Genomic DNA, 57,671 nt, shown 5'->3' with positions numbered 1-57,671 from the left:
CAGCGCAGCGGCCAAATATTGGTAGAACGGCAGGCGGCGATGGTCATAACGCTCGAGTATGCCATGCAGTTTGCCCGAGACGAATAGATAGAAATCGGCTGAAACGTCGCTGGTTTGCTGGTGGCGCAGACGGGCATAGTTGTAGATCATCAAATGCAGTTTCGGCGGAATAGGATTTTCAGCACTCGCGCGCAGCGCCTGCTGATACGAGTCAAATAGCGCTTGAAACTCTGTCTCGTTCATAAAAATTGGTCATAGAATAACCGGCATTCTGCGAAAGTTTGAAGCATTTGCAAGAATTTTTATCAGATTTTACGCCGCGAGGGGCTTGAATGAGTGGTTCTAAAGCATTACGTTTCGCTAAACTTGAAGGTCTTGGCAACGATTACCTTTTTACAGAAGATTCCCCTAAGAATCCTCAGCGGGCAGCGCGTTTGCTCTGCGACCGTCATTATGGTGTAGGCGCAGACGGTCTGGTGCTCATCATGGCGCCCGACAACAAGAACGAAGCTGATTTTCAAATCCGCATTTTTAATCCCGATGGTTCTGAAGCAGAGATGTGCGGTAATGCCATTCGCTGCCTCGGCAAATACCTTTACGATCGTGGCAATACGAAGAAGCAAGAGATCAACGTGCAGACAATGCGTGGCATTATCCCGTGCATATTGATGGTGCGCGATGGCCGCGTTTACCGTGTCAAAGCCGACATGGGCGAGCCGATTCTCGAGCGCGCGAAAATACCCATGGTGTGCGCTGCAGGCGAAGAAGAGAAAAAAGTACTGAAAGAAAAAATCTATCTCGAAGACCACAACACGTTCGAGTTCATGGCGCTTTCGATGGGTAACCCCCACGTCGTGATCTGGGTTGAAGATGTGGATAATTTTCCGGTCGGCAAGTACGGCCCGATGATTGAAAACTATTCGCTTTTTCCCAACCGTACGAACGTGCATTTCATTCAAATGGTCGATGAAGACCATATCAAGCAGCGCGTCTGGGAGCGTGGTGTCGGTGAGACGCTTGCTTCGGGTACCGGTGCGTGCGCCGCTGTCGTTGCGGGTGTACTCTCTGGTAAGATTAAGCGCAAGGCAAAAGTCGAACTGCGCGGTGGCATTCTCGAGATCTACTGGTCAGAGAAAGACAACCATGTTTATATGACTGGCCCTTGCAAAGACGTCTTTGAAGGCCAGACGCTGCTCATTTGATTTTTATCCATGGGCAACCCCATGGGTAAAAATTTCGCACTATGAATAATTTAGTCCCCCTGCGGCGAGCGCTGGTTTCTGTTTCAGACAAAACCAGCCTCAAAGAATTTGCCGCAAAACTCGATGCGCTCGGCGTCGAGATCTATTCGACAGGCGGTACCCTCAAGTTTCTTCGCGACCAGGGTATCAAGGCGGTTGCCGTCGAAGATTACACCGGCTTTCCCGAAATGATGGATGGCCGGGTTAAGACGCTGCACCCGAAAGTCCATGGGGGATTTCTCGCGCGCCGCGATCTGCAATCGCATCTCGAGGCGGCACGCCAACACGACATTAAACTTTTTGACCTGGTGGTCATTAACCTGTATCCTTTTGAGGCGGTGACCGCCAAAGCCGATACCAGCTTCGAAGAGGCCGTCGAGAACATCGACATCGGCGGCCCGGCGATGGTGAGATCGGCTGCAAAAAATGCTGCGTCTGTCGCGATTGTCGTGTCGGCAGACCAGTACGCCGAAGTCACGGCTGAGCTCGATCAGCATCAGGGCGCAACAACCCTCGCGCTGCGCGAGAAGCTGCGCCTCGCAGCGTACCGCCGAACTGCCGCCTATGACTCAGCAATTGCGGCATACCTCGAAGAGAAAAATGGCTCACAGGCAATGCGCCTGAGTCTTGTCGAGAAACAAGGCCTTCGATACGGGGAAAATCCTCACCAAAAGGCGTCGTATCTTGTCGAAGTGGGCAAAGACGTACCGTGGAAACAGCTGGCCGGCAAAGAACTGTCATTCAATAACATTCTCGATCTTGATATTGCAATCAGGCTCGCCGCCGATTTCGCAGAGCCGGTCTGTGCGATATTTAAGCACACGAACCCATGCGGTGTCGCGACAGGTGATGACCAGGCGCAGATTCTGCAGTACGCGATGGATGCAGACCCGGTAAGTTTTTTTGGTGGTATTGTGGTGTTTAACCGACCTCTGGAAAAAGCTGCCGCGGAAAAATTAGCTCCGCATTTCTTTGAGCTGATTATTGCTCCTGAATTTGCCGAAGGCTCTTTCGAAATTCTCGCCGCGAAGAAGAATCTGCGGCTCATCACGGTGGATTTTGCGCGGCTCGAAGCTGCCAAAACCAAAGACCTGCGCTCGGTGCCAGGGGCCGGCGGCTATCTGCTTCAGGACCAGGACCTGCCGCTCTGGAATGAATCGGACATCAAACTCGTCTCGAAAGCACCGGCAGACGCGCAGACGATGAAAGATCTGGCGTTCGCGTCGCGCGTTGCAAAATTTGTTAAATCGAATTCGGTCGTGTTTGCTTCAGGCGGTCGCAGCCTCGCGATTGGCGCCGGGCAGATGAGCCGCATCGACAGCATACGCATTGCAGAAATCAAGGCGGCCGATGCGAAGCTGTCGCTGAAAGGCTCGGTGATGGCGTCTGAGGCGTTCTTTCCATTTCGTGATAGTGTCGATACCTGTGCGAAAATGGGCGTGCGTGCCATTGTACAGCCGGGCGGCTCGATAAAAGACGCAGAAAGTATCGCGGCGGCCGATGAGCATGGCATGGTTCTGCTGTTTTCGGGTATGCGGCATTTCAGGCACTGAGCCTTGGGTAGCTATGGAATTCCATAGCTACCGCTGTAGAATTCAATGAATATTCGTAAATTAAAGCCGGGTGCTTTCGTCGAACTCGAATGCCGGCACTTTGTAGCAGAGGGGCTCGGCTTATCCTATTTCGCTGATGACAGCGAAAAAGAAAAATTCAAGCCCCATGTGTTCTTCATTTGGGGTGTCTTGCCGGGCGAACGGTTTATCGCGCGCATAGCCAAGGTAAAATCAAAGGTAGCGCACGGCATTCTGGCCTGGCGCGATGAGCTGCCTGTTGATATATCGGGCGATTTTGCACATGAGACCTGGGCTCTACGAAATCTTGCCGCCGATCGCGCGAAGCCAGAATGTGACAACTATCTGCGCTGTGGTGGCTGTCGTATGCAGCATATGAGTTATCAACAGACGCTTGTTTACAAGCAAGAATGGCTGAGGGCGCAGCTTGCGCGCAATAAGGTAGAGGTACCAGCTATGGATTTCCGTAGCCTGCCTAAAGAGGCGAGGGTGCACTACCGGAATCATGTGCAGGTACATATCAACAAATTCGGCACCTACGGTTTCTACGAGCCGATGTCGTACAGAACACGGGCGTTTCCCGAGCATGGTTGCCTTATTTTCGATGAAAAACCCCTGAGGCAGAGTTTTCCCGCGTTTCCTGTTGAGGTGCGGGCTGCCCGCATTCGCCAGAATACGGACGGAAATGCCGTTTTTACGGTGCTGAATTCGAAAGAAGAGCAACGTGTCTCTGCCCGATATTCAATTCAATGGCCAGAAACACGAAAGATCGATATCGATTTTCCTGTGACGAATTTTTTTCAGGCCAATCTGCGGGCCATACCATTCTGGCTGTCGACGATCAGCGCGTTTTTCGAGAAGGCAGCGATCAACTCACCTCGTGTACTGGAATTATTCTCTGGTTTCGGATTCATTTCGCGAATGCAGTCGCTGGTGCGGCCGATGCAGGTTCTCGCCCTCGATATTCTGACCAAAGACCAGGTCGAGAAGGTCAGGTTTTCAGAAAAAGGTACAGATATCGAATCTGCATTCATCAACCACTATAGAACAGTTGATTTGTTTCTGCCGCAACGAGTTTCTGAAGCTATTCAGGAAGAAATTCTAATTTTTAATCCGCAGATTCTGCTCATCAATCCGCCTCGTGCGGGACTTCACCCTGAAATGTGGGAGAAATTGCGTGCGAAAGCCTTACAAAATTTTAGTGGCCCGATCATCTATTCATCATGCGACGCGGCAACGATGGCTCGCGATCTTGCAATCTTTGCCTCGGCTGGCTATTCGATTCGCGAAATGCAGGCTTTCGATTTCTTTCCGTGGACGCACCATTATGAAACGGTTACGTACCTGGAGAAGCAGGGCTAGACCTACCACCAGAACCAGGGAGGAAACGAAGCGAAGGCAAAACGCCTGAGTGCCGGATTGTGCTCATGGTTCAGTGCAGCGTAGGGGACAGACATCCAGCGCTTGGTGCCAAGTTGGAAAAGTATCAGTGGGCCGATAAATCGTTTGCTGCGGTTTTCCATAGCTAATCTTGGCAGGTATAACCAAAGGGCCAGCCGAATAAAGGCTGATACCGTCATGTTTAAGCGCATCGCAGCCAAGCGTAATAGGACTACATCCTCACCATAAAGACAGATCATATGCCGGTGGCGACTCTTAGAAACTGCCATATCCCCGCGTATTTGAGGCATTAGCCTGCGAAATAAAGCCGTGTTCCGAAGGCGCTCCGGTTCGGCCAGACGAAAGACACAGAAGCGGCTGATCGTCGAATAGGTGCAGCCGCGGGCCGTAGCCAAGTGAACCAGGCGTCGCCAGATTCTGGGACTGAGGTGAACTTCCCATATGTCGTTTATGGGGGTGGGCTTGTTTTTCAAGAAATCAGGCTGTCTTTGGCATTTCATAGTCTTCTAACTATTAAATACCAGAAAACTTCGGATTTTTCTCACCCCAACTGAAAAAAGTCAGCAATTCGAATAGAAGTTAGCTACGGATTTTCGTAGCCAGCATTCAACTACGTTCTGAAATTCTGAACTGTTTCGACCATCGCCTCAACGCAAGCAAGATTGGCCTGCGGAGTGATTCCGTGGCCCAGATTGAAGACGTGACCTGCAATTCCCGACCGCGCGTGCAAAATTCTGCTCGTTTCCAGGCGCACCGATTCCGCTGACCCCTCGAGTGCCGCCGGGTCTAGATTACCCTGAACGCGGATGTCAGAAAGGCTTGCGATATTGATTCGCCAGTCGACAGATAGCATTGCATTGGTTCGCCGTGCAAATGGTCTGAGCACGTCGATATGCAGAGAGGCCCCTTTGTCGTAGAGAATAACCGGAGCATGAGGAGATATTGCGTTTACGATTCTTTCGACATGCGGAAGAATCTTCATCTCATAGGTCTCAGGCGAGAGAACGTCTCCCCATGATTCAAAGAGTTGCACTGCCGAGGCACCTGAATCCACCTGTAGCTTGAGGTACTCGATCGTACAATCGGCCACTGCACTCATCATGCTATGGAATTCCGCAGCATGGGTGAGCATATAGGCTCTGGTCTTGTTGTGCGTTTTTGACGTTGTACCTTCGAGCAGGTAGCTGAGCAGGGTGAAAGGCGATGCCGCAAACCCAATGACTGATTTCTCCTGAGGTAAAGCTGAGCGCACCTGACGAATTGCCTTGAGAAAGGGCTCAAATTTGTTTCGGTTTGCCAGAAGCCGCTTCGCGTCCAGCTTCGATCTGTCGGGCTCGTCGCTGCTATGGAATTCCAGCGCTGGCCCGCCGGACGCGAAGTTGAACGGAATTTCAAGTCCGTTCAAAATCGTCATGATGTCGGCAAAAATCACTGCCGCATCAAGATCAAACCGCCTGATCGGTTGCAGTGTGATTTCCGTTGCGACATCGGCGTCCGCCAACATCTCGTCGAAGCTCAATTTTTTACGCACTTCCCGGTATTCTGGCAGGTACCTCCCCGCCTGGCGCATGAACCAAATCGGCGTACGATCAGTTTTTTCGCCGCGCAGCGCGGCATCGAATCTGTTGCTGTGTTTTTCCATAGCTATCCGCGCTTCAGCGCGTATCCTTTGCGTGGTATAGTAATAAAGAAGACAGGTTCTTTTGGCTCGGGCTCAAATAGCTTACGAAACTTCAACACGTAGTTATCCAGATTGCGCGACGTCAGATTCTTTGTGGTCGCCGATATCGCGGCCTGCAATTCTTCACGTGAAACAATCCGGTTGGGATTTTCCACGAAATAGAGCAAAGTTGCTGTTTCAGAAGGAGTCAGCTTGTGCTCCTTCTTGTCGCGCACGACCATATTCAGCTGTGGGTCGAAACGCCCGGCGCCGATCTGAAAATCTGATTGAGTATTGCCGCTGTCAGCCTGGCGCAGCTGTTCAAACAGATTTTCAATTTTGAGTAACAGGTGGTTCAGATTAAAGGGTTTGATAATGTAGTCGATAGCTCCCGACGCAAAAGCCTGATCGGTATGGGCTTCTTGCTCCGAAGCGGTCAACAGAATTACCGGCAACATATGGTTCGAGGCACGCAAGTCTTTCAGCAGCGCGAGGCCGTTTTTTCCCGGTAGCATGATATCGAGCAGCAACAGATTATAACCGGCATCAGCCTTACGTTCAAACTGCTCGGCGGTAAAGAACGCCGAAACCTGATAGCCTGCGCGTTTGAGATTTTCTGCGAGTAGTTCGCGAATCGAGTCATCGTCTTCGACGATCGCGATATGTTTTCTCTGCCGGTTCATATAATTTTGAGCTCAAGCCGGGCGGTCACTATACCCTCTGCGGATTGCGAAAGCTGCAGTTTACCCGAGGCCCTGCGCACAATGCGTCCACACAAATACAGACCCAGGCCAAAACCAGGTGTGTTTTGCACGAGAGTCGAACCCGAGCGCTGAAAGATTCGCCCCAGCTTTTCGAACTCTTGTGCGGGTATGGGCGCGCCTTTACTCCGAACATTGATGACCAGCCGTTTCGCGGCGACGGCTGCCGTAATTTCAATGGGGCCGCTGCCATATTTGAGGGCATTTTCGAGCAGATTGCGAACAACAAAATGAAACAGTGGGTCGCTCATGCCAATGGTAAAATTTTGGGCGGTTGCAACGTCGCGGCGAATGCGCGTAATCTGCTCTGGCGCGAAATCGGCGGTACAGACTCTTGTTATGTAGTCATCGAGGTCGTCGACCTGAGTTTTCCTGGCGCCGGCACCGGTCGAGAAGGTTTCGGCGAGAAATCGAATGTGCTGTGCCAGCTTTGATATTTCAGAAAGGCCCGTTTCGATCGCCGCGAGCGTCTTGGCTTTCGCACGCGGCTTTAGAGTTTCGAGAGCCAGCGACAGCGATTGCAGCGGTTGCCGCAATTCATGTGTCGCGAGAAGAATCGTCTCTTCAACTTGTTTTCGCTGCAGGCGCTCGCGGGCAAAAATATATAAAAAGAAAAGCTGGCCTGAAAGCAGCAGAACGATAAAGAACAGCTGTTCGTACAAAACCATACGCTGTCGGTTTTTCAGCCTTTCTGCGGCAAAATCCGCTGCGCCTGGCTTTACGCGAATGGGTTTGCCTGGTATGAAATAGCGGCTTGCGAGTTTTTCATCCTGTGCCAGCACCAACTCGTAGAATTCAGCAGTGGCCGTCTTGTTATTCTTGAGCTGAGATTCAATGTAGCCGTATTGCACTTCAAGGTTGTGCGAGAGCAGGCGCTGCCACCAGACCAGCAATACCACAACCGCCATTAGCGACAGCGCCATCAGCAGAGTCCAGCCTGAGAACAGTGAAATTCGGGTTATGGTATTCTTCGCTGTGCGGGGCATGGGTCAGAACGCCGCGATTTTATCAGGCAATTCGGCAATAACCTTCTTGAGCGCTGCGACAAAAGCTTCGATATGCCTTGGTTTCATCGCCGCGTTCAGAAATCCTACTTCGTAAGCTGACGGCGCCAGGTAAAAACCCCGGTCGAGCATCGCATGAAAGATGCGCGCATAGATAGTGGCGGCAAACGGTACAATCTGCGTCACCTGCCGCACCGGCGCGGTCTCGCCGGCATTGTGAAATGACAGCCAGAAGAGAGAGGCATCGCGCACGAGTCTGATCTGCCAGTCGCGGCCCGCAAAGAGGGGAGATATCCCGTTCTGAAACGCGGTCTCGAGCTGCACGCCGAGTGATTCGAGGTAGCGATAGGTCGCACCGCGGCGGCCGGCGAGTTGTTCAAGCGCTGCAAGACCCGCGGTCATCGCCAGCGGGTTGCCCGAAAGTGTTCCCGCCTGGTAGACAGGCCCTTGGGGTGCCAGATGATCCATGACTTTCTGCGAGCCAGCGATAGCGCCGACGGGCAGGCCACCGCCAATGATTTTGCCGTATGTAATGATGTCGGGAAAAATCTGTTCGCGCCCGGTGTAGCCGCCGAACCCGAGACGAAAACCACTGATGACCTCGTCGAATATAACGAGAATGTTATGGCTGCGGCAGAGCGTCACGAGGTATTCAATGTATGCCTTACGCTGTGGCAAGAGGCCCGCGTTGGCGGGTAAAGGTTCGATGATGGCGCACGCAATCTGCTTGCCAAAGTTTTTGATCGCTGCGTCGAGCGCTGCAGAATCGTCGAGCGGCAGAACGAGCGTATTGCGTACGATGTCATCGGGCACACCGGGAGAACTCGATTCGGCGATGTTGCCCGACAGTGTCAATAACCCAGAACCTGCACGTGCGAGAAGTGCATCGTTATGCCCGTGGTAGCATCCCTCAAACTTGATCACCATCGGGCGCTGCGTGATGCCGCGCGCGAGGCGCAGCGCAGTCATCACGGCCTCTGTACCCGAGCTGACGAACCGCACCTTTTCAACAAAGGGAAGACTTTCCGTGATAAATTCGCCAAGCTTAACCTCTGCTTCGGTAACGGCGCCGAAGGTTGAACCTTTTAGAGCAGCGCGGCGGGTTGCCTTTACAACTTTTCGGGGTGCATGCCCGAGAATCAGCGGACCCCAGCTGCTGAGAAAATCGAGATACTTGTTTCCATCTGCATCGACGATATGCGTGCCTTTGCCGCGGTTGATGAACACGGGGTCGCCACCCACAGATTTAAATGCCCTTACCGGCGAATTGACACCACCGGGAAATACCCGCAGCGCGCGTTTCCAGAGTTTTTCTGATCGTTTTCTTTTCACTTGGTGTTTTCCTCTTCGATGCGCATTAACGCCGTGTCGCCCTCAATTTCCCTGAGGTATTCAGTAAATGAAGCTGCATTGCTCTTGTGGTAGATGCGGTATCCAGCCGTCTCAACGCATTCCGCAGCTGACTTACCGAAGCACGAGATGTTCGCTGTAGGGGCAGATGCCAGCTTCGCGAAGCGGATGAATGCCTCAGCAGAGGCACGGCTCGTGAGGCAGTGCAGCGCGGTATTTTGCGCGACGGCTTGGCCGAGCGCCGTATAATCTGCCGCGAGTGTCTCTGGCTCTGCCGGCAGATTCTCATAAACGCAAAGGAAATCGATTTCGCTGTCTATGGCTGCGATCGCCTGCGCACGCCCAAGACCTGAAGCTGACCCAAGCCATAAGACGCGCTCTTTGTTTTCGCCGCGCATTCGGGAATATGCTGCGCCGAAACCCTTTTCAGCACAGCTTTCGACGCGCGAACCGGCGAATGCCAGAGCCACGTATTTCGCGGTCTCTTCGCCCGCCGCCCAGAGGTTAACCTTGCCGCGAATTGGGCTTGCCTTTAACCAGTCAGCGGCAGTTTTTGAACTCACGAAAATATGGCCATACTGGGCAGTCTCATCAAAATGAGGATGCAGCAGGTTCTGCTTCAGCGCCCGTACGAAAGTCCATTTCTCAGAATGTGCTGCCGGTGGCTCGCTGAGTCCCCACCAAAAAAAACGCTCGAAACCGTGCTTGGCCTCGGCGACAAGTGGCCCGGCATCTTCGCGCGTGTTTCGCCGCAAAAATACGGAATCAAAAAATGCCGGCGGGCTCGTCTGCGATTTTCTGCTGTAACAGACGGTTACCTGCAATCCGTTGCCGGCCCTCAGCGCCGACACACCGAGAGGGGCATGGCAGCCTGTGCCCAAGGCCGTCATCAGCTGGCGTTCGAGGCCGACGCGTTTGGCGATGTGTGCATGGCTTTCGAACAGCGCGCGCAGTTTTTGGCCGAGCGTCTGCTCACACGCCGCACTCATTTGCAGCGCGAGCACACCCTGGCCCGGCGCCGTGGGAAACACCGCCTCATCAAGTTCTTGTATCGTCACGCCGTCGTCGAGGTACTCGGTGAATTCGCCGAGTTCGCGCGCGACTTTTTCAGCGATCGACGATTCGAGCAGGTTCGCATAGGCTTCGGGTGCCAGCTTTGCGAAATTGCGAACGCGAAAAATGCCTGCGCCTGCAATTAAAATCGCGTTCATGCCGGCCTCGCCCTGCCTCAGCTTGCGCAGGCGGGTGACGATATTGCCGCGAAGCGTTACGGTAGTTGCTTCGGGCAGGGCGTGTTGCAGCTGGTGAATTCGGCGCAGCGAAGAGGTTCCGATAATCTGCCGCGCCTGCGCCGCGTGTTTTAATGTCACCAGAATGTCGGCACCAGTCTGTTCTGAAAAAAATATCGGATCACTGACCCCCGCGACCGGCTCCGTCGGCAGATCTTTGAAAGAGTGCACGGCGATATCGGCCTTGCCATTCTGCAGTGCATCGTCGAGTTCGCGCGTGAAAAATGCCCGACCTTCTTTGGGCGCCGCAGCTGCTGCCACGTCGTAGAGAGGCGCATCGAGTTTGATATCACCCGATGTCTTGAGTGTGAGAATTTTGACTTCTGCGCCATGCGACTGCAAGAGCAGCGCCGCTTCGATGCTCTGCGCCAGCGCGAGCAAAGAATCGCGCGATGCCAGGGTGAATGTTTCGCCGGCGAGCAGGGCCACGGTCAGGCAGGGCGCTCGGCGCCGCCGGCTATCAGATCAAGAATCATTTCACGGTGCGATGCGAGAGCGCGGCGTTGCTCTTTTTTTAAGAAGTCGTACATGATACGTTTTTGCTTTTCGTTCAGCGCCGCTTCATTCGCGAGCTTGTGCCATTCAGTCTGCGTCTGTGTCGTTTTACTTTCGAGGTAAGACTGCACGACATCGGCGTTTTCGCGGTAGAGCAGATCGAGCCACAGCTGGTAAACGGCGCGCCTGATAATCGGCTCGGCCGCGCGTGCCGATGCGGCCCGCTCGCCACGTGCAACCTCAGAAATCTCTTGCAGCGTCTTCAGTGAAATTGACCGCGCCGCATAACGCCTGGCTGCCTCGGGGGCGAGGTTTGCCGGCAGTGACAGGTCAACGAGTGGTGCGCCCGCGAGCAGCGTTCTCGCGGCTTCTAGCCGTTCAATATCTTGCTCTAAAATAACGGGTTCTGCTGCGCTCGACGCCAGAACCAGCGTGCCCGCTGCAAACTCTGGCGGCGATTTCTGCAGCTCGGCGAGTGTAATTTCTCTGAATTTTTGCGGTTCTGCCTCGATGAGCGCGCGCATTTCGGCGTTCATCGCGCGGCCGAGTTCGCGGCGCACGAGCAAGAACCGCGACGCACCACGGCGCATGGCAAACCGTGCAACCTTTGCCGACATTTCAGAGGCGCCAACGAGAATGACTGCTTCGCCGATTGGGTTGAGGCCCCGATCTGCAATCTGCGCCTCGACGAGGCTCATCAGAGAATACCAGTTTTCTGAAATACCGGTAGTGGTGCGTATCTTTTTCTGCGTTTCCAGTGCCTTACGTGTCAGCGTCGCCATTGAGCCTGAAATCCACCCGGCCTTTTCTGCGTACGCAATATCGCGCTTCAGCTGCCCGGCGATCTGCGTCTCACCGAGTGCGAGGCTCTTGAGCCCGCTGGCAACCGCAATCATGTGCTCGAGCACGGCCGGCCCACCCAGCAGGCGCGGCTCGCGCCTGAGCATGTTGGCAAATACCGGTGACAAGGCGCTGAGCGCCGCATCGCGTAGGGCGTCAGCGCTCGACTCTTCAAACTCGGCATATACTTCGATACGATTACAGGTCGCCATATAGAGCAGAGAACTGAGGGGGGCTGGCAGGGGCGTGCCAGCCATGGTGGTGTAAAATGCGCGCGAATCGGGAAAGTCAGACAGATCGCTCAGTGCATGCGTCGCGATGCTCAGCGAATAGGCCCGAAAATTACCCAATATGGCGGTCTGCGGCATAGGCGATGGGCTATACCCGAATGCGCAGACGAGAGCTAAACGCAGAGACGTGCTTGTGTCACGAACATGTCAAAAACGCCCGCCTATTTGCGGCGCTGAGCCTTTTTTGACTTCTTGCGCGCCGGCTTCTTGGCGGCCTTGGCCATGCGCGGTGCGGGTTTTGGCTTCCAGAAGGTCACCGAATTTGCCGCAGATTCGACGGTGATGCCCGCCGTGCAGGGGTAATAGGCGCAGCGCTTCAGGCGGCATGCGACACAGGCAACGGGCAGCGAGGTCGAGAGCAGGTGCTGCGACAGGCGCACGTTTTCGTTGAAAGGCAGCGTACGCCAGCGGCGCGGTGAGGCCGTCTTGTTCTGAGGGTAAAATCCGGTATGCGGGGTTTGAACCAGCGCTGCCAGGTGCAATGGCCCCGACGAATTGCCAAAGAAGTGCTGAGCGCCCGCGATCAGAACTGCTGTCTGCACGAGATTCAGGTCTGCACGAATTTCGACCGACGGTATAGTGCCGAAATATGCGTGCAGCGTTTCGTGGTCTTCGCGATCCCCGATGACGACGGTGCGCAGATTCTGCGCCGAAAAATGCCGCGCGAGCGCCTGAAAGTTCTCGAGCGGCCATACGAGAGCGGTGCCAGAGCGTTTATAAGGATGCATAACGATATAACGGCCCTTGCTGAGCGGGGTGGCAAGCTGCGGCAATTCAACGCGCGGAAAGCGAAACATATTTACAAGCCGCAGCGAGCGCAGAATCTTAAGGTTGAGCTGAAATTCAGCCTGCGACGACTTGCGCCGGGGAATATAGTACCACAGATTGAACTTCAAGAAAAACGAACGCCTGAGCGGCCCGAGGCGATACGGTATTCCGGCTGCCTGAATCAGTTCGGCGCTGGCCTTTTCGGCGTACGAAAAAATCGCCAGATCGAAGCGATACGCAGAAATTTCGCGCATCAGGTTCGTGTATTCGGTCTCGAGCTGCAGCTTCGATTTGTTTTTGCGGTGGCGTTTGAGCAGGCATCCCGGGTCGAGAATCCAGCCGTCGATTTCGGGCAAGAACGACGCCATGCTGTGCAGCGACCGTGATGCGAGCACGTACACACGCGCATGCGGTAACTGCGCCTTAATCGCCGAAATTATCGGCAAGGTCAGAATAAAGTCGCCCATGCCGTCGTTGCGCACGATCAGAATTTTGGGCGGTATCACCTTGCGCAAGAAGATGCGGCGCAGCCTCACGAGACGCCGTCTCGCACCTGAAAAATACGCGAGAAGCTTTAGCCACATTCACTTAATATATTCGGTCATCTTGTACATCGGCAGCATCACCGCCGCCATGATCGCGGCAACGATACCACCCAGAAAAACAATCATAATCGGTTCGAGCGATTGCGTCATGCGCCTGACCGCGCTGTCGACTTCAGATTCCATTATTTCGGCCGCTTTAATCATCAGTTCTGCCAGTCGATCGGTACTTTCACCGGCCGCAATCATACCGCGCGCCATTTGGGGCAGAATCACCGAGTTCTTGAGCGACTCGCGTAGCGATGAACCTTCTTTAATCTGCTGCGAGGCAATCGTCAGCTCTTCGACGAATATCGAATTTGTCACGGTCGCCGAAACGATCTTCAGTGCATCGAGTAGCGGTACCTGACTTTCAATGAGAATTCCCATATTGCGGCAGAAAAGGCCCACCTGAATGCGCCTCAGCAGGCTGCCGAAAAAAGGTATCTTCATGATCATGCGGTCGCTTTTCATCTTGCCTTCTTTCGTTTTGCGGTAGCGCACAAAGGCGTAGATGCCGCCGAAAATTGCGAGAATCATCACATACCAAAAAGCAGAAAAAAAGCCTGAAAGCCCGATGACCACGCGGGTAATGAGCGGCAGTTCAGCCTTAAAGCCGCTGAAAAGATCGCTCAGCTGCGGCACAACCGAGGTCATCAGAAAAAAAACGACCGCAACCGAGATGACCAGCATAAAGCCTGGGTAGATCATCGCGGTAATCGCCTTGGCCTTGAGTTCTTCGTTGCGCTCTTCTAAATCGGCGAGGCGTTTCAGCGTCGGCTCGTAGTTGCCGGTCGCCTCGCCGACCCGTATCATGCTTTCATAAACCGGCGGAAACACATTTGCATGTTGCTTGATCGCTTCTGAGAGCGACTTACCCTCGATCACCTGCTGTTTCATTTCCTGAACGATTTTTCTCAGGTGCGGGTTCTCTGTCTGCTCGCTGATGTCAGAAAGTGCCTCGTTCAAGGGAATGCCCGCGCCGAGCAGCGTACCGAGCTGTCGGCTGAAGATACCGGTCTCTTTGCGCTTGATTCGATAGAGAAACGCGCTCAAAAAGGGAAAAAGTTCGCGGTCGCGCTTTGCCGAATCTTCGCGAATTTCACGCACATAAAGATTCTGCGTCTTGAGTTTCTGCGTCGCGGCCTGCGGCGAAAGCGCTTCGATGACACCCGTGACCTTTTGCCCGGTGTTGCTGAATGCCGTGTATTGGTAATGCGCCATTTACGTAATGCGCATCGCCTCATCGAGCGACGTGATACCGAGAATTACCTGGCGCAGGGCGGCATTGCGCAGCGTGACCATACCTTCGCGTATAGCTTCGTCTTTCAGCTCGTCAAGAGACACGCGCGCGAGCACGAGTTCGCGCAATTTGGCCGTCAGCGGCATAAATTCATAAACGCCCATTCGGCCGCGGTACCCTGTGTTCATGCACTCTTTGCAGCCATTGGGTTCAAAAATCTTGACCTTGCCTGTCGGGGCAGTGGCCTTTTTCTTGTTAGAGATATAACTGAGGCCGAGCGACGTCAGGTCTTTGACATTGACGGTCTTGGGCTTTTTGCAGTGCGTGCACAGCCGGCGCACGAGGCGCTGCGCCATAATGCCGCGGCAGGTTGAAGTAACCAGAAATGGCTCGATACCCATGTCGATGAGTCGAGTGACCGCAGACGGAGCGTCATTGGTGTGCAGCGTTGAAAACACAAGGTGACCCGTGAGTGATGACTGAATCGCAATACGCGCGGTCTCTTCGTCACGAATCTCGCCGACCATGATCACGTCAGGGTCTTGGCGCAGAATCGATCTTAATCCTTCTGCGAATGTAAAACCAATCTTCGGGCGCGCCTGAACCTGGCCAATACCGTCGATCTGGTATTCGATCGGGTCTTCGACCGTGATGATGTTGCGTTCGCTGCTGTTGAGACGGGTCAGCGCAGCGTACAGGGTTGTCGTTTTACCCGAACCCGTGGGGCCGGTAATCAGTACAATGCCGTTCGGCTGGTTGATCGTTTCGACGAAGAGGTCATAGGTATCTTTTTCAAAGCCGATCGATGCGAGCTCGTATTTCGAAGCAGTACGGTTCAGAAGGCGCAATACGAGGCGTTCGCCGTGCTGTGTCGGCAGCGACGAAACGCGTATGTCGATGTCGTTGCCGCTGAAGCGCAGGCGAATGCGACCATCTTGCGGCAGACGGTTCTCGGCGATGTTGAGGTTCGCCATGATCTTCACGCGCGAAATCACGCCGTTCTGTACCGACTTCGGCGGTGCCATCATCTTATGCAGAATGCCGTCGATACGAAAACGAATGATGAAGTCTTTTTCCTGCGGTTCGAAGTGAATATCCGATGCCTTTTCGTTGACCGCATTCGACAAAATCATATTCACGAGCTTGATGATCGGCGCCTGGTTGGCGAGTTCTGTAGAATCGTGCAGGTCTTGAATGTCGTCGAGCAGCTCGAGTCCGTCGCTCATGCCGAGGTCGGTGTCTTCGGCGCGGCTCTTCGCTTCGTAGACGTTATGTATAACACGCAAAATTTCGCTTTCGCGCGTCAGCACGGGTTTAACGTCGTAACCCAAAAAGAGCAGCCTGAATTCATCGAGCGGATGCAGAATCGAAGGGTCGGTCATCGCAATACGAATCTCGCGATCTTCGATGAAATAGGGCACCACACGGTATTTCTGAACGAACTTCAGCGGCACCTTGTCGGTCAGTTGCTCGATATTTTTGGGTTCAAGCTTTTCAGCGAACTCCATTTCATACTGTTTCGAGAGCGCTTTGAGCGCGTCTTCTTCAGAGATCAGGCCTTTTTTGATGAGAATCTGCCCGAGTTTGTAGGCAGATTTACGCTGCAGCGTCAGAGCTTTTTTCAGCTCATCTTCTTCGATCAAACCCTCTTCGACCAGAATGTCGCCGAATCGTCGCATAGGCTTAGTCGATGGTGCTGCGCTTGTATTCTTTGATCTGGTTCTGGCGCTGGTCTTCGGTTACCTTGTCAGCAATGGCGCGGTTCGTGACAATGTGAGGAGTGATAAAGACCATGAGGTTCGTGCGCTTATTGGTTGTGCCCTGGCGGCGAAACAAATAACCCAGTAGCGGCAAATCGCCGAGAATCGGCACCTTTTTCATGTCGGTGCGGCGGTCGTTGCTGACGAGGCCGCCGATGACAATCGTCTGGCCGTCTTGCACGCGCACAAAGGTTTTGATGTCTTTTTTGCCGATAATCGGGTTGCCCGAATTCGAGTCAGTCGAGGTGATACTTTTCACTTCTTGAAACAGGTTCAGCATCACCATGCGGTTCTTGTTCACCTGCGGCGTGAATTTCAGTTTCACACCCACCGGACGGTATTCAAAACTGCGCGACTGGCTGATCGCACCGACGGCAGTCGAGATGGCGTTCACCTGCACAGGGCGGTCTTCACCGACGTTGATCTCTGCCTCTTGGTTGTCAAGCGTCAGCACCTGCGGCGCCGACACCACAAGAAAGTTCGAACGCCCGATGTGCGCATTCAAGATGCCGAGAATATTCGTGATCGAATCGTTTACAAAAGTCAGTGTCAGGCCGGGCAATGTTGTCGGTCTTGAGGTATCGATCTGCCCTGTTGTTGTGATATAACCCGAACGCGTTGCGATCTGCGTGCTGTTGAACTGTGCGCCGCCCTGTTTGCCGGCGAGCCAGTCGATACCGAATTCATTCGTATTGTCCAGGCCCACTTCGACAATCAGAACTTCGAGCAGCACCTGCTGGCGCTGCAGGTCAATCCGCTTTATCAGGCTCTTCACGAGTTCAAACTCGTCATTGGTGCCGACAAAAATGATACTGTTGGTTTCTTTGTGGGCGATGACGTCGATTGGCTTCTTCTGTGTGTTTGCCTGAGTAACCGCCGGTGCAGGGGCGCTGCCCGGTGCAGCGGTAGGGGGGGCTACCGGTTCAACTGGCAGCTGCACTTTCTTGAGCGTAGCCTCGACGTTCTCGGCCTGCATGTTTTCGAGCCGGTAGACGTGCACACTGCCTTCGACCCGTACCTTGCCGCAATCAGGGTCTTTGACCTCGTCGCATTCAGGCGGTGGGCCCTGGTAGTCGATGAGGTTCGCAATGCGAATCAGCCGGTTGACCTCAAAAAGGCTACCTGTTATAATCAGCATATTGATGTCGTCATAATCGACAAGGTCTGTGTTAGCGCTCGTCAGGCGCTTCAAGATCGCCGAAAGCCGCGAGGGTTTGCCGCCATAAACCGGCAGTATCTGAGTGACCGGCAGGTCGCTCTTGATCGCCGTGTCTTTGACCTCTTCGCGCCCGAGGTATATGAGCGGGCTGCCAGCAAGAGCATCTTTAATGGCGACCACGCGTATCAGGTTCTCATTTTCTTCGACAATGCCAAAGCCCTTGATGGCGAGCATTGAATAGAGATAAGGGTAGGCGAGCGATCGCGGTATCTTGTACGGTGAAATCACCGTAATCTTGCCTTTGACTTTTTCGTCGGCGATAATATTCTTGCCGATGATCTTCGAGAAGATCTTTAAAATATCCTGTATTTCTTGGTCGCGAAAGTCGGGTCTGAATGAACCACCCTCTTTATCTTTGTCTTTTTTCGCGCTCTTCTTTTCGTCTTTTGCCGCTTTGGCCTCAGCCTTCGCCTTTTCTGCGTCTGCTTTCGCTTTTGCAGCTTTTTCTGCTCTGGTTTCGGCTTTAGGTTCTTCGGCCTCGTCATCGGCCTTCGCTTCTTTTTCGCTTTCGGTCGCGAGCTTTTCCAGCTGCGCGTCGCTCGGGCCGGCTTCGCTGCTTTTGTCTGCTTTAGCAGGTGAGGATTTACCCCCCTTCTTTGCTGGCGCGGCTTCTGCTGGCGGCGCGGCAGGTTTTTCAGCCGGTTTTGGCTCAGGTGCCGCCGGCGAAACCGATGGGTCTGAATCTTGCGCCGACAGCGCCACGGCTGCGATTAAGGCAAACAGCAAGACCTTGAGGCTGTGTGCGAACAGCGGTTTCAAGGGGAAATCCTCATTGGTACGGAATTTTTTGAAATGGCGAAGATGGGCACTGACGAAGCCTTGGCTTTCGCCACTGACCGGGACAGAGATTTACCGACAAGCGTTATCAATTGGCTATTGCGCACTGGTTTCATTCTGCCTGCGGGTCTACAGAGAGGTGACGAAGAAAAGGGCAAAAATCAGACATAACTTTTTCGCACTCTGCCGAAAGACCGCACCGTATCTTTATTCATCGGGAAATCCGAGCTTGAAATTGAAGCTATAGGGTGCATTTATCTTCGCGCCGGGCTCGGGCGATTGCTGTACGACATAGCCGGCACCGTTCACCTGGTGGTCGCCCGGAAACTTCGACAACACCTGAAACAGCAGCTCTTTCTTGCTGAACCCCCTGAAATCGGGCATCGTGTTCTTGTCGCCGGGGGCAGGGCGGGGGGCCGACGCCACAGATTGGTATTGCGGTGTCGGCAGGGGTTTGACTGTGCTGACTTCACCCACGTGAATTGCGGGTATAATTTCGCGCAGAACACGGCGAAATGCCGGGGCTGCGACCGTTGCACCCTGGTGGTATTCGCCACGCGGTTCGTCAAACATGAGCATGATCGTGATTTCAGGCTTTTCGCACGGGAAAAAACCCACGAACGATGCCTGGTATTTTTTGGCGTCGTAACCCTTGCGGGTTGATTTGATCGACGTGCCGGTTTTGCCACAGACGTCGAATTCTTTCAGGCCGAGATCGGCGCCGGCACCGGTTCCGCTTTTGACAACTTCGCGCAGCGTTCGGCGAATCTGTTGCGCGTTATCGACGCTCGCGACACGGTATTTTTCCTGGGGTACAAATCGTTCGATTACGCGACCCTGCGCGTCGCTCACCTTGTCGATGATCATCGGCGGCATGAGTTTTCCGTCATTCGCGATCGCATTGGCGGCAAGGGCGAGCTGCAACGGTGTGACGCTGACACCGTGGCCGATGGGTATCGACATCTTGAGGTAATAGTCCCAGTCTTTCGGGCTCGCGAGGTAGCCGCGCGCCTCGCCGGGAAGTTGAATTTCAGAAAGCGTGCCGATGCCGAAGGCCTTCAGATTCTCGTAGAGTTTCAAGACCGGCAGCTGCCACGAAGCGGTGATCACTCCGAAATTGCATGAGTTCTTCATCACGTCGGTGAAATCCTGTATGCCGTGTTCTCGCGTGCAGCTGACACGACGGCCCTTGTAATCGAAGTACCCCGGACAGTTGTATTTCTGGTTCGCATTCAGCAGGTTCTCGCGCAGCAGCGCAGCCATGGTGAAAATTTTGAATGTTGAACCTGGTTCATACTGAAAACTGATCGGCAGGTTCTTCCAGTTTTCTTCGGGAAACTTATTCGATTGGTTCGGGTCAAAATCGGGCTGCGAAGACATCGCCAGAATTTTTCCGGTTTGCGATTCGATGATTACACCCATCGCGTGCTTCGACATACTGTCTTCGAGCCCGGCCGCGAGCGTCTTTTCGAGCTGGTGCTGCACATAAGAGTTGATCGTCAGGTGCACATTCTGGCCGATGAAATCCTGGCTGTCGGTGCGCAGGTGGCTGAGAGTCTGGTTCTGGCTGAATTCGATACCTGACAAACCTTCGCCGTCGAGTCCCGTGAAGCCAATAATCTGCGAGGCGAGCTTCTGGTTTGGGTAATAGCGGTCGGGTTCGTTTTGCAGCACGAGCCCGGCGAGATCGAGTTTTCTGAGCGGCGCCGCCTCTTCGAGCGGCATCTTGCGTTTCAGGTAAAAGAACTTGTCACTCGTCTTGATTTTTTGCACGAGCTCAGCCTTAGGCGTGCCCGTGACGCGCGCGAGAATATCAAGACCTTCGAGCTGCAGCCGCGCTTCAAGAGGTTTAATACCAACCGAAACCGTGTCGCGCGAGATTGCAAGCTCGTGGCCACGCGCATCAAAGATAACACCGCGCCTGACTTTCTGCGCCTGTTCGAGTACTGACTTCGGCAAAGGTGAGGCGATCGCGAGTTCTATCGCGCGAAACGCGAGCACGCCAAAAAGCAGCAAGAAAGCAAGCAGCGCTACTTTGTAGCGCAGCGCAAACTCTGACTGTGTGCGTTGTTGTTTGCCGTCAATCATTTGGCGTTATGTTTTATAGCGTGGGCCTGCAGCTGCAGCGCCGGCCACAGCACCTCGCCTTCAACCAGTTCAAGCGGCACCGGGCCAAACTGCCGCGAGTCGACCGAAACATCGGTGTTGCTGCCGACAAAGAAACAGGCGTTGTGTGCGTCCATCGGCATGGGCAAAGGCACGTCTGTTTCAACCCGGTTGGGTTTACCGTCTGTAAACCACATTATGTCTCTTCTGAGGCTTGGCATCGCCTCTGCAAATGGCACGGCAAACTTTACCAAACGCAGATTCTTCTTATGAGGATGCCTAAAGACATAGGCGCGGCCAGCTTCGCACGGCCTGCAGGCAAAACCGACTTTGGCGCCGGGCAGGTGCAGGCAGGGTGCAAAGCGACTGAATACCACGCGCTGCCCCGGTTTCAGATAGGGCAGCATCGATTCATTGCTGACGCGCGCGATATCAACGATCGTCTCTTTAATAAAGTGAGCGAACAGCCAGGCGGCGCCGAGCGAGAGCAATACCAAAATCAAGAAGCGCCGGCTCAGCATTATTCAGTTGGCGGTCAGGTGGTAACTGATGCGCTGCCCTGCACGAACTGTATCAACTTTGAGGGCCTTGCGCGAGCCGAGCGTGAGCCATATACCCAGATTACGCAGCGGCTGGTTGACCGTTTCTCCGTCGAAATGCGTTATGCAGTCGCCGCTCTGTACACCCAGTTTTGTGAAGGCAGTGCCGGGCGCGACGATGCGCAGGCAGAGTGCAGGCACATCGCCAAGCACCTTCCAGCCGATGCGGCCCCAGCTCTGGGCCAACTTCGGGTTTGCCTCGACGAGGCGTTTGAACGCCTTAAACGAAACCCGGGCATCGACGCGATTACCCCCCGCCGAGGTTTTTACCTGAGAGATGAGAGCCACGTTTTCGCCCTGGGCTGCCGGGGCCTTCTCTGTTCGCCCGGAATCTGGCGTGGTAAGTGTGTCATTCTTTGCCGCCGCAAAGCTCGCGGCCAGCGAGCGCAATACGAGGTATTCGCGCACGAGCACTGCTGCTGCGATTGCAAGCAGCAATGCCACCGTAATCGCGAGGGGCTTCAAGTAGCGTTTGTGTCGCGTTGCCTGCATTCTTCTTGACGCACCACTTTCTTTTTGCTTAACCCCGTCATGCGAAAAAGTGCTTTAATACTTCTCATGCTCGCCGCATTGCTGCCTGGCTGCGGCAAATCAGAATGCAAAAAATACACCGAACATTTCTGCAAAGATGCCGCTTCGCCGCAGTGCGCGTCGGCAATTGAGAAGGTCAAAGACTTGTCTTCTAACCAGTGCCGTATCGAGCTCAACCAGCTGCAAATCGACGAACAGTCTAAACGGCTTGAAGACGAACTCAAGTAGCAAAACGCGATGCGAGATATCTACGCGCCGCGCATTCACGGCATCGATACGAGTGAAATCCGTAAGGTTTTTGACCTTGCCGCAAAAATTCAGAATCCGCTGAATCTTTCGATTGGCCAGCCCGATTTTCCCGTGCCGGCCGCCGTGAAAGAGGCAATGATTCAGGCGCTCACCGATAACAAGACTGGGTATACGCCTACTGCAGGGCTTGTTCAGCTGCGCGAGGCCATCAGCACATACCTGAAACCCAAAATCGGATTTGAAACCGAACCTGACAATGTCATCGTTTCAACTGGTGTTGCTTCGATACTCTTCTTGTTATTCCAGACATTGGTTGCCAAAGACGACGCGGTGCTGCTGCTTGATCCGTACTTTCTTATTTATCCGGCGCTGGTGAAGTACCACGAAGCGCAGCAGTATACTATTCCTGAGAGTTTTGACGAGGCCGATGTCAATTCGCTCAATGACCGGCTCAAAAAAGACGGCAAAAAACTGAAGCTCATCATCTTTGCTTCGCCTTCAAACCCGACGGGCAAAATTCTGAGCGAAACGCAGCTGCGGCTGCTTTCAAACCTCGCCGACGAGCACGACGCAGTGATCGCTTCTGATGAAATTTACGAGGCATTCGACTATGAGAAGCGCCACGTCAGCATGGCGAAGCTGAGCCCACACCGCACGCTGACGCTCAATGGGTTTTCAAAAAGCCATGCGATGACGGGGCTGAGGGTCGGTTACCTCGCAGCGCCACCTGCGTACGCGGGTATTGTGCAGAAAATGGTCACGCTGCAACAATACACGATGGTCTGTTCGCCGCATGCGATGCAGTGGGGCGCCATCACTGCGCTGAAGACCGGCATCGATGCAGAGCTGTCGGTGATGCGCAAGCGCCGCGATCTGGTTTATGGCATTCTCAGCAAAGTCACGAAGCTGCCTTATCCCGACGGGGCATTTTATGTTTACCCTGACGTGCCAATCGACTCAGCCGATTTTGTTACCCGCGCGATCGAGCGCCGTCTGCTGCTCGTGCCAGGTTACATCTTCAGCGCCAACCGCAATTCAATTCGTATCAGCTACGCCACGCGTGAAGACATTCTTGAAGAGGGAGCCGGTATCTTCTGCGACATGGTACGTGAACTGGGTTAATCCTCATCTTTAAACAGGAGATTTTATGCCAAAGGCCTTTGCGTTCGTAACATTACTGCTCGCTGCAGCTCCACTCATTGCGCAGGATTTTGAAAGTGAAGAAGAGGTGCAGGCACAGGTCAAGCCTGCGCGGCCACGGCGTGAAGCGAGGCGGCCTACCTGCGGCGAATTTGCCTTCGGCCAGGGTTGTCTCGGTTTTGGTCTCGGGCCGGTTATCTCGAGCGACGGCAAAGGGCTCGTTTACGGTGCGGCAGCAGGTCTGAATTATTTTGTCATCGATCGCCTCTCGCTCGGTGTAAATGCGGGCGCGATCTTTGCTCCTTCTTACCGTGATTATTCCGTCGGCCCCGCGCTGACCTATTTTATCGGCCCATTCGGAGGTTATCTGTTCACGCCTTCTTACAGCGCCACGAAACATTTTCTGCGGGGCAGCATCAACGCCGAAGGCTGGGCTTACGGCCCCTCGATCGGCGTAATGACCAATCTCGTCGGCCGCATCTATTGGGGCATATCAGTCGGTTATTACACCTTTCAGGTTGAGGGCTACAAAAGCAGCGACTGGAGCTGGTCGCCCACAGTGTTTATTCCTTTCTGATAATCAGAGCAACTCAGCGATGCGGGGTAGAATCTCTCCGGCTCTGCCGCGCAGGTAAATATCGTTCGCATAATGCCCGTGACCTTCATCGACATTGATTTCGATCACATGGCCTTCGCGCCGCCGCACCTCGACTGCAAAGCCGGCTGCGGGGTAGACGCTGCCCGAGGTGCCGACCACCACTATTGCATCGCAGATCTGCAGGCGTTCATAGATCGGCTGCAGCACATTGGCCGGTAAGGCTTCGCCAAACCAAACAATGTCGGGCCGAAGGGTGGGTTCAGCGCAGGTGGCGCAGGGTGTTGTCGGCAAGATATCACCGCGATTTTCTGTAATGTCGCCGCAGGCAGTGCAGCGGGTGCGGTAAATATTGCCGTGCATCTCGAGAATATTTTCGATGCCCGCTACGGCATGAAAGCCATCGACGTTCTGCGTCGCGGCGAGAAGGGTCGGTATTTTGCGTGAGATATCAGCGGCTGCATAGTGCGCCGCGTTCGGCTGCTTCTCTGCAATGAGGCGTTTACGCCAGTTATACCAACTCCAGACCAGAGCCGGGTCGCGTGCGAACGCCACGGGGGTGGCGAGGTCTTCTGATCTGTAATTATTCCAAAGTCCATCTGCACCCCTAAACGTCGGTATACCACTTTCTGCCGAGATGCCGGCACCACTGAGAAAAAGGGGAGCGCGCGCCGAGCGCAAGGCCAGCGCCGCACGCTCAACCTTTTCTGTGAGCTCGCTTTCACTTTTCATGTCTGCCAGTCGCTGCGGGTTTTCTGCGTCGTAAAGCCACTCGGGTCAATAGTTTTCGTTGACAAAGCGTTGAGTCATGCCTGTGGGTGGTATGGATATAACAATACAGATTCTGGCTGGCATCGGTGCCTTTATGCACATCGTGTTCTTTGTGTTTGAGAGCATTCTCTGGACAACACCGGCAGTGCGAAAAATTTTTCAGCAAACCGAGGCGGATGCAAAAACGACACGCCTCATGGCGCTGAATCAGGGCTATTACAACCTGTTTCTGGCAATCGCGACTATCGCAGGCATTTGGCTGCTCTTCTATACCACAACGAGCCAGGCGGTCGGTTCGGCGGTTCTCACTGTCAGCCTGGGCAGCATGGTAGGTGCAGCGCTCGTTCTCTTGTTCTCAGCAGGCGCAAAAATGATTCGCGGCGTTATTCTGCAGGGGCTGGCCCCGGCAATCGCGCTCGCGCTTCTCTGGCGTCCACTTTAGGCGTGATCGGCTGAGGGCGAAGCCTTCAACCGATCAATTTCTGTTAGACGAGGGGTAGAAAAAAAAATTTATGCCCCGCTACGTAATATTATGCAGGTAAACAAAAGCGAAAGTAAATGGCTTGTGGTCATCGAAGACCAGGATAACAAGCTCGGGCTCATCAACATGATTCGCCATCTCGACAAGGTCGTGAGCGAACTCGAAATGTCAAAAATTCCGAATTTGCTGCTTGAGATCGATCTGGCGAAACTCAATTCAGCGAACTCAGAGCTCATCGCAAAATTCGTCGAGTTACAGAGTATTCTCGTGCGCACCGACGGTCGCCTGAATGTCATCAACGCCAACCCTGAACTCAAAAGTTCGTTCGATGTTGTCATGCTCGATAAAATCATTCCGATTCAATACGTCGGTCAAGAAGACCCGGGTGAAGACGGTTATGCATACGACGACTACGAGTTGCCAGACGATGGCGACGACGAATAGCGCCGGCAATTTTGTTGCAGGGCTCAAATGAAGCTTTCGGCGGCCGAACTCATTATCTTTGATTGGGATGGCACGCTCTTTCAGTCGATTGACCTGATACAAGACTCCATCGTCGCTGCCGGCCGTGAAGTGGGTGAGAACATTCCCGTGGCGGTCGCGCGCAGCATCATTGGGCTTGGGCTCAAGGCGGCGCAGAAACAGCTTTTTCCCCATTTTACGGGCGCTGAAACCGATCTTCTTACGCGGTTCCATCGCGCGTACCGCCAGCATTACGAAGCAGGGGAAGGTGAAATTCGCCTCTATGCTGGGGTCACTGAACTCATCGGCCAGCTGCACGCGCAAGGCAAGGTCGTAGCAGTCGCCACCGCCAAAAGCCGCTCCGGTATTGACCGTAGCTTAGATGCCACCGGTCTCAAAATGTTCGTCTCGCATTCGCGCACACCCGAAGAGTGCCGGCCGAAACCCGACCCGCAGATGCTGCACGAGATTCTGAGCGATGCCCGGGTCTCGGCCGACAGGGCCGTAATGATCGGTGATACAACGCACGACCTGCTGATGGCAAAAAATGCCGGTGTGCCTGCAGTGGCGCTTACCCATGGCGCGCATTCGCACGCCGAGCTCAGCGGCATGAGCCCTGTCGCAGTTTGCGATGATATTCAGGCTTTGCGTGCCGTGCTCTGCGGTTAACCCGGCCAATGGGGTATTGCGGGCAACTCACTTGGTTGCACTGGCGCTAAATCTTTTTGTAGTTCTTGTATTCACCGGGCCGGTAGCCCGTCAGTTTTTCAACAACGGCAGATAGTTTCTCTTTCAGGGTGAACCGCGAGCGGCTGATGTCAAAGTCAAACTGCCAGTTCTTCTGCTGAATGCGGTCTTGCATTACCGCCGGGTGCGTGCCTTCAAACCGATAGAGCGAATCGATGTTCGAATAGTCAAATTCAGCGGCCGCCGGTATGTGCTTTTGCATCCAGCTGTCGTCGTGCCAGTATTTGTTGAAAGTCTGTTGCTTCTGCATTTGCGCGGCGGGCGGCTTTACCCAGCCGTAGTGGTAGACGCTCGCGTCGATGCCTTTCACGCAGAGTTTTTCATTCTCATTCTTGCGAAAACCCTGCGCGTCGCGGTAAGAATAAATCTTCAATTGCGGATTTTTCGCGAAATGGGGTGGCCGCACGATGCGAACCTCGCGCCTGTACCACCGCCTCGACGCGCCAATATAGTCGTACGAACCGTAAAAATGGCGGTAGTTGAACAAGAGTCCGTCTACCCGAGGGTCGCTCGCATATTTTTCCATGGCGCCGCTAATCGCGGGATAATCGGCCTCGTGCAGCACTTCATCGCCCTGAATATATATTGCCCAGTCGCCACCCTGAATTGCACTGTAGGCCTTTTGCGTCTCTTCGGCGAGCACGCGGCCACCTTCGCGCAGCGCGTCGTTCCATTCAGTCTCAACGATGCGTATCTTCTGTGGTGCAAGGTTTGCGACCAGTTCTAATGTTGCGTCTTCAGATTTGCCGACGGCAACGACCATTTCATCGACGAGCGGCAGAACCGACAGCACCGCCTCACGAATGGGGTAGTCGAACTTTATCGCATTTCGAATGAACGAGAAACCGGTAATTTTCAAGTTATTTTAGAATTATGGCATGAGAAAAAGCGGCGCCGAAGCGCCGCCCTGTGATCGATCGTTCAGACGATTAATCTTCGTCTTTATCGCCTTTTTTCTTCTTTTTAGATGATTTTTTCTTGGTCTTTTTCTTTGACTCTTTTTTATCTTCTTTGTCGTCGTCTTTCTTGTCAGCCTTTTTCTTTGATTTCTTTTCAGATTTCTTTTCGTCGTCTGCGTCAGCTTTTTCAGCTTTATCTTTTTTCTTCGATTTTTTCGACTTCTTCTCTTTCTTTTCTGCTTTTTCAGATGAGTCGTCGTCTGTAGTCGCTACTTCTTCTTTATCTTTTTTCTTTTTGGTCTTTTTGCCTTCTTTAGCGTCTTTGCTCTGGCCTGGTTTCGCGCGGCAATAGGCCTTAACTTTGTCGCCGTCTTTTTGTTCGTAGCCGCCTACCCAGGTGCATGAATCGTCAGAAGAGCATTCGCTTTGTGACAGACCCTGGCACTGTGATTTAGCAGCCAGGCCGCCGAAGCTTGCAAATACAAGCGTGAGAATAAGCGCATGGCTTATCATAATCAATTTTTTCATAGTGCTCCGACGGGTGGGGTGCCTCACACTTTGTCAAGGCGAAATGCGTTCGGCGTTATTCTTCTTCGCCGATGACGAGGTCTTTTGCATGCAGATCTTCTCGCAGATGAAAAGCCTGTGCTTTGCTGACCGTTTCAGCCATGGGTAAGACCCGGGTCTTGCCCGTGTAGCGAAACTTCTGCACGTATTCTAAATCCGCATCGTCTGGTGCATCTTTCAGCGGCTTTACCGGCGTGACGGGCATGGGCATCGGGTCTGCCGGCACATAGTCGAACTGGTCGAGTGCTTCATCGTGTACAAATTCTTTCTGCGAGGTTTTCGCGCGCGCGCGCTGCTTGAGCGACGAAACGTACGCGACCTTTTGCTCTTTGCTGAGTTCTTTTTCATCGGTCAGCGGCAGGTCGAGTTCGACGCTCACTTCGATTGCCGGTTTGTGGTCACCTTCAATCAGAATCGGATCTTTATAAACCGCCTTCTTGTGCAGCGGCCGCTTCACTGCCGGTACCTGGGGCACGCCTTTGTTACCCGCGGGTGTTTCTGAACCGATCATCGCGCGCTCGCTTTCGGTTCTGATTGCACGCGTCAGGTGCTGAATGTGACCGCCCAACTCGGCGATAACTGCTGCGTCGCGCTCTTTGATCTGCGAGACGAGACCCGCTGCCTTGTCAGAGAGATCAAGCGCCCGTTCGTTCAGCGTCAGGCTCTCGCTGTAGTGCTGCTCTAACCAGCGCCCGCTGCGGTTCTCAAGCACGTGGCCTGCCACTGTGCGCGCGCTCTTGATTTTGGTGAGCGCGAAGATCAAAGCGAAAAGCATCAGCGCGACGACGGTGCCTCTGACAGCGTAAAAGAGATAGCCGGCAAAAGGGTAACAAACGAACAGCTTGAGCCCACCGCTGCTTGCAGAAAGCACGCGCATGCCAGAATGCACACCGTAAGTGGGCGCAATAAATTTCGCGCCCGAGACAAACTGAAAAACCGAATCGGGCAGCGGAGTGCCTTCGGGTACGGCGATCAGATTATTTTCCGCGTCGGTCTGCACGTACAAGAATTCAGAGCTTGCCTGCGACAGCGGAAAGTCATGAAGACGGGTAATATCCCACTCGGCGTCAAAGCTGTAATTGAAGCCGGCGTTGCTGATCGGCACTGTCACGAAGCGCGCAGTGATTTCGCGTCGGGTCTCAGAGATATCGAGTGCGGCGAGCGCGGCCCCATTTTTCTGCAGCACGACCTTGCCCGCGAGAGTGCGCACCCGCCAGGCTTTAAAGGTTGCATTGTTATATTCACTGAAAAGCCGCGCCGCTTCGACGCTGAAGACCGGCGCGAGCGAACTTTCGGGGTCTTTCAGATACGCGGTGACCGCGGGGCTGTTGACGAGCGCCTCGAGATCTGCAGCGCGCTTCTCGTCTTTGACAAACGTGCTGGTGTACGCTTTCCAGTGGTTTACAAGTTCACGGGCATGGCGGTAACCGGGCTCAAAGAGTGCGGTGTCGACAGCGCGGATTGCCAGCTCTGCTGCGGGCTGGTTCTCAAACCAGGCCTGCACGCTCTCCCTGGTCGGCATGCTGGCCGAGCAATCGAGCCTAAGACCGCCGAGAAGGGTAACCACGAGCAAAAAACGCTGATAAAAATGACGTCGCATTCGCTGGCTTACCCGTTTCAGTATCGACTTTTCGACAAGCCAATCTTGAATTTGCCCCACCGCATGAAAGCGCCGCCTCGCGTCACCGCTGAGCCATCTCGAATGTTATCGACCGCACCATTCGCGATTCAAAATCTGCCCTCGAATGGTTCGTGGCTCGCGGTTTCCCAATGGCGATAAAGTGCTGCTCGCAGACGTAGACGAGGGCGATGCGCTGCAATTATCCTCGTTTCTCGAACTCAACGGATTTACCGTGCGCCGGGGGGCCGACATACATGAAGCGATGGAGCATTTTATCAACTTTCAGCCGGGTGTCGTGATCGTCGATGCCAACCTTCCCGCCAAAAGCTGGTTAGAACTCATTCAGAGTATTCGGCGTTACGAAGAAGACCGCGACAGCGATTATCGCAGCATCATTATGGTCACCTCGTCGCGGTATACGGCCGAACTCAGCCAAAAGGCATTGCGTGCCGGCGCGCACGAGATTGTCGGCAAGCCGGTCGACCAGCAGGGCATGCTGCGCAAAATTACCGAACACGCTGCGGTCTATTGATCTATGTTCAGGCTCGCGGCGCTGCTGGTTTGCCTGGCGCCCGCCGCCGTGTTTGCCGCTCAGCCCAAGGGGGCAGCCCCCGACCCGATCGGTGTCTACCGCCAGGTGCCCGACAACCTGATTTCACTCGACCAGAGGCATAAGTTCATCGAGTGGGATTACGGTCTCGATGCCTATTACTCGAGTGTGGGCATGATCATGAACTTTACCGACAAGCCTATTGAAAACGTCGGTGAAGCGAGCGAAACCAATGTCTACAAGAACCTGCTGCTGTCGCCGCTCGTACCCCGCTATGCAATTCTCGAAGCGAGCGTGAACCCGATGCCGGTTGCCGGCGTCGTCGTGCGCGAACATGCGTTCGACTTTTACCAGCGGGCGCAGGTCGGTGGCGAAAGCTTTAACCTGATACGTTCTGCGACCCGCGGCTTTCAGGAGCCTTACGCCGTGTCTCTTTTTCTCGGCAGAGTTGTACGCTACCAGCCTCTCGCACGCACGCCCGAAGAAAAAGAGAAAAATAAAAAATCAGGCTATCAAAGTTCGCTCGGCTACACGGGTTACCTCGTTAGCTACGGTTCGCACCACATCAAAGACAACGAACTTTATGACGACCATTGGGTTGAGCTCGAATGGAAAGTGAAGGGTGACCAGCTATTCACGCTGCAGAAAATGCAGTGGAACTACCGCATTGGCGTTAAGCTGCATAACAACCCCTTTATTTCTGACGTCGCATTCATCGGCTTCAAACGCAACCGGCTCGACTACACCGCCGACGCGTGGGATTTTCTTGCCAACAGCGGTTTTGAGTACCGTATCGATTTCAAAATCGGCAACCTGAAGCCCGTGCGGCAATACTTCGAAGTTAACAAGAAGTGGCCCGTTAAGCGTCTCGCGGCCTTTGCCGTCGCGCTCGGTTTCACCTGGGAATCTGACAGCCTCTACTCAGGGCCGCTCGACAGCTATCCCGGCGGTGAGAATTTTCAGGTGCTGCTGCGCCCAAACGTCGAATTCTGAAATTCAGGCCTTGCCCAAAAGGGCTCTGCGGCAGGTCGCCATATCTGAAAATTCACGACCTGCCGCTGAGCTCCCTAAACTTTGGGCAATAGGGAAAATTTTACTTATCTTCAGAGCGATGAACTTTGAGAAGTTTAATGCTTTGGTCGAAGGGCGGGTCAACTATGGCGAGCTCGAAACCGCTTCGGTGGTATCAGAGTACAAGAACATTGGCTGCGGTGACGGTTATCGGCTTTATCTCGAAATCGAGGGCGATACGATACGCGATGCGCGCTATACAACCACGGGTTGCAGCTTCTCGCTGGCATCGCTTGCGATCATCTGCGACCTGGCAAAGGGTAAAACTCTGGCAGAGGCGCGGGCCATTAGCCCCGAAGAGCTTGAGCCCGCGATCGAGGGCTACCCTGAGAAGCGCAAGAACTATGCGGTGACAGCCGTGCAGGCGCTGCAAAAAGCCGTGCGCGATTTCGAAGAGCAGACAGGTCTCAAAGGCGAGCAGGTCATCAGCCGCGATAAGACGTTGGAGCACCTGAAAGCCTCTGGCCATTTGCGGGGCCTGAACCTCAACTCCGTTATGCTCGATAAACTCGACCTTAAGGGTGTAGATTTCTCAGGGGCGAATCTGCAGCACGCCTTTCTGCGGGGCAGCGATCTTACCGGCGCGAACTTTTCGGGCGCAAACCTGCGCGGCGCCTTCTTGAACGACTGCGTGCTCGAGGGCACAAACTTCGAAAACGCCGACCTTCGCTTTGCAAAACTTCTCGGCGCAAAGATCGGCACCTGCAACTTTCTGAATGCCCTCTACGACATCGGTACACGGGTCGACACCAAGAACATGCATATCTTCGAGAGTATGCAGCAAAAAGGCAAAGAAATCTATTTGAAGAGTTCGCCCGACGCAGCGCCGAATCTCGTGAACGCGTGAAATCCCCGCTGGCTTGACGGCGGCGTCACAAACACGTTCAAGGCTTTCGCATGAAAAAAATCAAAGTTTCTTTTGCAAGCGCTGACGGCGCGTGCGCCGCAGACCTTTACCTTCCCGAGTCGGACAAGAAATTACCTGTGATTATCATGGCGCATGGTTTCGGCGCCGAACGCACGTGGAAGCTGCCCGACTTTGCCTCGCGCTTTGCCGCCGCCGGGCTCGCGGTGCTGCTCTTTGACTACCGCAACTTTGGCGAAAGCCCGGGCGATCTGCGGCAGTGGGTCTCACCCTCGCGCCACCGTGAAGACTACAAAGCCGCAATCGAGTACGCTCGCCGCCGCGCAGAGATCGACCCCGACCGCGTTTGTCTCTGGGGCGCATCTCTGAGTGGTGGTAACGCGCTCATGGTCGCAGCCGATGACGAAAAGATTGCGGCACTCAGCTGTCTTGTACCGTTTTTTGACGCCTGGGCGGTGATGCAGCGCATGCCGGTCGTGGGCCTTTTGCCCGTGACAGCCATGGCGATCGCCGATTGGGCAGCGTCGCTTTTCGGCCAGAGCGTGACAATGCAGCTCGCGGGCGACCCGGGTGAATTTGCTTTTCTCACCTTTCCCGGGTGGAAATCAGGAATTCTGGACAGCGTGCCCGCGGGTTCGTCATGGCAAAATCGTTTGCCTGCGCGCATCGCTCTCGAGCTGCCGCTGCACCGCCCGACGCTCGTTGCCGATCGCGTAAAATGCCCGACGCTGATTCAATATGGCAAGCGCGACGAGGGCATTCCCGTGCAATCGGTGCTCGACACAGCCAAAAAAATCGCGCATGCCGAAATCGAAGAATATTCGATGGGCCACATTCAGCCGTTTAAAGAACCGTGGTTCAGCAAGATCGCAGCAAAACAGGCGGATTTTTTTGCGAAACACCTATTGGCTACTTAATTAGAGTCTCGATTCACCCACCCGAGAGCTCGCGCAGCGAGTTCGTAATCGGCTGCATCTTTCTAAGTATAAATTGATTGTCAGCCTGTCTCGAGCCCATGATTCTACCGCAATACCGCGCGGTAGAGCAGTTGGTAGCTCGTTGGGCTCATAACCCAAAGGTCGCAGGTTCAAGTCCTGCCCGCGCTAAATTGCACTATCAAACGGGGGGCACATGCCCCCCGTTTGATAGTGCTGAAGCGTAAGTCGGCATTGGCTGAATGGCTCGTAGCACCGGAAGCGGAGCTACGTCGCCTCGTGGCCGATGGCGGCCACGAGGCGACGTAGCTCAGTTGGTTAGAGCGATGGAATCATAATCCACAGGTCCGGGGTTCGAATCCCTGCGTCGCTACATTCATTGCTGTTCATAAGTGCTGTGCGCGCTCAGTCGAAGCTCAACGCTAGCCTACATTCCCATGCAAGATCGCAATTCAAAACTGGAGCGCCTGAAACTCGCGCTCTCGATCAGCTATCGGTATTCCCGCGGCAAAAGCCGGTTTTTTCTGAGCATGAATGCTCTTCTCGCGTTTGTCGGCGTATTCGTCGGCACAAGCCTGCTCGTTGTTGTCATGTCGATTTTCGGCGGTTTTCAGGCGCAATTGAAGAAGAGCATCTTTCAGTTTGACCCGCACATTATTCTGACCGTCGACCGCATCACCGGCGGTGAAAAAATTCCGGCGTGGCAAAAATGGAAAGAGCGTCTCGCTGCAGACCTCGGCACCGACGTCGAATCGGTCGAGGGCAATATTCAGTCACCCGCGATATTTCGGCGCCGCAAGTTTCTCGACCATGTGTTCGTGCGCGGCATTGACTTTGAACTCGATACAAAGGCCGCGATGTACAACCTGCCCGATTACTTTCCCGAAATTGTCGAACCACAGAACCAGCGCCGCATACCCACAGGCGACTATGCAATTATCGGGCGCGAGATGGCATTAAACCTTGGCCTGAGCGTCGGCGACAGCATTGAGCTGATTGTTCCCCGCGGCCAGTTCAGTCTGCAGACGGGCGTCACGCCTTCGATTCGCTCATTCAAGATCGGCGCTCTTTTCAAGACGGGGCACTACAACTACGATACCAAGGTCGTGGTTCTGTCGCTGGGTACGGCGCAAAACCTGTATGCTTTGCCCGACGCCGTGCAGCAGATTGCCGTACGCGTAAAAGATACCGATGGCCTCGCGCGCATGCGCAAGAAAGTTGCGCGCAGCTGGCCATACACGATACGCACCATTGAAGATGAACAGCGAAATTTTTTCGCCGCGCTGCGGCTTGAAAAAACCATCATGATCGTGATTGTTTTTCTTTTTATTATCGCAGCGATGGTGGGTATTGTCATCGCCACGTTCAATATCGTCAGGGCGCACCGGCGCGATATCGGCATCATGAAATCACTCGGCTTTTCGCGGCAGCATATGCTGATCATATTTGCCGTCACCGGCATGGCAATGGGTGTGCTAGGTTCTGTCTCGGGTATATTTGCCGGCGTGGGTCTGGCGGTGAATCTCGAAAACATCCTGCATGGTTTCGAGAACGTTATAAATCCTATTGGCAAATTTTATGCCGAGAATATCAGCCATAACCTCTGGAGCGATGTACGCCTGATACCGCGCGATGTGTATTACTTTGATCACTTGCCGATCGACATCGATTGGGCGCTGCTGCGCGTTTTGGGATACGTGTCAGTCTTGCTTTCGGTACTCGCATCGATTATACCCGCGCGCAAGGCGGCGCAGCTTGAACCGATCGACATCATTCGCAAGGCGGAGCTATGAACGACATGCAAAATGCGACGCACGCAGGCATTCTCGAAGTCACCGACCTCAGCAAAACCTACCGTGACGGCGAAGTGCTCGCCGAAGTTCTGAAAGGTATTTCGTTTAGCGTTGCACCCGGCGAATTCGTCGCGATTCAGGGCCCGTCGGGTGCCGGTAAGAGTACTCTGCTCAATCTGCTCGGTGCTCTCGACAAACCCGATACCGGGCGCATCGTCGTCGACGGCCTTGAGCTGACGGCAGACATCAAGAATGAGCGGGTCGAACGTTTTCGCCGTGACAAAATCGGCTTTATTTTCCAAAACCACTATCTCATGCAAGAGTTCACCGTGCTCGAAAATGTGATGCTACCGCTCAGGGTTCAGGGATTCACCACTGCGGCGGCGAAAGAGAAGGCCGCGCATGCTTTAGAACGAATCGGCCTCGGCCACCGCATGCATCATTTTCCCTCGCAGATTTCGGGCGGCGAAAGCCAGCGGGTTGCGGTCGCGCGCGCGGTCGTGAAGAATCCGGCGCTGATTCTGGCAGATGAGCCGACAGGTAACCTCGACAGCGAAAACAGAGAGCGCTTTATCGGCGTCTTGAACGCACTGCAGGCCGAAGATAAGCTCACGATCATTGTCGTGACGCACGAGTCAGAGCTTGCTATGGCGGCATCGCGCCGCCTGCACATGAAAGACGGCAAAATCGACTGGCCGGTCGGCTAGCTGCCACTAAAAAGTCGCGAACCGCACTGAATCGCGATTTTGCGTAATCCTACGTCGACTATTTCTTGTTTCTGCGAAACCAGATCAAGAGTACCGCGAGTACGAGGTAAACATAGAGCGGCAGATTGCCGGCAATTGCGAAAAGCGTCACCGTCCGCGGCATCGCCGGCACCGAATAGACCTGATTCACGCGTTCAAACATGGGGGTTTCGCCCGAAACTACGCCGGTCGAGGCGATGTACGCGCTGATGCCTGAATTTGTTGCGCGCACTATCGGCAGCCGAAGTTCAATCGCCCGCATCACGCCGAGCGTCATGTGCTGCAGGCTTTCAACCGATTTGCCAAACCACGCATCGTTCGTAATGTTGATGATGAACTGCGCCTCTTTCATCGTCTTGTTGTCGAAACCGCGCGCATATTCGGGCAAAATAACTTCATAACAGATAAGCGGCATTGCCTTGACATTGCCCGCGCCTGAGGATATATTAAAGAGCGAATATCTTTTGCCGTGCGAAAAGTCTGACACTGCGGGAAATAGATTCTTCAATACCGGAAAAGTATCGCCGAGCGGCATGAATTCACCAAAAGGCAACAGAAAATTTTTCTGGTAGTTGTTGAGCGGCGTACCCTCGGCGTTCAGATGCCACATGTTCGAATAATCACGGCGCTGCGCCGCTTCGTGAAGAATGTCGTTGATAATGAGCGGAGTCTGCGTCGACCGCTGCAGATCATTGATTGCAGCCCGCAGGGTTTCTGAGCGTTCAAATTCCATCGCGGGTATTGAGCTCTCAGGCCAGACGACGAGGTCGGGGCGGCGCCCGGCTGCTGCCGCATCTGCCACGAGCTTTTGCGTCTGGCCCAGCATGCGCGTAATGATGTACGGCCGTTCGTGGTAACTCGTAATCAGCGGCACGTTACCCTGTGGAACACCCACCAGAATCTTGGGTGCGGCCTGCTCCCGGTCGGCGAAATCTGCGACGCGTACTGCGCCATAGAGATGAATAAGAATGAGCGCCGCAGCAAAAAACTGTAACGCCCGATTCTGCCGCACAAATGAGAGTATTGCGGGGCGCTTGCCTGCGAAAAAATCCTTCGCCGCGAGGTAGAGCAGATATTGCAGCAGCACCCAAAGCACTGAAAGGCCGCGTGTGCCAATCAGATCGGCGGCCTGCGCAAACCAAAGGTCGCCGCTGACGATGTTGCCGCCATGCCAGGGAAACAGCTGCCAGCCAACGAGCTCGCAAATCGCAAACGCTGCGGGTACAGCCGCGATTTTCTTGCCATTGGTGTTGAACAGGTCGGTGCGGCGCTGCATGAAGCGCAAAAAAAAGAAAAACAGCAGCATCTTGCCGCCGGTACCCAGCGAATAGAGCAGAAAAAGAGGAAACGCAGCAGCGGTGGGCATCATACCATAGACCGCGATGGTGTGCATGATCCAATGGTAGCCAATGAGGTTGAGAATAAGCGTGAAGACTGCCCAGAGAGCAAAGAGTCGTCTGGTTGTCGGCGCAAAGTGTTCAAACAGGTAGAAAAGGGGCAGCAGAGAGATAAATCCTAATGGAAAAAGATTGTATGGTACAAACGAGAGCGACGTGAGAATCGCAGAACCTGCCACCAGCGCATAGACCATGCGTTTGTTATCGCCGCCCGCCGGGCGCGCGGCTGGCTTCTTAGCCATGGTTGCCATGAACCTTTTTCATGCGTTCGAGCACAATCGCCGGCACCTGGTCGGCAATGTTGCCGCCGAAATGCGCAACCTCTTTGACGATGGTGCTCGAGATAAATGAGTTATCGGACGCGGCCATCAGAAATATAGTTTCGAGATCGGGCAATAGCTTTCGGTTCATCAGAAAGATGGCATGTTCATAATCGAAATCAGAGACTGCGCGCAGGCCGCGAATGACGATGCGTGTGTTGTGCGCGCGGCAAAAATCTACCAGCAGCCCTTCGAAAGTCTGCACCTTCACCTGCGGATAATCTTTGAGCACTTCTTGAATAATTTCAACGCGCTCGTCGGGTGAGAAGAGGCTCTTTTTCGATGTATTCTTTAAGACAGCGATTGTCAGCGTATCGACGAAGCGTATCGACCTTTCGACGATGTCGAGGTGACCATTGGTAAACGGGTCGAAGCTACCGGGGTAGACTGCTGATTTCACGCTGTACACATAGCGATGTCTGAGGGGGTGTAAAGTTTTTACCAGTACGACCCGCAGCCCGTAAACCGGTTTACAGCTGATGGCGCAGCATGGGGCTTAGCTGTGCCGCAACTTGTGCGCCCGGGTCTGATTTTGGTGTTGTTTGTGTCGATCTGCTTTGCCTGCCGCGACACCAAAGAACCGAAGATTCAATTTGATGCGAAGACAGGCCGCGTCAAAATACAATACGGCACCGAAAGGCTGATCGATTCTGTCGTGGCTAAACCGCAGCTGCAGTCGATCGACCATGTAAAGTTGGGGCGTGTCTGGCTTGTGAAATTTTCGCGCAGCGACAGTTGCCCGTCTGAATACATTGCGCTGCTGCCAGAAGGCCGCACGAGCGAGATTTTCGGCAATTGCAATGATATAGCCGAGATACGCCACGAGCCAGAATACGTCTCGCTGCTTTTTGCCGAAGATGCAGAGACGCAGCGGGCTGCCGAAAAAGTGAATCTGCAATGAACGACGCCGTTTTGCAGAATTTTCACCCTGCCGTGCAGAAATGGTTCGCCGATTCGCTGGGTCAACCAACGCCGATTCAGGCACAAGCCTGGCAGGCACTCGCGACGCGCCAGCACGCAGTCATCAGTGCGCCCACCGGCGAAGGCAAAACACTCGCGGCATTTCTCGCAGTTATTGATGCACTTGTCAAACAACGAATTCGCCGCCAGCAGAATGGGCATCTTGAAGTACCGGCAGAAAACACGCGGGCAACGCGTGTGCTCTATGTCTCACCTTTAAAGGCGCTTTCGAACGACATAGAAAAGAATCTGCAGCTGCCCCTTGCCGGTATTCAACGCGAGCTCAAAGCAGCGGGCATCGAAACCGACGACATTCACGCGATGGTACGAACAGGCGACACTTCGCCTGCCGAGCGTGCGAAGCTTGTGCGCCTGAGGCCCGAAATCGTCGTCACAACCCCCGAGTCGCTCTACCTGATGCTCACGAGCGTCTCGGGCCGCCAGATGCTCGAGACCGTCGAAACGGTCATTGTCGACGAAATTCATGCCCTTGCCGGTTCGCGCAGAGGATCTCATCTTCTTCTGTCTCTGGCGCGCCTCGAGAGTCTCTGCGCGGCACGCCGTGAACGCGATGGCCTGGCCAATGCCGGTGATTTTCTGCAGCGCATCGCAGTATCTGCGACAGTGAAACCCATTGAGGCAGTCGCCAGATTTCTCGTTGGCGATCAGCCGGTGGCTCTCTGCCGCGACACGCGGCCTCGCCAGTTCGATATTCGTATGCTGTTGCCTTCGCAGCCCTTAACGGCGGTGATGAGCGGCGAAATGTGGCAAGAGATCTATCTTGAGCTGGCGAAAGAAATTCAGAAACACCGCACGACGCTTATCTTCGTCAACAACCGCCGCCTCTGCGAGCGCCTTGCCCGGCACCTGACCGAATTACTCGAAGGCGAAAGTGTCTCCGCACACCATGGTTTGCCCCCAGAGGGCGTCCATGCCGGGGCAAACCTCGGTGCGTCCGTGCACCATGGATTGCCCCCAGAGGGCGTCCATGCCGGGGCAAACCTCGGTGCGTCCGTGCACCATGGATTGCCCCCAGAGGGCGTCCATGCCGGGGCAAACCTCGGTGCGTCCGTGCACCATGGATTGCCCTCAGACGGCGTCTCTGCCGGGGCAAACCCAGGTGTCTCCGCACACCATGGATCACTCTCCCATTCTCAGCGGCTTCGGGGTGAGACCCTGCTGAAAGAGGGCAAGCTCAAGGTCATGGTGGCGACGAGTTCGCTCGAGCTGGGGCTCGACATTGGCACAATTGACCTCGTGGTGCAGATATCTTCGCCGCGCTCGATTCATGCCTTTATTCAGCGCGCGGGTCGTTCAGAGCACCATAAGAACGGCACGTCGCGCGCTCTGCTCGTGCCGCTGACGCGCGACGACCTATCAGAGTGCGTGGCGCTTGTGCGGGCACTGCGGCAAGGGGCTCTTGAGTCGCTCGAACTGGCAACACCGGCTCTCGATATTCTGGCGCAGCAGATTGTCGCAGAGGTGGCGATGCGCGACATTGGCGCAGACGAGCTTTTTGCGCTGGTCGTGCGCGAAGCGCAGTGGCAAAATCTGGCCCGAAGCGATTTTGATGCGGTGCTTGAAATGCTGAATGACGGTTATTCGCTGAGGTTCGGTCGGCGTTCGCGCTATATCTTCTACGATAAAACAGACAGAGTACTGCGCGCAAGACCGGGAGCGCGCATTACGGCGGCGCTGAACGGTGGCGCGATACCCGAAAATTTTGAATACGAAGTCATCGACGAAAGTTCGTCAGGGCCTCTCTCGCATGTTGCGGGCGCGCCTGAGAATAGGGCGCACGGTGGCGCTTTTGTCGGCACGGTACACGAAGACTTTGCGATTGAATCTTCGCAGGGCGACGTATTTCAGCTCGGTAACCGGTTGTGGCAGATTCGCCAGATTTCGGGAAACCGCGTTTCGGTTGTGCACGCTCCCGACAAGCACCCAACGATTCCATTCTGGATAGTTGACGTGCCCGGTAGAACCGATGCGCTCAGCGACGCATTAAGTACCATGCACGAACTTTTCAATGGCCTCGGCGACCCTAATGAGTTCGTCAGGCAAATCTCGGCCGAGACGGGGTTGCCAAGTGCCGTCATTGGCCAGCTGGCCGATTATTACCGCGAAACGCAGGCGAGTCTCGGCTTGTTGCCGACGAAGTCGACAGTTGTACTCGAGCGTTTTTTTGACGAAGTCAAGAACTGCCATATTGTTTTGCATTCTGTCTTTGGCGCGCAGGTCAACCGCGCATGGGGCCTGGCGCTCAGAAAGCGGTTTTGCCGGCAGTTCAATTTTGAATTGCAGGCTGCGGCAAACGACAATGCGATTATACTTTCGCTGAGCCACACGCATAGCTTTCACCTGCCTGAAGTTTTCAGCTACCTGAAGTCTGTCACCGCTGAGCAAGTGCTGATACAGGCGCTGCTCGACGCCCCCATGTTCGAGGTGCGCTGGCGCTGGAACGCCTCACGCGCACTCGCAATCTTGAGGCGCAGCACGCGCGGCAAGGTGCCTGCACAGTGGCAGAAAAGCGGGGCGCAAGATCTGGTGGCGCTGCTCTTTCCCGACCAGATTGCCTGCGCTGAAAACCTGAGCGGACCGCGTGCGATACCCGATCATCCGCTGGTGAAACAGACGGTAAGCGACTGTCTTCACGAAGCCATGGACGCCAAAGGGTTCGTGCAGGTGCTGCAGAGAATTGAATCGGGTGATATTCGCACCATCTATACCGACAGCGCCACGCCTTCGCCGCTCGCACATGAGATTATCAATGCCCGCCCGTATGCGTTTCTCGACGACGCACCGTTAGAAGAGAGAAGAACCCGCGCGGTGTACACGGAGGTACCGGGGGCGCGCCTGCCACGGACGGCCTCTTGCCCCGTACGTATTGACACTGAAGCGAGGCAGGGCGATGAAATCAGCGATGACACAATCGCAGCGGTTAAAGCCGAAACTCTCTACCCGGCGCGCAATGAAAATGAACTCTATGACCTCATCACGCAATTCGCGCTGGTACCTGAAGCCGAAGTCGCAGAACTCGGCGGCGATGCCGACCTGCACGCGCTTGTCTCTCGTGGCAAGGTATTTCGTTTTCCCTCACCCCCAGCCCCTCTCCACAAAGTGGAGAGGGGAGCGAATACAGATTCTTCTGATTCGAAAGAGACTCAGCTTTCTCCCCCCTCTCCATTAAATGGAGAGGGGAGTCGGGGGGGTGAGGCTTACTTCATCTCCGCAGACAAGGCCGAACTCATCAGCGCGGTTTATACACAAATAGATAGCGAAGACGAAGTTGCAGCACAGCGCCGCATGAGTGGCATAGAGACAATTCTGCTCGCACACCTGGAACTTCTCGGGCCGCTGACCGCAGAGAGTCTTGCCGCAAGGCTCGCGTTGCCCATTACCCGCGTCACGCTCGCGCTCTCGGGTCTCGAAGCGCAGGGCAGTGCGTTTGTGTTACACCGCAATGGCCTTACACTCTATGTGGAGCGCACTTTTTACCAGAGGCTGCAGCACTATGGCAGGCGGCGCTCGGTGCAGAAGCGGCTAAGCCCGCTGGAATATCTTGCGTTTCTCGCCGAATGGCAGCACGTCAGCGAACCGCTTACCGGGCCAGAATCGCTTGCGAAGATTTTGCGGCAGCTGCAGGGGGCCGAGCTTTCGCTCGACGAATGGAACAGCGCGCTGCGTCTGCGTATCACCGACTATAACGAGCGCATGCTCGAAGACCACCTGCTTTCAGGCGAGTTCTTCTGGTGGCGCGCGCCAGGTGCTGCGGGCAAAAGCATCACCCGCAAGACTCGCTACATGCTGCTTTCGCGTGACTTATGGCATGAACTCGGGCCGCTCTCGAACACAGGCGCAGAGCTTTCAGTCGACGCGCGCCGTGTGCGAGACTATCTCGAACGTAATGGGGCTTCATTCGTGCACGACATTCACACGGGCAGGCCGGGTGAGGCCCAGCCAAAAATTTTTACCGAACAGACGCTGCGCGGGCTTCGCGAACTGGTCGCGCAGGGGCTCGTGACCTCTGACCAATTCTTTGCTTTGCGCCGCCTCGCGCCGGCTGCAGCGCAGCGCGGGCGCCTGGCAATAAGGCGAATGCAACCCCAGTTTCCGCACGGCAGATTCTCGCTCGTGCGGTTCAATAGCAGCGATGCGCCAGCTGATGAAGATGCGCGCCTTGCTGCGATTGCGCGTTTGCTGCTCAGCCGTCACGGTGTCGTGTACCGATACGCAGCCGAAAATGACTTCTTCAAAGCTCCCTGGCCCCGGCTCGTGCGCACGCTGCGCCTCATGGAGATGGCTGGTCATGTCAGATCGGGCCGGTTCATCGACGGTCTCTGGGGCGAGCAGTTTGCGACACCGACAGCGGCAGCGATGATTTCACAGGGCATTGGCGGTACATATAAAGACGTAACTCAACAAGATCCGATCGCTCAGGTGCGGCAGAGTCTGCAAAAATTAGGAGCTCTGGCGTACTCAGGTACCGTCGCGTTGCCTGCATAATTTTTTTGTTGGATTATCGGCCTCTTTTTCGTCGAGACTATCTATAGTCATGAAAAACTCAGCTCTGCTTCTCGCATTATCATTGGCCTCATTTGGCGCATTGGACGCGGCACCGCCCAAAACCGACGTGGTGATTGAAACCGTCGATTCGGTTTTGCTGCACGTCGAATACGTCACCGAAAATGACAAGGCTTCGGTTGTCGATGTGAAAGCTGCGATATTTCCCGCTGCACTCTGCGAAGCAAAAGAGCTGCCGAAATACTTGCCCAAGGGAAAATTTACCGGGGCCGTAAAGCTTTCGACTGGGGATTGCAGCTATATCGGCAAACCTTTCGTGACGCGTTCGTTGACGCTCGCCCCGACCGATATCAAGAAACGTTATGACACGGCGCTCTTGACTCTGACAAAAAGCGGCGAAAAAAAGCAGTTGCCGTTTTACGAAAAGACGGGCAAAGACGTGCGGGGGTTCGATTTCACTGCGCCCCCGATCGAAGTTGCAGGCGAGGCCCCCATTCTCGGTGTGCGTAAGTTCGCAAAAGACGAAACAATGGACACTATGCAGACTGTCGATATCGGCGGTGACCGCAAGACACTTTTTCCCGATCTGAACCCTTGGCATAAATGGAACACGCTCGATCCGCGTATCAGCCTCTACTACACACCTCTCTTGCCTACGGGCGATATCAGTATTTTGAAATTCGGTGTCGTCGGCTTTACTGTTGAAAATTCAATCGCCGTACCTGAACTCAAATTTTTACCGCTAAAAAAATATAGCTTGCGTCTGCGCGGCGGTATCAATGCCGGTTTTCACAGTTTCACACAAGACCTTTTTCAGAACGGTGAGGCAGTCAGCACAGGTAGCATCACGCTGATTCCCGTGCTCGCGCAACTCACTCTCTTTTATGATCTGAGGCCAAAGGGCTGGGGTATGACGATTTCGCCGTTCTTTCGTCTCGCCGACGGCATCATTTTCAGTTCGGTCAGCACCGCGGTCAAGCCCGCGTACACCTCGCTATTGGCTGCGGGCGCTGAAAGTTCTCGCTCCGGCAGCTACATCGGGCATGGTTTTGCGGCTGCGCTCGGCGTTGAAGTTCGACCCGACAAATGGCCGGTCGCATTTTCTGTCGACGGCGGCTACCTGAATCACTCACAGGATATCAGCGGGCAATACTTCATGTTTAATGTCGGGGCTTCATGGCACTATGCGGTGAAACCACCCGAGCCGAAGATGATTCCGATTCAGTATCTCGGTAACAAGAGCGTGATGCTGAGCCTCAAGGGCACAGTGCGAACCCCCGACGGCAAGACGCTGACGGGCGCTACAATCAAACTGAAGGCGAAAGGCAGCACCGCAGTCGTGAAGCAGGTCGACTCGAACGACAAAGGTCAATACGCGATGGAGATCGAACCCGGCCTCGACTACACGCTCGACGCGCATAAAGATGGCTACGCGAATGCGAACGTCGAATTGCCTCTCATGTCGAACGACAAAAAGACCAAAGACCAGGATTTCATACTTGCTGAGCTAACTTACTCCCTCGAAGGTGTGAACTTCAAGCCAGACTCAGACCAGCTGATCAAGGGCGCCGACAAAGCGATTCTTGAACTCATCAAATTCTTGCAGGCGAACCCAGAAATTCGCATCGAAATCGGTGGCCACACCGCAGCGGCCGGCACCGACGACGACAGCTCGCGCGCCTTGTCTAAGAAGCGTGCCGAGGCTGTGCGTAAGTTTATCATTGCTAAGGGCATTAACGGTGATCGCCTGACCTCAGTGGGATATGGCGGCTCGAAACCCATTGCCGACGGCAAAACTGATGCCGGTGCTAAACTGAACCGGCGCGTTGAGGTGCGTATTCTCGTAGAATAGTGGCACTCTAGGGCAGGGCGGGCGCATTTAAATTGCGCCAGCAGCTGCCGCGATTGACAGCAATGGTCGCGACAAGGTGCCCATGCGCAGATCAGCAAACTTATGAAAATCAACCGAGCAGTCAAACCCCGTTTCGCTAAAGCCACCATTTTGCTTTTTTTCTTCGCAGGCTTCGGCGCCTGCAATATTGAAGTCGGCAACCCTGATACCGGTGAAGCGCCGGTGCCGCTGACACGCCGCCTGAACGTTTCTGTTATTGGCGGTGAACCTTGCCAAAACACCTCGGACGACAGCTGCATTGCTGCCCCCATTAACGTCGGTGGCGCTCATCTTGCACTGCGCTATGAAGTGACTTCTGTGTCGCTCAGCCTTGCCAGCACGCAATTCAAGCCACAGCCCGCCGAGGGCACACGAACAAACCTGAGCCTGTTGAAGGAGGCAACGATTGAAATGCAGTCAACCGACCTGTCACAGGCTGGTGGCACGCTCGCTCTGGCTTTCGAGCCTGCGGTTAAGGGCGATGCCGTTTTGCAGATGAAAGGGTATATAACCGGCGAGCTGGCCGGAGTCAAGCTACGGCTGCCGATGACTATTGAAGAGGGTGATCCATTGTTGGCAGAAAGCGAGACGAGCGGCAGTGCCCCTCTCGCCGGTGTGACTTTCGATGCCAACCAGTGGCTCGATTTCACCGACCAGCCATTGTCTGGCAAACAGCTGCTCGAAGGTCTCACCAGTGGGGCCTGCCAGACGCTTGAATCGAAATCATGCAGCCGCTACACTTCTCAGGTGTCGAGGGTCATTGCCAATAAGGTGATGCGCTCAATGGGCACTGTCAGACAAGCACCGAAAAACTCTCCCAAACAGCGACGCTGATTCAGGTAATCGCCTGATTCTTGTACTCTAAAGAGTACAAGAAATTTGCTCGCCTGTGTTTTTTCATGTCGTGTTTTGCCGTCACTATGAAGACAGTGTTGCGGAGTATATACACTTACACCGATTACCGGGAATATATCAGGGATTCTTACACGCAAAAGAAGACCGAAGAGAAAATGACGCTGCGCGATTTCGCGCGAAAAGCGGGCTTCAATACACACACATTTCTCACAAACGTTATCGAGAAAAAAAGGTCCCTGACGCAAGAGTCCGCGGCGAAGGTCGCCAAGGGTTTGGGCCTAAAGCCGAATGAGCGCACATATCTCGAGCTGATGGTGCGGTTCGGCAATGCGAAGACGATCGACGAAAAAAATGATATCTACGAGCAGATGTGCGCGAGCATGCCGCGCTCAGAAATACGCAAGATCGGGTCTGAGTATTACGAAATCTTTAGAAATCCTTATATTCTGACCGTTCGCGAAATGGTTGCGCTGCCCGAGTTTCAAGAAGACCCGCGGTGGATATCGAAACGTCTGCACCCCCATATCACGACCGGCCAGGCCGAAAAGGCGATTTCAACGCTGCTCGAGGCAAAGCTGCTCGACCGCGACAAGAAGGGCAGGTTGCGCCAGGCGACCGCCGATCTGACCACCGGGGCCGAGGTGAAATCGCTCGCGATCGCGCTGTACCACAAGCAGCTGCTTGAACTCGCAACACAATCGATCGATTCAACGCCGGCGAAAGACCGCGACATCTCTTCGCTGACGCTCAATATCTCAAAATCGGAGTACGATTTTATCAAACGCCGTACAGCAGCATTCAGACTTGAGATTCTCGATTTTCTCAAAAAGAAGCGCGAAGACATGGGCAAAGAGTTTCCCGAAGAGCATAAGCGCGCGATCTATTATCTGAACATGCAACTTTTCAACGCGACGGAGTTACCATGGTAAGCAACGCCTATCGATTACCGCTTATTGTTTTTACCGCTCTGCTGAGCCTCAACTGCAACCTCGAAGTGGGCAACCCTGAAAATGAATTCAGCGATGCCGGCAAGGTGCCCGGCTTCAACCGCCTGTCGCTCGCTGCGACAAACTACAGCAGCTGCACCACCACCGATGCCAACTGCGTGTCGGTACCCGTAGTGCTCACCGAAGGCGAGCAACCCAAATACCGTTTTGAAATGACTGAAGTGAAGCTGCAGCTGAATGAAGTCACGGTTAAGCCCTATGCTACTGAAGCCATATGGACTCTCGTTGACCTGATTCGGGGTAGCGAAGTCGTGTTTTCAGAGTACAAAGACAGCGCACTCGTTTCGGAGGTCGATCTGGGCTTCTCGGGCGGTGCAAAGACCCGCACGAATACATATTCAATCTCGGGTAATCTTGTTACCGACGGCGCGACCGGTAAAGTTGTGATTCCGGTAAATCTTGCGTTTGCCGGCGACATCATGGCGGTCGCTTCGGCGACGGGTAGTGGCACGGTCACGGGCGTCGACTTCGACGCGGCGCTTTGGTTCAATTTTACCGCGAACGGTAACGAAATGTCGCGGGTGCTCGCCAACCTCTCGGTAAATGTCTGCAACAACACAGCTGCGCGCTCTTGCACGCAATACGGCGAAGCGCTCGCACGCCGAGTCGCAGAACAGATCGGCAAATCGGCGAAGATGAAAAGAACTGGAATGAATCAAAAACTGAATGTGAAGACGAACCTCGGGGGATCAAAGTGAGTACAGTTTCAATGAAGGCAAAATTCGCATCGCTGCTTTTCGCGGCAACGCTTGCGGGTAACTGCAGCGGTAAAACATACAGCACGCTATTACAGCCTTTCGATCTGGTCTTTGGGCCGGCGAACTCGTCAGTAGATGTTGGTCTGGCCAGCGCCACCCCGCTTTCACCAACGCGTGTACGCGTTAAGTTTAACAAGCCGGTAAGTCTTGCCTCTGCTGAAACGTCTGCCAATTATACGATTACCGCTGCAAACGGTACCCGCATCGACGTTATCGCGGTAACGCGTGACCCGTTCGACAGTTCGGTAATTTATCTCGACACCAGCCTGCACACAGCGGGCAGTACTTATACCCTGCAGGCCGCAAACCTCGTGGGCGTCGACGGCGCAACCCTGAGCTCGTCGGCTTCACGTGGCACTTATACTGCACCCAACAACGTTGATGTTACCCCCCCAACCATAAATGCGGCAGTTGTTTCAGGACAGACCACAATCAACGTGACATTTAATAAAGCCGTCGTTGGTACGATGCCACCGTCAACATTTGCAGGCGCCGACTTCAAGTATTATACAACAAGCGCCAATTGCAGCAATGACACTTCAGGTACAGCCGTAACCTCTGGCGTACGTGATACCTTGAATTTTGCCAAAGTTACCCTAACGACGCCAGCGTTGGGTGCTGGGCCTTATTATCTACGCGCATTCAACGTGAAAGACATTTGGGGAAATGCAGTCGCATCGCCGACGTGTTACGGCTTTTTTGCTGGCTACACTGCACCAGCTGCACCAAAAGTCTCTAGTGCGATATCAGTATCACCCAGCTCAGTCCTCGTCACATTCGATTCGGCCATGACCGTAAACGCCGCCCTGACAACAGCGGGAAATTACAACTTCACGCAGTGCTCTGGTGCGAACCTGACGATGGGCACTGCAACTTCTCTCAACTCGACCCAGGTGGTGCTGACGTCACTCGGCAATACGGGCGTGACAGCGGGTACCTGCAAGCTCACTGTAACAACAACCGGCATAACCGGTACAAACGGTGCGACGCTCAGTTCAACAAATAACGTCGCTTCTTTCCCGTATAACCCGGCTCCGGATGTGTCGGGGCCTTCAGTGGGCAGCATTTCAGCTGTCAATGCGACAACTGTGCGCGTAACCTTTAACGAGCCGATCCAGGATCCTTCTGCCAGTAACTTCACATTTTCACCGTCGCTCACTGTGGGTACAATCACCTGCAATACCTCCAAGACATCTTGCGACATTACGACAGGCACACAGACAACCCAAACATACACGGCCACCATCAGCGGTATACGCGACACAGCCGGCAACACCATGACGACCGCTTCGACGACCTTCACCGGTGATGGAAAGCCGTATATCGTCGGTATTATTCCGATAGACCAGAATACTGTACGGGTGCAGTGGTCTGAGCCAGTTTCTGCGAGCGGCAACCAGCTACAGGATTACCTGGTGAACGGTGCAACCGTTGATGCCGTTAACGTGTATCCATCGGGTGCAACGATGTCCGATTCTTATGATCTGACTATTAACACAGCAATGACTGCCGGTACGTCATATACTTTGACATACTCTGACGCAGGTGTCGCGACCGCTGATGCGAACGGTAACAACCCTGTTTCACCGATGACCCTGCCCAACAGCGGTTCATTTGTGGGCCCGACTATCAGCAATGCGCCAATCATCAGCTCAGTCACGGCAGTGAATCCGACTACTGTGCGTGTTACATTCGACCAGGCGCTCGATAATTCTTCCCTCGCGGCCGGTGACTTTTCGATCAGCGTACTTTCTGGCTCGTGCCCTTCGGCGACCCCGGTTTCTGTAAGCCAGGTTCAGGCTGGTGTAATACAGCTGGTAGTCACTGCCAACACTGGTAACGGCACATGCCGTATGACTGTTGGGGCCGGCAATGTGACCAATCTCTATGGCGTAGTGAATGCATCGACGACGGGTGATTTCACTTATACTGGTTCGGCGACATCAGACACGACGCAGCCGACCGTACTGTCGGTTGTCTCTCTCAGCAGCACCGAAATCCGCCTGTTCTTCAGCGAGCCCGTCTCTGCTTCTGACACCACCTCTGCAGGTTCTGCGCGAAACCTGGCGAACTACACTTTTTCACCAACGCTCAGTCTGACAGGTGCGGCCATTGCCTGCACCAGCAACGATACGATTTGCACGCTGACGTTGGGTTCGGGCGTTTCGCAGACGAGTACGCAATACTCGCTGGCGATTGCCAACATACAGGATAAGGCGACGCCTACTGCCAACACGATGGCGTCGCAGACGCTGAGTTTCTACGGTACCGGGGGCAGTGCTACTGCACCGACGGTATATATGGCAACTCTCATCAACTCCACCACCGTCGAGGTAACCTTCACAGAGCTGATGGATCTCACGACATCACAGACTGCCGGCAGCTATAGCGTCACAGGCAGTGGCACTATTACCGTAAGCAGTGCAGTGCGCCAGGCAGATGCAACGAAAGTGCGCCTGACGATTTCACCAGGTGCATTTGGCAGTTCGACAACATATACCGTCACAGTAACAAATGCAGTGACCGACCTTGCGGGCAACGCGCTTGGTACGCCGGCGAGTGCGACCTTTAGCGGTTCAAGCACGGCACCGTCGACTGCACCTGACCTCGCGGCTTCGTCTGATACAGGTAGTTCAAATACCGACAATATTACGGGCAATGGCATAACCTTCCCGTCGCCGGGCCTGGTATTTACAGGCACCGTGGCGCCTAACACCACCGTGGTTCTCTATGATGGAGGAGTGATCGTGGGTTCCGTGACTTCTGATTCGTCGGGCAATTATTCGATCACTGCAACTTCAACACCGAACCCTGGGCAATATACTGTAGCTACAGTCAGCTCAACCGGTACGGTGAGCGACACGTCGCCGGTTATCACGATCACGTTTGACAATACCGCATCGGCAGCACCGGGTACACCGGTACTGGTGGCCGGTAGCGATACGGGGACATCCAATTCAGATAAGCTAACGAATGCAACCACACCGCAGTTTACCGTGACCTGCGTGGTCGGCGAATCGGTGCAGCTATACAACGGTGCTTCAACCACCGGTACTGCACAGAGCTGCACGAGCAGTCCTGTGACGCTTACTGCCGGTACCCTGACTGCAGGAACCTATGCATCGATAAACGCCCGCCAGACCGACTCAGCTGGTAACCAGAGTGGGGCATCGGGCAATGCAACTTCAATGATCATCGACACAACTGCGCCGAGCCACGTGAGCGACGCTCTGACCAACAATACCACCTCAGGTTATGTCGATGTGACGATCAGCGAGGGGGTTTATGGTAGCGCGACGGCACCCAACCCGCTGGGCGGCAGCGCATTCACACTCAATTTTGCCAGCAATGGCGGTGGCACCACCGCCGCTTCATTAGGCACGATCACCAAGACAACCGGTGCTGCGCTGACGGGCGGTGAGACAGTCATACGCGTCAACTTCAACCTGACGGGAACACCTACCGGAGTCGAAACTATCTCTGTCACTACAGCAGCCAATTCTGTATATGACTCAGCAGGCAACGCGGCGAGTTTCTCTTCTGATACGAAAACCCTGAGCAATGCCTCTATCGCGAGTATTTCAGGTGCATCGTATACCGCGCCCGCATTACCTGCTGGAACCGGCTCCACAGCAGGTTACGTCGACATTACGTTCAGCCAGGCTGCATATGGCACGAGTGCCGGTGTAGGTGCGCTCACTGCCAGCGATTTTCAGGCTCCGGTTATGGCCGGCAGCGGCAGTGCGACTTCGGCAAGCATCACCTGCCTTACCACTGTAGGCAGCACGGCATGCGGTGGCCTGACTGGCGGGGAAATGCAGGTAAGAATAATTCTGGCATTTAACGCCGCACCAAGCGGCAGCGAGACAGTGCAGATTAATGCCGCAGCCAATGAAATCTACAGTCTTTCGGGCGGTATTACACTCAGTTCTTCGACAACTGGTGCCCTCAGTGTTATAGACCGCCGTGCACCGGTGATTTCATCGGTTTCACCGGCAAGCTCGACGACCGTTACAAGTGGTCAGGTCAGTTATACGCTCGACGAAACCTGTGCCAGTGGCAGCATTGCCTGGACAAGTACCAGCGGTGCGGGGCACCCGACGAGCAGCACTTCGACTCTCACGGGATCAGAGCTGACATCGGGTACAAAGACGAATATTACCCTGTCAAACCCACCGACGCTTGTCAGCAATACGGTCTATACGTTAGCTTTTAACTGCACCGATGCTGCGGGCAACGCAGCGACAGCAGTCTCGAGAACCTCGGTCACGTATGATGTGACCGGGCCTTCGGTTTCGAGCGTCAGCTCTTCTACTGCTGACGGCACTTACGGAACAGGAGGCTCAATTAGCATACAGGTGGTATTCAACGAAGCTGTAACCGTAAATACCACGGGTGGGACACCGCAGCTCACGCTGGGCCTGTCACCGACTGCAAAGGCGGTTAATTACGTTTCTGGCAGCGGCACAACCACCCTGAACTTCATATACACGGTTGCGGCCGGCGAATCGACCAATGATCTCGAGGTCAATAATACCTCGGCCCTCAATGCTAACGGTGGTACATTGCGTGATGCAATTGGCAACAACGCAACGCTGACACTGCCTGTTGGTGGCGGTACTTCGTTGGGCGGAAGCAAGGCAATCGTCATCGATGGTGTTGCCCCTACTGTGACAAATATTACCTCGTCGCTGGCAGATGGTACTTATAGAGCGGGGCAGGCTGTTCCAATTCAGGTAACATTTTCTGAGGCCGTCAAGATTTCCGGTACGCCACAGATCACGCTCACGACAACAGATCCATCGACGACGCGCGCCATTGATTACACGAGCGGCGATGGTACGGCAATACTGACCTTCAACTATATGGTACAGGCGGGTGACACCACGGCTGATCTCAACTATGCTTCGACCGGGGCACTTTCGGGAACTATTACCGATAACTTCACGAATAACCCTAACAGTGCGACATTGACTTTGCCCGGTCTCACCGCGGCTGGGTCGTTGGGTACCAACAAGGCGATTGTGATCGATACCACAGCACCGACAGTGACCAATGTTACTGCGACCAACGCCAATGCGACATACGGTACTGGCGCGGTTATCTCGGTACAAATAACTTTCAGCGAGTCAGTAACGGTCAACACCGGTGGCGGCACGCCAGTGCTGGCTTTGAATACATCACCCGCCAAAAACGCGACCTATGTTTCAGGTTCGGGTACTTCGACCCTCGTGTTCGAATACACGGTTGCTTCTGGTGACACCAGCAGCGATCTGAACTATAGTGCGACCAACTCGCTGACCACCGGCGGTGGCACGATTCGTGATGCCGCACTCAACGACGCAACACTGACTTTGCCAGGTACAGCGGCAACGGGTGCACTCGGCGTGAACAAAGATATCGTCATCAACGCTGCGGTGACCTTCAGCATAACGACCGCAGAAACGCTCGACTGCGACCCGGTCGATGGCATCATCGACCACTACCGCATTACTTTCGGCGCTGCCGCGCGCGACAACACATTCGATGGCTATGTTTTGAACAGCGAAGGATTACCCACAGGCAAGTGGCTTGTCGCCGGTCGTGCGAATGTACGCCTCGATCACGGCACTGCGCTGAACGCTGCCTGCGGCACCGATACCGCGAACGATACGGTTATCTATATCAAATTTAACCAGGGCGCATCGGTCGATACGGGCACCACACCCGACGTCACCGGCACGAACGACACGCTTGCCGCGAACTCCGATGGTTTGACCAAACTCTTCAGCAACACCGGCAATTGGGGTACAACGGATGTGGTTGAGGCCGATAAGGCCGGCCCTTACATCTTTCTCGCCACCGCTGCTGAAGCGGGCGCGTCAGAAGCGGGTCTCGGCGCCGGCGATACGCTCACGATACGTTTCTCTGAGCGCATGAATGCGGCAGCGCTGGCTGGCACCGACCTCGACACTATATTCGAGCTGAATAATAGCCATAACTTTGGCGCTGCCGGCGACATCACTTCAGCTGTTTGGTCAACTGTAACCAACACGAACGACACGCTGACGGTGACGTTTGCCAATGCAACACCGACGGTGGCGGTGGGCGACACGATTAAACTTCTGGCTCAGGCGACGGTTGTCGACAATGCGACGAATCAGGCATCTGCGCCGGCGAACGTCACCTCACCGGCAACTATCGGCGGCACGTTTACCCCAGGTCAGGTTGGCCCTGTTGTCAGCTCGGCGACGTACCTTGACACTGACGCAGACGGGTACATCGATACAGTCAGGGTACAGTTTAGCATCACTGTTCAGGATGATTCGTTTCCCGGTTATGTTGCCAATAGCCTTGGCACAGTCACAAGCCAATGGGCAGTATCGGGGTACAATAATGTGCGCCTCATTCATGGTACTGCCGTGACCTGGACGACAGACACCGCTAATGACAGTACGATTTATATTCGCTTTGCGGAAGGTTCAACTTATGACACAGGTGTTCAGCCTGACCTGACTGCGACTGACCAGAGCCTTTCGGGTCCCAACGGCGGTGCGCTTGGTACCACGCGTTGCTACGTAAACACAAGCGTCGGAGCCGGTACATGCGGTACCCAGACTTCATCAGATGTTCTGACTGCGAACGTGGTTGAAACAGATGGGGCTAACCCGATCATCGTGAAAGCGACCGCGAAATCCGGAGTAGCCTCAGTGTTCATCAGCTTCTCTGAGAACGTGGCCTCTGATGCAGCATTCTCTGCCTGCGGCTCAGGTGGCCAGATGGTTGCAGCCGACTTCACGTACGTTGACGGTAACTCCGCTTCACCAAATGGCTTCGCTGCTTTTAGCAGCTCAGACACCTGCGCGACTGGCGATGCCTTCTTTGAAGCAACGGCCAACGGCACGTTCAATACAGGCGACCTGAACATCGATAAAGTGCAGGCAGCTACGGCTGCGTCGATTTACGATGCGGCAGGAAACGCCATGAGCACTTCGCGCCAACAGGTCATCGCCGAGGCGACTGCGCCCTACGTTATTGCGGCCAGTACATACCGGACAGACCTCGGTGGGGGAGTTTACAAGTACTATGCCCGCGTGTTCTTCTCAGAACCGGTCAGCAACGCGGCCGCAAGCAATGCCTATTCAGCGCTGCGCACAGCGAACTATACGGTGGCAGAAGACCCAACCGATACGGGTTGTACTGATTTCAGTACAACGCCGGCCGGCGCGACTGCAGTGGGCGGTTCGAACCGAGTAATCGACCTCGAAACCGGGACACAGTGCTCTACGACGACTTACAAAGTGACGGCGTTGACAACCATCAAGGATATTGATGAGTTCGAGAATATAACGACACCAAACTTTGCCTTCGCAAAGGGAACAGCCGCCACGGACATTACGAAACCACGGTTGCTGCTCGCGCGATCATTGAGTGCAACCACTGTAGAGCTTACCTTCAGTGAACCTATGGTTACCGGTACGGGGTCGAATTCAGCAGAATGCGCCTCTGCCTTGGTATGCGCTAATGAAGATGCAGATGCGTCAGTCTCAAATAGTCCCACCTCGCAATCGAAATACTGGATTACTCCCGTTGGCTTGGGTAACGTTACCAGTGTGGCAGCAACGGCAGATAAATCAGTCTATGTTCTGACACACCAGTCAGCGCAACAGGGTAACTTCTACACTGTAAACATTTACGCGACCAGCACAGGCAATCGCATACCTGAAGATTTTGGCGGCAATAACGACCTAGAACCAGCACCGGGCAACCAAGCGGTTTTCCAGGGTGCAGGGACTCCGATTCTAACTTTTAACGATGGAGCAGTCTTTAGTGACCCTTTTTCTGACGGAACCAAGTTTAATTTTGCGTTTTCTTACCAAAACAAGATTTATCTTGGGCCAAACGACAAGAACAACGCAGCGTTCCGTTTTGAGGCGGACGGCTTGAATCCAGTGGGCATAACGTTCTCAACTGTCGGGCCCGCTTGCGTCACAGGGACCTCGTATACATACACGAGCTTTGGGATATCTGGTGGTAATTGTACCGCCCAAACGCTTGGCCCCAATGGCGAGCGGGGTATTGTTGGTTTTAACTCAGGAACCTTTGATAACGGCGCGACGCAAGTGCCGATTCTCATGGCCGGTGTTGTAAAAGACAACGTCGACAAACTCTATTTCACGCAAGATGTCGACACTGCGCTAGATTGGAAAACTTGCGCCGGTACCTTCACCGGGACAAACGGTGTAAACAGTAAGAGTGTGCAGAGTCTCTATGTCTTCGGAACAAACATGTATGCCGGTATTGCATCATCACACAGTACGAACAAACCAATATTGAACAAGATTGCTCTGACCGAAAGCTCGGGTGTACTTTCATGTACGGGTAACTTTATTGATTTGGCCGGCAACGAAATTATCAATATTGGCAAACAGAATGGAAACCCGGCTGAGAATACCGCCACAATCGGTATTGATGCGCAGATTTATATCCCGACTGGTGGTAGCCCCAGCCCGGCAAATACGTATTATCTCTTCAACAACGGGGGAATTGCATCTGCGACAGGCGCGCCGATCAGCAAAACGAGCTTTATAACGGTAAAGACTGAGGCGAGCTTTGGGGGTACAACTTTGACCTATCCCGCGACTGGGGGACTTGAGAAAGTGCGACCAGGACAAAAAGGTATGCCGTTAGTTGTTCTTTGGAACAATCGACTTTATGCCGCACGAAATTTGGCTTCGGGAACCGGTGTAACAAACCGCGAAACAAACAATGGCGCAGAACTTTGGAAATGCAGCGCTAGCTGTACGTCACCAGCCAGCTGGGTGAGGGTTGCGACAGCCTCGAACTTCACACCGAATGGATCTAACTTACGTGCAATTAGCCTATTGCAAGTTAATGGCAATTATCTGTACATTGGTTTCGATAATGTGGCCTCGGGTCAGGGCGTGCAGGTATACCGCAGCCAGGCGAGTATAGCAGAAATCGATGGCACCACTGCCTGTACGGGTGGTGATACGACGGCTAACAACGGCGATGGCCACCGCTGTTTCGAACAGCAGGGCACTACCGGCTTGGGGGCGGTGAACGACAACCAGTTTATTTTCTCATCAGCGAGTCTGCGCAAAGGTTCGCAGAACTTTGTCTATATTACAGTCGGTGACCAGAACGCGGTGGCGATCAAGGTCTACCGACAGGTGGATTAATCACATCCTGGTAGGGGGTGGTGATCGTGTAGGGGTAAGTCATGTACCCATCATCATCACCTTTGTAGGGGTAGGTTTAAACCTACCCCTACAAAGGTGATATGCATGTACGGTTCTTTTTATTTTCTACCGTGGTGATTTTCTTGATTCTGAATATATTTGATGATCGCGTCGACCGAACGGCGATCGACTGTGAAGGCGCCGAAGCCGCGTTGCCAGATGATATCGGGGCGCATGAACGATGAGTAACCTTTGAGGTTCTTGACAAGTTCAGAAACGGATACTCTAGGCGGCATCGAAACTAAGAGATGAACATGATCTTCGTGGCCGCCGCAGGCCAGAATGTCGCCACGCAGTTCTTTCACCTTGATCGCGAACAAAAGTTGTAAGTCGGTTATGACTTCAGGGGTCAGAAACGCGGCCTTCGACTTTGTGCCGAAGACGAGATGATACAGCAGATCCCATTTGTTGCGTGTGTTCATATCATAATCTGCCTTTCACGTCGGTCATGTAGGGGTAGGTTTAAACCTACCCCTACATGACCGCACCTGCCGGCGATTACGGTTTATCTCTCGGCAAAGGCTCCACTCTTTTCAACCACATGTCGTGCTGGTTGCATTTGACGATCACGTAAGCAGCGTTCGGTTCGTCGGCGGGCAGTTGCAGTTTGAATACGTATTGCGGTGTGCCGGGCTTGAATGTGACTTTGGCGAATTCTTTCTGGAGCGCGCTGTCCATAATGACGCCCGCTTCGAGGTAGTGCTGTGGGTCGCCTTGCAGCGAAACAAACACGCTGAGCTCCCGTATCTTTTTTTTGCCCTCGGTGAAAACGCGGCTTTCGCTCACCTGAATGCGGTGCTCAGGTTCACGCTCTTTCCATTTGCCCGGGTTTTCGCTAGTGTGGTAGTTCTCGGCGGGCACCTGGCTTGCGGGCGCTGAAGCCGTTGCAGTGCCCGACGATCCGTCGGTGCCGCCCGATTTGCCGCACATGCTGGTCAAAAGCGCGGCGGCAATAATACAAGCTGATCTAATATTCATTGTCGCGAAAGCCGCTCAGGGCTGAACAAAGGGTCAATTAAAGAAAGAATCATCAAAGCCGCGCAAGGCGCAGCCTTTTTTCGTCGTAAGAGTCCATAAGAGTACGTCAAACCTAAGTAGGTAACAGTAGGGAATCTTATGCTTAAAACGAAATTCGCACGAACCATTTTGACGCAGGTGGCCGCACTCGGCCTTATCATGTCGACGGCGAACTGTACCGGCAAGACCTACAGCACATTTTTTCAGCCATTTGACCTTGTTTTCGGCGCTCGAGCGAATTCATCGACGAACATCGCGCTATTGACAGCCACCCCTCTGACGAATACGCGGGTGATGCTGACGTTTTCGAAGCCTGTGACTTTGGCTTCGGGGCAGCTTGTTTCGAATTACCGCATTACTGCTCCGAATGGCAATCTTCTGCAGATTCTGGCAGCTTCGCGCGACCCGAATAATTCAAGTATCATTTTTATTGATACACTTCCGCAGACATCTGGTACAGTTTATACGGCGACCGCTTCGAATATTGTGGGTGTGGATGGTTCATCTCTCGGCAACTCTAACTCTGCGACGTTCACAGCGCCGACAAATGCGGACCAGACAGGGCCGCAGTTCAGTTCAGTGTCTGTTATAGCAGGTACGACATCTGCGACCACTCTGGAAGTTTTTTTCAATGAAGCGGTGGATCGAACGAGCGGAGAGACAAATACGAATTACTTTGTACGTGCGAATACTTGCGGCGGTGCGTCGACGAATGTTGCCAC

The 57,671-nt window shown here is 54.3% G+C and carries 46 protein-coding genes and 2 tRNA genes (2 of these 48 running past the window's edge); 25 read left to right on the top strand and 23 right to left on the bottom strand.

Annotated features, from left to right (window positions below; translation table 11 throughout):
* Window positions 1-243: the 5' end (the start) of a hypothetical protein gene (locus tag TURPA_RS20800; protein WP_014805243.1), read on the bottom strand. It extends 600 nt beyond the left edge of the window; 243 of the gene's 843 nt are visible here — the first part of the coding sequence; its start codon is at window positions 241-243; its stop codon lies beyond the left edge, outside the window.
* Window positions 244-332: 89 nt separating this feature from the next.
* On the opposite strand from TURPA_RS20800, the gene dapF reads away from it, so the two are divergent.
* From dapF to TURPA_RS20785, 3 genes are read left to right on the top strand one after another with little or no spacing between them, the layout of a single operon-like run.
* Complete coding sequence (gene dapF / locus TURPA_RS20795) at window positions 333-1,202, top strand: diaminopimelate epimerase (RefSeq protein ID WP_014805242.1); 870 nt, start codon at window positions 333-335, stop codon at window positions 1,200-1,202.
* Between the two features lie 41 nt (window positions 1,203-1,243).
* Window positions 1,244-2,794, top strand: a complete 1,551-nt coding sequence (purH, locus tag TURPA_RS20790; protein WP_014805241.1) for a bifunctional phosphoribosylaminoimidazolecarboxamide formyltransferase/IMP cyclohydrolase — start codon at window positions 1,244-1,246, stop codon at window positions 2,792-2,794.
* Window positions 2,795-2,839: 45 nt separating this feature from the next.
* Window positions 2,840-4,174 (top strand): class I SAM-dependent RNA methyltransferase, encoded by a 1,335-nt coding sequence (locus TURPA_RS20785; RefSeq protein ID WP_014805240.1) that lies wholly within the window; start codon window positions 2,840-2,842, stop codon window positions 4,172-4,174.
* Between the two features lie 2 nt (window positions 4,175-4,176).
* Here TURPA_RS20785 and TURPA_RS24100 read toward each other — a convergent pair whose 3' ends face one another.
* The 14 genes from TURPA_RS24100 to TURPA_RS20715 all read right to left on the bottom strand — a co-directional run bounded on the left by TURPA_RS24100 (window position 4,177) and on the right by TURPA_RS20715 (window position 21,447).
* Complete coding sequence (locus TURPA_RS24100) at window positions 4,177-4,482, bottom strand: hypothetical protein (protein WP_245536800.1); 306 nt, start codon at window positions 4,480-4,482, stop codon at window positions 4,177-4,179.
* Window positions 4,483-4,823: 341 nt separating this feature from the next.
* Window positions 4,824-5,855, bottom strand: a complete 1,032-nt coding sequence (gene hemE, locus TURPA_RS20775) for a uroporphyrinogen decarboxylase (protein WP_014805238.1) — start codon at window positions 5,853-5,855, stop codon at window positions 4,824-4,826.
* Window positions 5,856-5,857: 2 nt separating this feature from the next.
* Window positions 5,858-6,556, bottom strand: coding sequence for a response regulator transcription factor (locus TURPA_RS20770; RefSeq protein ID WP_014805237.1), 699 nt, complete (start codon window positions 6,554-6,556; stop codon window positions 5,858-5,860).
* Window positions 6,553-7,620, bottom strand: a complete 1,068-nt coding sequence (locus TURPA_RS20765) for a sensor histidine kinase (RefSeq protein ID WP_014805236.1) — start codon at window positions 7,618-7,620, stop codon at window positions 6,553-6,555. The genes TURPA_RS20770 and TURPA_RS20765 overlap by 4 nt, the downstream gene beginning before the upstream one ends.
* A 3-nt stretch (window positions 7,621-7,623) precedes the next feature.
* Window positions 7,624-8,970 carry an aspartate aminotransferase family protein gene (locus tag TURPA_RS20760; protein ID WP_014805235.1) on the bottom strand — a complete coding sequence of 449 codons (1,347 nt, stop codon included), beginning with the start codon at window positions 8,968-8,970 and terminating at the stop codon, window positions 7,624-7,626.
* Window positions 8,967-10,706, bottom strand: a complete 1,740-nt coding sequence (locus tag TURPA_RS20755; protein ID WP_014805234.1) for a hydroxymethylbilane synthase — start codon at window positions 10,704-10,706, stop codon at window positions 8,967-8,969. The genes TURPA_RS20760 and TURPA_RS20755 overlap by 4 nt, the downstream gene beginning before the upstream one ends.
* A 2-nt stretch (window positions 10,707-10,708) precedes the next feature.
* Window positions 10,709-11,980: a glutamyl-tRNA reductase gene (locus TURPA_RS20750; RefSeq protein ID WP_014805233.1), complete on the bottom strand. Its 1,272-nt coding sequence runs from the start codon at window positions 11,978-11,980 to the stop codon at window positions 10,709-10,711.
* Window positions 11,981-12,063: 83 nt separating this feature from the next.
* Window positions 12,064-13,254 carry a glycosyltransferase family 9 protein gene (locus TURPA_RS20745; RefSeq protein ID WP_014805232.1) on the bottom strand — a complete coding sequence of 397 codons (1,191 nt, stop codon included), beginning with the start codon at window positions 13,252-13,254 and terminating at the stop codon, window positions 12,064-12,066.
* The gene (locus TURPA_RS20740) at window positions 13,255-14,475 is read right to left on the bottom strand and encodes a type II secretion system F family protein (RefSeq protein WP_014805231.1); all 1,221 of its coding nucleotides are present in this window, start codon (window positions 14,473-14,475) and stop codon (window positions 13,255-13,257) included.
* The gene (gspE, locus tag TURPA_RS20735) at window positions 14,476-16,173 is read right to left on the bottom strand and encodes a type II secretion system ATPase GspE (RefSeq protein ID WP_014805230.1); all 1,698 of its coding nucleotides are present in this window, start codon (window positions 16,171-16,173) and stop codon (window positions 14,476-14,478) included.
* A gap of 4 nt (window positions 16,174-16,177) precedes the next feature.
* A complete protein-coding gene (locus TURPA_RS20730) occupies window positions 16,178-18,232 on the bottom strand; it encodes a secretin N-terminal domain-containing protein (protein ID WP_014805229.1) in 2,055 nt (684 codons plus the stop codon).
* 225 nt (window positions 18,233-18,457) lie between these two features.
* On the bottom strand, window positions 18,458-20,338 hold the full coding sequence (locus TURPA_RS20725) for a penicillin-binding transpeptidase domain-containing protein (RefSeq protein WP_014805227.1): 1,881 nt from the start codon (window positions 20,336-20,338) through the stop codon (window positions 18,458-18,460).
* On the bottom strand, window positions 20,335-20,877 hold the full coding sequence (locus tag TURPA_RS20720) for a S26 family signal peptidase (protein WP_014805226.1): 543 nt from the start codon (window positions 20,875-20,877) through the stop codon (window positions 20,335-20,337). Before TURPA_RS20720 ends, TURPA_RS20725 begins: the two co-directional genes overlap by 4 nt.
* A 3-nt stretch (window positions 20,878-20,880) precedes the next feature.
* Window positions 20,881-21,447 (bottom strand): hypothetical protein, encoded by a 567-nt coding sequence (locus TURPA_RS20715; RefSeq protein WP_014805225.1) that lies wholly within the window; start codon window positions 21,445-21,447, stop codon window positions 20,881-20,883.
* Between the two features lie 39 nt (window positions 21,448-21,486).
* Here TURPA_RS20715 and TURPA_RS20710 point away from each other — a divergent pair, with 39 nt between their 5' ends.
* From TURPA_RS20710 to TURPA_RS20700, 3 genes are read left to right on the top strand one after another with little or no spacing between them, the layout of a single operon-like run.
* Window positions 21,487-21,714 carry a hypothetical protein gene (locus tag TURPA_RS20710; protein WP_041948744.1) on the top strand — a complete coding sequence of 76 codons (228 nt, stop codon included), beginning with the start codon at window positions 21,487-21,489 and terminating at the stop codon, window positions 21,712-21,714.
* 9 nt (window positions 21,715-21,723) lie between these two features.
* Window positions 21,724-22,857: a pyridoxal phosphate-dependent aminotransferase gene (locus tag TURPA_RS20705; RefSeq protein WP_014805223.1), complete on the top strand. Its 1,134-nt coding sequence runs from the start codon at window positions 21,724-21,726 to the stop codon at window positions 22,855-22,857.
* A 25-nt stretch (window positions 22,858-22,882) separates the two neighbouring features.
* Window positions 22,883-23,452 carry a hypothetical protein gene (locus TURPA_RS20700; protein ID WP_014805222.1) on the top strand — a complete coding sequence of 190 codons (570 nt, stop codon included), beginning with the start codon at window positions 22,883-22,885 and terminating at the stop codon, window positions 23,450-23,452.
* Window positions 23,453-23,455: 3 nt separating this feature from the next.
* On the opposite strand, the gene TURPA_RS20695 is transcribed toward TURPA_RS20700, so the two are convergent.
* Window positions 23,456-24,202: an SIR2 family NAD-dependent protein deacylase gene (locus TURPA_RS20695; protein WP_014805221.1), complete on the bottom strand. Its 747-nt coding sequence runs from the start codon at window positions 24,200-24,202 to the stop codon at window positions 23,456-23,458.
* Between the two features lie 91 nt (window positions 24,203-24,293).
* Between TURPA_RS20695 and TURPA_RS20690 the strand changes: the two genes are divergently transcribed.
* From TURPA_RS20690 to TURPA_RS20680, 3 genes are all read left to right on the top strand, one after another.
* Window positions 24,294-24,683: a DUF1304 domain-containing protein gene (locus TURPA_RS20690; RefSeq protein ID WP_041948743.1), complete on the top strand. Its 390-nt coding sequence runs from the start codon at window positions 24,294-24,296 to the stop codon at window positions 24,681-24,683.
* Between the two features lie 90 nt (window positions 24,684-24,773).
* Entirely contained in the window at window positions 24,774-25,166 is a 393-nt protein-coding gene (locus TURPA_RS20685; RefSeq protein WP_014805219.1) for an STAS domain-containing protein, read from the top strand.
* 27 nt (window positions 25,167-25,193) lie between these two features.
* A complete protein-coding gene (locus tag TURPA_RS20680; protein WP_014805218.1) occupies window positions 25,194-25,853 on the top strand; it encodes an HAD family hydrolase in 660 nt (219 codons plus the stop codon).
* 46 nt (window positions 25,854-25,899) lie between these two features.
* Here the strand turns inward: TURPA_RS20680 and TURPA_RS20675 are convergent, their stop codons facing one another.
* The 3 genes from TURPA_RS20675 to TURPA_RS20665 all read right to left on the bottom strand — a co-directional run bounded on the left by TURPA_RS20675 (window position 25,900) and on the right by TURPA_RS20665 (window position 28,919).
* Window positions 25,900-26,790, bottom strand: a complete 891-nt coding sequence (locus tag TURPA_RS20675) for a glycosyltransferase family protein (RefSeq protein ID WP_014805217.1) — start codon at window positions 26,788-26,790, stop codon at window positions 25,900-25,902.
* A gap of 70 nt (window positions 26,791-26,860) precedes the next feature.
* Window positions 26,861-27,358: a hypothetical protein gene (locus tag TURPA_RS23730; protein WP_014805216.1), complete on the bottom strand. Its 498-nt coding sequence runs from the start codon at window positions 27,356-27,358 to the stop codon at window positions 26,861-26,863.
* 55 nt (window positions 27,359-27,413) lie between these two features.
* Entirely contained in the window at window positions 27,414-28,919 is a 1,506-nt protein-coding gene (locus TURPA_RS20665; RefSeq protein WP_157210610.1) for a hypothetical protein, read from the bottom strand.
* Window positions 28,920-29,142: 223 nt separating this feature from the next.
* On the opposite strand from TURPA_RS20665, the gene TURPA_RS20660 reads away from it, so the two are divergent.
* From TURPA_RS20660 to TURPA_RS20625, 8 genes are all read left to right on the top strand, one after another.
* Window positions 29,143-29,550 (top strand): response regulator, encoded by a 408-nt coding sequence (locus TURPA_RS20660; protein ID WP_014805214.1) that lies wholly within the window; start codon window positions 29,143-29,145, stop codon window positions 29,548-29,550.
* A 3-nt stretch (window positions 29,551-29,553) separates the two neighbouring features.
* Window positions 29,554-30,561, top strand: coding sequence for a hypothetical protein (locus TURPA_RS20655; protein WP_014805213.1), 1,008 nt, complete (start codon window positions 29,554-29,556; stop codon window positions 30,559-30,561).
* Window positions 30,562-30,679: 118 nt separating this feature from the next.
* Window positions 30,680-31,486 (top strand): iron-sulfur cluster assembly scaffold protein, encoded by an 807-nt coding sequence (locus TURPA_RS20650; RefSeq protein ID WP_014805212.1) that lies wholly within the window; start codon window positions 30,680-30,682, stop codon window positions 31,484-31,486.
* A 50-nt stretch (window positions 31,487-31,536) separates the two neighbouring features.
* Window positions 31,537-32,421, top strand: a complete 885-nt coding sequence (locus TURPA_RS20645) for an alpha/beta hydrolase (protein ID WP_014805211.1) — start codon at window positions 31,537-31,539, stop codon at window positions 32,419-32,421.
* A 116-nt stretch (window positions 32,422-32,537) separates the two neighbouring features.
* Window positions 32,538-32,610 (top strand) — tRNA-Met (locus TURPA_RS20640).
* Window positions 32,611-32,738: 128 nt separating this feature from the next.
* Window positions 32,739-32,812, top strand: a tRNA-Met gene (locus TURPA_RS20635).
* Between the two features lie 64 nt (window positions 32,813-32,876).
* Window positions 32,877-34,232 carry an ABC transporter permease gene (locus tag TURPA_RS20630; RefSeq protein ID WP_014805210.1) on the top strand — a complete coding sequence of 452 codons (1,356 nt, stop codon included), beginning with the start codon at window positions 32,877-32,879 and terminating at the stop codon, window positions 34,230-34,232.
* A complete protein-coding gene (locus TURPA_RS20625) occupies window positions 34,229-34,939 on the top strand; it encodes an ABC transporter ATP-binding protein (RefSeq protein WP_014805209.1) in 711 nt (236 codons plus the stop codon). The genes TURPA_RS20630 and TURPA_RS20625 overlap by 4 nt, the downstream gene beginning before the upstream one ends.
* A gap of 58 nt (window positions 34,940-34,997) precedes the next feature.
* On the opposite strand, the gene lnt is transcribed toward TURPA_RS20625, so the two are convergent.
* The gene (lnt, locus tag TURPA_RS20620; RefSeq protein ID WP_041948742.1) at window positions 34,998-36,626 is read right to left on the bottom strand and encodes an apolipoprotein N-acyltransferase; all 1,629 of its coding nucleotides are present in this window, start codon (window positions 36,624-36,626) and stop codon (window positions 34,998-35,000) included.
* Window positions 36,610-37,095: a pantetheine-phosphate adenylyltransferase gene (gene coaD, locus TURPA_RS20615; RefSeq protein ID WP_041948741.1), complete on the bottom strand. Its 486-nt coding sequence runs from the start codon at window positions 37,093-37,095 to the stop codon at window positions 36,610-36,612. Before coaD ends, lnt begins: the two co-directional genes overlap by 17 nt.
* Before the next feature lie 102 nt (window positions 37,096-37,197).
* Between coaD and TURPA_RS20610 the strand changes: the two genes are divergently transcribed.
* The 7 genes from TURPA_RS20610 (at window position 37,198) to TURPA_RS22395 (ending at window position 55,872) form a co-directional block, all read left to right on the top strand.
* The gene (locus TURPA_RS20610; RefSeq protein WP_014805206.1) at window positions 37,198-37,596 is read left to right on the top strand and encodes a hypothetical protein; all 399 of its coding nucleotides are present in this window, start codon (window positions 37,198-37,200) and stop codon (window positions 37,594-37,596) included.
* Entirely contained in the window at window positions 37,593-42,161 is a 4,569-nt protein-coding gene (locus TURPA_RS20605; protein ID WP_014805205.1) for a DEAD/DEAH box helicase, read from the top strand. The genes TURPA_RS20610 and TURPA_RS20605 overlap by 4 nt, the downstream gene beginning before the upstream one ends.
* 49 nt (window positions 42,162-42,210) lie before the next feature.
* On the top strand, window positions 42,211-44,031 hold the full coding sequence (locus tag TURPA_RS22400) for an OmpA family protein (protein WP_014805204.1): 1,821 nt from the start codon (window positions 42,211-42,213) through the stop codon (window positions 44,029-44,031).
* Window positions 44,032-44,133: 102 nt separating this feature from the next.
* A complete protein-coding gene (locus TURPA_RS20595; RefSeq protein WP_014805203.1) occupies window positions 44,134-44,904 on the top strand; it encodes a hypothetical protein in 771 nt (256 codons plus the stop codon).
* An 86-nt stretch (window positions 44,905-44,990) separates the two neighbouring features.
* Entirely contained in the window at window positions 44,991-45,854 is an 864-nt protein-coding gene (locus TURPA_RS20590; RefSeq protein WP_014805202.1) for a TIGR02147 family protein, read from the top strand.
* A complete protein-coding gene (locus TURPA_RS20585) occupies window positions 45,848-46,630 on the top strand; it encodes a hypothetical protein (RefSeq protein WP_014805201.1) in 783 nt (260 codons plus the stop codon). Before TURPA_RS20590 ends, TURPA_RS20585 begins: the two co-directional genes overlap by 7 nt.
* Window positions 46,627-55,872 (top strand): Ig-like domain-containing protein, encoded by a 9,246-nt coding sequence (locus TURPA_RS22395; RefSeq protein WP_157210609.1) that lies wholly within the window; start codon window positions 46,627-46,629, stop codon window positions 55,870-55,872. The genes TURPA_RS20585 and TURPA_RS22395 overlap by 4 nt, the downstream gene beginning before the upstream one ends.
* A gap of 119 nt (window positions 55,873-55,991) precedes the next feature.
* Here the strand turns inward: TURPA_RS22395 and tnpA are convergent, their stop codons facing one another.
* Window positions 55,992-56,354: an IS200/IS605 family transposase gene (gene tnpA, locus TURPA_RS20575; RefSeq protein ID WP_014805199.1), complete on the bottom strand. Its 363-nt coding sequence runs from the start codon at window positions 56,352-56,354 to the stop codon at window positions 55,992-55,994.
* Between the two features lie 76 nt (window positions 56,355-56,430).
* Window positions 56,431-56,910 carry a hypothetical protein gene (locus TURPA_RS20570; RefSeq protein ID WP_014805198.1) on the bottom strand — a complete coding sequence of 160 codons (480 nt, stop codon included), beginning with the start codon at window positions 56,908-56,910 and terminating at the stop codon, window positions 56,431-56,433.
* A gap of 138 nt (window positions 56,911-57,048) precedes the next feature.
* Between TURPA_RS20570 and TURPA_RS20565 the strand changes: the two genes are divergently transcribed.
* A protein-coding gene (locus TURPA_RS20565) for an Ig-like domain-containing protein (RefSeq protein ID WP_014805197.1) crosses the window boundary here: on the top strand, window positions 57,049-57,671 show its 5' portion. Its footprint extends 8,605 nt past the window's final position; only the first 623 of its 9,228 coding nucleotides appear in the window; the start codon lies at window positions 57,049-57,051; its stop codon lies off the right edge, out of view.

The sequence above is a fragment of the Turneriella parva DSM 21527 genome (assembly GCF_000266885.1).
In the GTDB taxonomy this organism is placed as follows: domain Bacteria; phylum Spirochaetota; class Leptospiria; order Turneriellales; family Turneriellaceae; genus Turneriella; species Turneriella parva.
This window is presented reverse-complemented; position numbering and strand designations above follow the sequence as displayed.

Excerpts from the sequence above, each read along its gene's own strand:
- TURPA_RS20770 (WP_014805237.1), bottom strand. The coding sequence starts at position 6,556 with ATGAACCGGCAGAGAAAACATATCGCGATCGTCGAAGACGATGACTCG.
- TURPA_RS20715 (WP_014805225.1), bottom strand. The coding sequence starts at position 21,447 with ATGCAGGCAACGCGACACAAACGCTACTTGAAGCCCCTCGCGATTACG.
- purH (WP_014805241.1), top strand. The coding sequence starts at position 1,244 with ATGAATAATTTAGTCCCCCTGCGGCGAGCGCTGGTTTCTGTTTCAGAC.
- dapF (WP_014805242.1), top strand. The coding sequence starts at position 333 with ATGAGTGGTTCTAAAGCATTACGTTTCGCTAAACTTGAAGGTCTTGGC.
- TURPA_RS20750 (WP_014805233.1), bottom strand. The coding sequence starts at position 11,980 with ATGCCGCAGACCGCCATATTGGGTAATTTTCGGGCCTATTCGCTGAGC.
- TURPA_RS20785 (WP_014805240.1), top strand. The coding sequence starts at position 2,840 with ATGAATATTCGTAAATTAAAGCCGGGTGCTTTCGTCGAACTCGAATGC.
- TURPA_RS20630 (WP_014805210.1), top strand. The coding sequence starts at position 32,877 with ATGCAAGATCGCAATTCAAAACTGGAGCGCCTGAAACTCGCGCTCTCG.
- TURPA_RS20740 (WP_014805231.1), bottom strand. The coding sequence starts at position 14,475 with ATGGCGCATTACCAATACACGGCATTCAGCAACACCGGGCAAAAGGTC.
- TURPA_RS23730 (WP_014805216.1), bottom strand. The coding sequence starts at position 27,358 with ATGAAAAAATTGATTATGATAAGCCATGCGCTTATTCTCACGCTTGTA.
- TURPA_RS20705 (WP_014805223.1), top strand. The coding sequence starts at position 21,724 with ATGCGAGATATCTACGCGCCGCGCATTCACGGCATCGATACGAGTGAA.
- TURPA_RS20605 (WP_014805205.1), top strand. The coding sequence starts at position 37,593 with ATGAACGACGCCGTTTTGCAGAATTTTCACCCTGCCGTGCAGAAATGG.
- TURPA_RS20680 (WP_014805218.1), top strand. The coding sequence starts at position 25,194 with ATGAAGCTTTCGGCGGCCGAACTCATTATCTTTGATTGGGATGGCACG.
- TURPA_RS22400 (WP_014805204.1), top strand. The coding sequence starts at position 42,211 with ATGAAAAACTCAGCTCTGCTTCTCGCATTATCATTGGCCTCATTTGGC.
- TURPA_RS20595 (WP_014805203.1), top strand. The coding sequence starts at position 44,134 with ATGAAAATCAACCGAGCAGTCAAACCCCGTTTCGCTAAAGCCACCATT.
- TURPA_RS20720 (WP_014805226.1), bottom strand. The coding sequence starts at position 20,877 with ATGCTGAGCCGGCGCTTCTTGATTTTGGTATTGCTCTCGCTCGGCGCC.
- TURPA_RS20570 (WP_014805198.1), bottom strand. The coding sequence starts at position 56,910 with ATGAATATTAGATCAGCTTGTATTATTGCCGCCGCGCTTTTGACCAGC.
- TURPA_RS20660 (WP_014805214.1), top strand. The coding sequence starts at position 29,143 with ATGGTTCGTGGCTCGCGGTTTCCCAATGGCGATAAAGTGCTGCTCGCA.
- TURPA_RS20690 (WP_041948743.1), top strand. The coding sequence starts at position 24,294 with ATGGATATAACAATACAGATTCTGGCTGGCATCGGTGCCTTTATGCAC.
- lnt (WP_041948742.1), bottom strand. The coding sequence starts at position 36,626 with ATGGCAACCATGGCTAAGAAGCCAGCCGCGCGCCCGGCGGGCGGCGAT.
- hemE (WP_014805238.1), bottom strand. The coding sequence starts at position 5,855 with ATGGAAAAACACAGCAACAGATTCGATGCCGCGCTGCGCGGCGAAAAA.
- TURPA_RS20655 (WP_014805213.1), top strand. The coding sequence starts at position 29,554 with ATGTTCAGGCTCGCGGCGCTGCTGGTTTGCCTGGCGCCCGCCGCCGTG.
- TURPA_RS20665 (WP_157210610.1), bottom strand. The coding sequence starts at position 28,919 with ATGCCGACCAGGGAGAGCGTGCAGGCCTGGTTTGAGAACCAGCCCGCA.
- TURPA_RS20695 (WP_014805221.1), bottom strand. The coding sequence starts at position 24,202 with ATGAAAAGTGAAAGCGAGCTCACAGAAAAGGTTGAGCGTGCGGCGCTG.
- TURPA_RS20725 (WP_014805227.1), bottom strand. The coding sequence starts at position 20,338 with ATGATTGACGGCAAACAACAACGCACACAGTCAGAGTTTGCGCTGCGC.
- TURPA_RS20585 (WP_014805201.1), top strand. The coding sequence starts at position 45,848 with ATGGTAAGCAACGCCTATCGATTACCGCTTATTGTTTTTACCGCTCTG.
- TURPA_RS20710 (WP_041948744.1), top strand. The coding sequence starts at position 21,487 with ATGCGAAAAAGTGCTTTAATACTTCTCATGCTCGCCGCATTGCTGCCT.
- TURPA_RS24100 (WP_245536800.1), bottom strand. The coding sequence starts at position 4,482 with ATGGCAGTTTCTAAGAGTCGCCACCGGCATATGATCTGTCTTTATGGT.
- TURPA_RS20645 (WP_014805211.1), top strand. The coding sequence starts at position 31,537 with ATGAAAAAAATCAAAGTTTCTTTTGCAAGCGCTGACGGCGCGTGCGCC.
- TURPA_RS20745 (WP_014805232.1), bottom strand. The coding sequence starts at position 13,254 with ATGTGGCTAAAGCTTCTCGCGTATTTTTCAGGTGCGAGACGGCGTCTC.
- TURPA_RS20590 (WP_014805202.1), top strand. The coding sequence starts at position 44,991 with ATGAAGACAGTGTTGCGGAGTATATACACTTACACCGATTACCGGGAA.
- TURPA_RS20765 (WP_014805236.1), bottom strand. The coding sequence starts at position 7,620 with ATGCCCCGCACAGCGAAGAATACCATAACCCGAATTTCACTGTTCTCA.
- TURPA_RS20650 (WP_014805212.1), top strand. The coding sequence starts at position 30,680 with ATGAACTTTGAGAAGTTTAATGCTTTGGTCGAAGGGCGGGTCAACTAT.
- TURPA_RS20700 (WP_014805222.1), top strand. The coding sequence starts at position 22,883 with ATGCCAAAGGCCTTTGCGTTCGTAACATTACTGCTCGCTGCAGCTCCA.
- tnpA (WP_014805199.1), bottom strand. The coding sequence starts at position 56,354 with ATGAACACACGCAACAAATGGGATCTGCTGTATCATCTCGTCTTCGGC.
- TURPA_RS20685 (WP_014805219.1), top strand. The coding sequence starts at position 24,774 with ATGCAGGTAAACAAAAGCGAAAGTAAATGGCTTGTGGTCATCGAAGAC.
- TURPA_RS20625 (WP_014805209.1), top strand. The coding sequence starts at position 34,229 with ATGAACGACATGCAAAATGCGACGCACGCAGGCATTCTCGAAGTCACC.
- gspE (WP_014805230.1), bottom strand. The coding sequence starts at position 16,173 with ATGCGACGATTCGGCGACATTCTGGTCGAAGAGGGTTTGATCGAAGAA.